Annotated in this window: 58 protein-coding genes, 2 tRNA genes and 1 pseudogene; 31 read left to right on the top strand and 30 right to left on the bottom strand. The window is 33.3% G+C overall.

The annotated features are described in order from the left end of the window. Positions 1-65: 65 nt before the first annotated feature. Together RXO53_RS01435 and RXO53_RS01430 are read right to left on the bottom strand one after the other, a co-directional pair. Entirely contained in the window at positions 66-188 is a 123-nt protein-coding gene (locus RXO53_RS01435) for a hypothetical protein (RefSeq protein WP_410712395.1), read from the bottom strand. A gap of 58 nt (positions 189-246) precedes the next feature. Next, entirely contained in the window at positions 247-783 is a 537-nt protein-coding gene (locus RXO53_RS01430; protein WP_410712498.1) for a hypothetical protein, read from the bottom strand. Positions 784-807: 24 nt separating this feature from the next. On the opposite strand from RXO53_RS01430, the gene RXO53_RS01425 reads away from it, so the two are divergent. The 4 genes from RXO53_RS01425 to RXO53_RS01410 all read left to right on the top strand — a co-directional run bounded on the left by RXO53_RS01425 (position 808) and on the right by RXO53_RS01410 (position 3,963). Further along, a complete protein-coding gene (locus RXO53_RS01425) occupies positions 808-978 on the top strand; it encodes a hypothetical protein (protein WP_410712497.1) in 171 nt (56 codons plus the stop codon). A gap of 114 nt (positions 979-1,092) precedes the next feature. Continuing rightward, entirely contained in the window at positions 1,093-2,244 is a 1,152-nt protein-coding gene (locus RXO53_RS01420; protein ID WP_410712496.1) for a PUA domain-containing protein, read from the top strand. Between the two features lie 11 nt (positions 2,245-2,255). Further along, positions 2,256-3,236: a UDP-N-acetylglucosamine--N-acetylmuramyl-(pentapeptide) pyrophosphoryl-undecaprenol N-acetylglucosamine transferase gene (locus RXO53_RS01415; protein ID WP_410712495.1), complete on the top strand. Its 981-nt coding sequence runs from the start codon at positions 2,256-2,258 to the stop codon at positions 3,234-3,236. A 34-nt stretch (positions 3,237-3,270) separates the two neighbouring features. Next, positions 3,271-3,963 (top strand): phosphoribosyltransferase family protein, encoded by a 693-nt coding sequence (locus RXO53_RS01410; RefSeq protein ID WP_410712494.1) that lies wholly within the window; start codon positions 3,271-3,273, stop codon positions 3,961-3,963. Here RXO53_RS01410 and prs read toward each other — a convergent pair. Beyond that, positions 3,943-4,839 carry a ribose-phosphate diphosphokinase gene (gene prs / locus RXO53_RS01405; protein WP_410712493.1) on the bottom strand — a complete coding sequence of 299 codons (897 nt, stop codon included), beginning with the start codon at positions 4,837-4,839 and terminating at the stop codon, positions 3,943-3,945. The two genes, RXO53_RS01410 and prs, sit on opposite strands and share 21 nt — an antisense overlap. Before the next feature lie 183 nt (positions 4,840-5,022). Here prs and RXO53_RS01400 point away from each other — a divergent pair, with 183 nt between their 5' ends. Next, complete coding sequence (locus RXO53_RS01400; protein ID WP_410712492.1) at positions 5,023-5,280, top strand: hypothetical protein; 258 nt, start codon at positions 5,023-5,025, stop codon at positions 5,278-5,280. 64 nt (positions 5,281-5,344) lie between these two features. Beyond that, positions 5,345-5,719 carry a hypothetical protein gene (locus RXO53_RS01395; protein ID WP_410712491.1) on the top strand — a complete coding sequence of 125 codons (375 nt, stop codon included), beginning with the start codon at positions 5,345-5,347 and terminating at the stop codon, positions 5,717-5,719. Positions 5,720-6,085: 366 nt separating this feature from the next. Here RXO53_RS01395 and RXO53_RS01390 read toward each other — a convergent pair whose 3' ends face one another. Further along, the gene (locus RXO53_RS01390) at positions 6,086-6,742 is read right to left on the bottom strand and encodes a hypothetical protein (protein ID WP_410712490.1); all 657 of its coding nucleotides are present in this window, start codon (positions 6,740-6,742) and stop codon (positions 6,086-6,088) included. Positions 6,743-6,987: 245 nt separating this feature from the next. Here RXO53_RS01390 and RXO53_RS01385 point away from each other — a divergent pair, with 245 nt between their 5' ends. Beyond that, positions 6,988-7,821, top strand: a complete 834-nt coding sequence (locus tag RXO53_RS01385) for a hypothetical protein (protein WP_410712489.1) — start codon at positions 6,988-6,990, stop codon at positions 7,819-7,821. A 267-nt stretch (positions 7,822-8,088) separates the two neighbouring features. After that, positions 8,089-9,888, top strand: coding sequence for an adenine deaminase (gene ade, locus RXO53_RS01380; RefSeq protein WP_410712488.1), 1,800 nt, complete (start codon positions 8,089-8,091; stop codon positions 9,886-9,888). Here the strand turns inward: ade and guaA are convergent. Beyond that, complete coding sequence (gene guaA / locus RXO53_RS01375; RefSeq protein WP_410712487.1) at positions 9,869-11,392, bottom strand: glutamine-hydrolyzing GMP synthase; 1,524 nt, start codon at positions 11,390-11,392, stop codon at positions 9,869-9,871. The two genes, ade and guaA, sit on opposite strands and share 20 nt — an antisense overlap. Before the next feature lie 173 nt (positions 11,393-11,565). On the opposite strand from guaA, the gene guaB reads away from it, so the two are divergent. Together guaB and RXO53_RS01365 are read left to right on the top strand one after the other, a co-directional pair. Next, complete coding sequence (gene guaB / locus RXO53_RS01370) at positions 11,566-12,831, top strand: IMP dehydrogenase (RefSeq protein ID WP_410712486.1); 1,266 nt, start codon at positions 11,566-11,568, stop codon at positions 12,829-12,831. Between the two features lie 142 nt (positions 12,832-12,973). After that, the gene (locus tag RXO53_RS01365) at positions 12,974-13,234 is read left to right on the top strand and encodes a hypothetical protein (protein ID WP_410712485.1); all 261 of its coding nucleotides are present in this window, start codon (positions 12,974-12,976) and stop codon (positions 13,232-13,234) included. 4 nt (positions 13,235-13,238) lie between these two features. Here the strand turns inward: RXO53_RS01365 and RXO53_RS01360 are convergent, their stop codons facing one another. The 6 genes from RXO53_RS01360 to RXO53_RS01335 form a co-directional block, all read right to left on the bottom strand. Beyond that, positions 13,239-13,955, bottom strand: a complete 717-nt coding sequence (locus RXO53_RS01360; RefSeq protein WP_410712484.1) for an endonuclease V — start codon at positions 13,953-13,955, stop codon at positions 13,239-13,241. Positions 13,956-13,973: 18 nt separating this feature from the next. Then, a complete protein-coding gene (gene psmB / locus RXO53_RS01355; protein ID WP_410712483.1) occupies positions 13,974-14,597 on the bottom strand; it encodes an archaeal proteasome endopeptidase complex subunit beta in 624 nt (207 codons plus the stop codon). A 99-nt stretch (positions 14,598-14,696) separates the two neighbouring features. Continuing rightward, positions 14,697-15,161: a transcription elongation factor Spt5 gene (locus RXO53_RS01350; RefSeq protein WP_410712482.1), complete on the bottom strand. Its 465-nt coding sequence runs from the start codon at positions 15,159-15,161 to the stop codon at positions 14,697-14,699. An 11-nt stretch (positions 15,162-15,172) separates the two neighbouring features. Next, positions 15,173-15,352, bottom strand: a complete 180-nt coding sequence (locus tag RXO53_RS01345; RefSeq protein WP_410712481.1) for a protein translocase SEC61 complex subunit gamma — start codon at positions 15,350-15,352, stop codon at positions 15,173-15,175. 258 nt (positions 15,353-15,610) lie between these two features. Continuing rightward, entirely contained in the window at positions 15,611-16,990 is a 1,380-nt protein-coding gene (locus tag RXO53_RS01340) for an FAD-dependent oxidoreductase (RefSeq protein WP_410712480.1), read from the bottom strand. Between the two features lie 56 nt (positions 16,991-17,046). Further along, positions 17,047-17,361 (bottom strand): hypothetical protein, encoded by a 315-nt coding sequence (locus RXO53_RS01335; protein WP_410712479.1) that lies wholly within the window; start codon positions 17,359-17,361, stop codon positions 17,047-17,049. A gap of 104 nt (positions 17,362-17,465) precedes the next feature. Between RXO53_RS01335 and RXO53_RS01330 the strand changes: the two genes are divergently transcribed. Beyond that, complete coding sequence (locus RXO53_RS01330; protein WP_410712478.1) at positions 17,466-18,281, top strand: D-aminoacyl-tRNA deacylase; 816 nt, start codon at positions 17,466-17,468, stop codon at positions 18,279-18,281. A 2-nt stretch (positions 18,282-18,283) separates the two neighbouring features. Here RXO53_RS01330 and RXO53_RS01325 read toward each other — a convergent pair. Then, a tRNA-Gln gene (locus tag RXO53_RS01325) sits at positions 18,284-18,383 on the bottom strand. A 35-nt stretch (positions 18,384-18,418) separates the two neighbouring features. Continuing rightward, positions 18,419-20,440 (bottom strand): 3-hydroxyacyl-CoA dehydrogenase/enoyl-CoA hydratase family protein, encoded by a 2,022-nt coding sequence (locus tag RXO53_RS01320; protein ID WP_410712477.1) that lies wholly within the window; start codon positions 20,438-20,440, stop codon positions 18,419-18,421. Between the two features lie 502 nt (positions 20,441-20,942). Between RXO53_RS01320 and RXO53_RS01315 the strand changes: the two genes are divergently transcribed. Beyond that, the gene (locus tag RXO53_RS01315) at positions 20,943-21,221 is read left to right on the top strand and encodes a hypothetical protein (RefSeq protein WP_410712476.1); all 279 of its coding nucleotides are present in this window, start codon (positions 20,943-20,945) and stop codon (positions 21,219-21,221) included. Between the two features lie 95 nt (positions 21,222-21,316). On the opposite strand, the gene RXO53_RS01310 is transcribed toward RXO53_RS01315, so the two are convergent. Next, entirely contained in the window at positions 21,317-21,499 is a 183-nt protein-coding gene (locus RXO53_RS01310; RefSeq protein WP_292320604.1) for a chromatin protein Cren7, read from the bottom strand. Positions 21,500-21,711: 212 nt separating this feature from the next. Then, positions 21,712-21,823 (bottom strand) — tRNA-Lys (locus RXO53_RS01305). 296 nt (positions 21,824-22,119) lie between these two features. On the opposite strand from RXO53_RS01305, the gene RXO53_RS01300 reads away from it, so the two are divergent. The 4 genes from RXO53_RS01300 to RXO53_RS01285 are packed head-to-tail and all read left to right on the top strand — an operon-like array spanning position 22,120 to position 25,978. Continuing rightward, the gene (locus RXO53_RS01300; RefSeq protein ID WP_410712475.1) at positions 22,120-23,175 is read left to right on the top strand and encodes a hydroxymethylglutaryl-CoA synthase; all 1,056 of its coding nucleotides are present in this window, start codon (positions 22,120-22,122) and stop codon (positions 23,173-23,175) included. Between the two features lie 10 nt (positions 23,176-23,185). Further along, positions 23,186-24,328: a thiolase family protein gene (locus RXO53_RS01295; protein WP_410712474.1), complete on the top strand. Its 1,143-nt coding sequence runs from the start codon at positions 23,186-23,188 to the stop codon at positions 24,326-24,328. A 3-nt stretch (positions 24,329-24,331) separates the two neighbouring features. Next, a complete protein-coding gene (locus tag RXO53_RS01290) occupies positions 24,332-24,739 on the top strand; it encodes a Zn-ribbon domain-containing OB-fold protein (protein WP_410712473.1) in 408 nt (135 codons plus the stop codon). 6 nt (positions 24,740-24,745) lie between these two features. Next, entirely contained in the window at positions 24,746-25,978 is a 1,233-nt protein-coding gene (locus tag RXO53_RS01285) for a hydroxymethylglutaryl-CoA reductase (RefSeq protein ID WP_410712472.1), read from the top strand. A gap of 222 nt (positions 25,979-26,200) precedes the next feature. On the opposite strand, the gene RXO53_RS01280 is transcribed toward RXO53_RS01285, so the two are convergent. After that, on the bottom strand, positions 26,201-26,719 hold the full coding sequence (locus RXO53_RS01280) for a hypothetical protein (protein WP_410712471.1): 519 nt from the start codon (positions 26,717-26,719) through the stop codon (positions 26,201-26,203). 93 nt (positions 26,720-26,812) lie between these two features. On the opposite strand from RXO53_RS01280, the gene RXO53_RS01275 reads away from it, so the two are divergent. Further along, complete coding sequence (locus RXO53_RS01275; RefSeq protein WP_410712470.1) at positions 26,813-27,175, top strand: hypothetical protein; 363 nt, start codon at positions 26,813-26,815, stop codon at positions 27,173-27,175. Positions 27,176-27,185: 10 nt separating this feature from the next. On the opposite strand, the gene RXO53_RS01270 is transcribed toward RXO53_RS01275, so the two are convergent. Together RXO53_RS01270 and RXO53_RS01265 are read right to left on the bottom strand one after the other, a co-directional pair. Beyond that, positions 27,186-28,415 (bottom strand): acyl-CoA dehydrogenase family protein, encoded by a 1,230-nt coding sequence (locus tag RXO53_RS01270; RefSeq protein WP_410712469.1) that lies wholly within the window; start codon positions 28,413-28,415, stop codon positions 27,186-27,188. Between the two features lie 99 nt (positions 28,416-28,514). Then, on the bottom strand, positions 28,515-28,913 hold the full coding sequence (locus RXO53_RS01265) for a DUF120 domain-containing protein (protein WP_410712468.1): 399 nt from the start codon (positions 28,911-28,913) through the stop codon (positions 28,515-28,517). 68 nt (positions 28,914-28,981) lie between these two features. Here RXO53_RS01265 and RXO53_RS01260 point away from each other — a divergent pair, with 68 nt between their 5' ends. Continuing rightward, complete coding sequence (locus RXO53_RS01260) at positions 28,982-30,166, top strand: hypothetical protein (RefSeq protein WP_410712467.1); 1,185 nt, start codon at positions 28,982-28,984, stop codon at positions 30,164-30,166. A 4-nt stretch (positions 30,167-30,170) separates the two neighbouring features. On the opposite strand, the gene RXO53_RS01255 is transcribed toward RXO53_RS01260, so the two are convergent. After that, positions 30,171-31,559: an MmgE/PrpD family protein gene (locus RXO53_RS01255; RefSeq protein WP_410712466.1), complete on the bottom strand. Its 1,389-nt coding sequence runs from the start codon at positions 31,557-31,559 to the stop codon at positions 30,171-30,173. Between the two features lie 79 nt (positions 31,560-31,638). On the opposite strand from RXO53_RS01255, the gene RXO53_RS01250 reads away from it, so the two are divergent. Next, positions 31,639-32,649 (top strand): hypothetical protein, encoded by a 1,011-nt coding sequence (locus RXO53_RS01250; RefSeq protein ID WP_410712465.1) that lies wholly within the window; start codon positions 31,639-31,641, stop codon positions 32,647-32,649. On the opposite strand, the gene RXO53_RS01245 is transcribed toward RXO53_RS01250, so the two are convergent. The 3 genes from RXO53_RS01245 to RXO53_RS01235 are packed head-to-tail and all read right to left on the bottom strand — an operon-like array spanning position 32,639 to position 34,626. After that, a complete protein-coding gene (locus tag RXO53_RS01245; RefSeq protein WP_410712464.1) occupies positions 32,639-33,205 on the bottom strand; it encodes a tRNA-wybutosine modification methyltransferase TYW3 in 567 nt (188 codons plus the stop codon). The genes RXO53_RS01250 and RXO53_RS01245 overlap by 11 nt on opposite strands. Then, positions 33,183-33,986 (bottom strand): class I SAM-dependent methyltransferase, encoded by an 804-nt coding sequence (locus RXO53_RS01240; RefSeq protein ID WP_410712463.1) that lies wholly within the window; start codon positions 33,984-33,986, stop codon positions 33,183-33,185. Before RXO53_RS01240 ends, RXO53_RS01245 begins: the two co-directional genes overlap by 23 nt. A 34-nt stretch (positions 33,987-34,020) precedes the next feature. Then, entirely contained in the window at positions 34,021-34,626 is a 606-nt protein-coding gene (locus tag RXO53_RS01235; RefSeq protein ID WP_410712462.1) for an alpha/beta fold hydrolase, read from the bottom strand. A 257-nt stretch (positions 34,627-34,883) separates the two neighbouring features. Between RXO53_RS01235 and RXO53_RS01230 the strand changes: the two genes are divergently transcribed. The 4 genes from RXO53_RS01230 to RXO53_RS01215 are packed head-to-tail and all read left to right on the top strand — an operon-like array spanning position 34,884 to position 37,911. After that, a complete protein-coding gene (locus RXO53_RS01230) occupies positions 34,884-35,453 on the top strand; it encodes a DNA-directed RNA polymerase (protein WP_410712461.1) in 570 nt (189 codons plus the stop codon). Positions 35,454-35,492: 39 nt separating this feature from the next. Further along, on the top strand, positions 35,493-35,828 hold the full coding sequence (metG, locus tag RXO53_RS01225) for a methionine--tRNA ligase subunit beta (RefSeq protein ID WP_410712460.1): 336 nt from the start codon (positions 35,493-35,495) through the stop codon (positions 35,826-35,828). Positions 35,829-35,873: 45 nt separating this feature from the next. Then, on the top strand, positions 35,874-36,332 hold the full coding sequence (locus RXO53_RS01220; protein WP_410712459.1) for a hypothetical protein: 459 nt from the start codon (positions 35,874-35,876) through the stop codon (positions 36,330-36,332). Beyond that, the gene (locus tag RXO53_RS01215; RefSeq protein WP_410712458.1) at positions 36,301-37,911 is read left to right on the top strand and encodes a DEAD/DEAH box helicase; all 1,611 of its coding nucleotides are present in this window, start codon (positions 36,301-36,303) and stop codon (positions 37,909-37,911) included. Before RXO53_RS01220 ends, RXO53_RS01215 begins: the two co-directional genes overlap by 32 nt. Before the next feature lie 68 nt (positions 37,912-37,979). Here RXO53_RS01215 and sucD read toward each other — a convergent pair whose 3' ends face one another. Further along, positions 37,980-38,861 carry a succinate--CoA ligase subunit alpha gene (sucD, locus tag RXO53_RS01210; RefSeq protein WP_410712457.1) on the bottom strand — a complete coding sequence of 294 codons (882 nt, stop codon included), beginning with the start codon at positions 38,859-38,861 and terminating at the stop codon, positions 37,980-37,982. Between the two features lie 12 nt (positions 38,862-38,873). Then, positions 38,874-40,016: an ADP-forming succinate--CoA ligase subunit beta gene (gene sucC / locus RXO53_RS01205; protein WP_410712456.1), complete on the bottom strand. Its 1,143-nt coding sequence runs from the start codon at positions 40,014-40,016 to the stop codon at positions 38,874-38,876. Between the two features lie 144 nt (positions 40,017-40,160). On the opposite strand from sucC, the gene RXO53_RS01200 reads away from it, so the two are divergent. The 3 genes from RXO53_RS01200 (at position 40,161) to RXO53_RS01190 (ending at position 42,420) form a co-directional block, all read left to right on the top strand. After that, positions 40,161-40,463, top strand: a complete 303-nt coding sequence (locus tag RXO53_RS01200) for a TRAM domain-containing protein (RefSeq protein WP_410712455.1) — start codon at positions 40,161-40,163, stop codon at positions 40,461-40,463. Beyond that, on the top strand, positions 40,460-41,032 hold the full coding sequence (locus tag RXO53_RS01195; RefSeq protein ID WP_410712454.1) for a hypothetical protein: 573 nt from the start codon (positions 40,460-40,462) through the stop codon (positions 41,030-41,032). Before RXO53_RS01200 ends, RXO53_RS01195 begins: the two co-directional genes overlap by 4 nt. Before the next feature lie 149 nt (positions 41,033-41,181). Further along, positions 41,182-42,420, top strand: coding sequence for a redox-regulated ATPase YchF (locus tag RXO53_RS01190; protein ID WP_410712453.1), 1,239 nt, complete (start codon positions 41,182-41,184; stop codon positions 42,418-42,420). Here the strand turns inward: RXO53_RS01190 and RXO53_RS01185 are convergent. The 5 genes from RXO53_RS01185 to RXO53_RS01165 all read right to left on the bottom strand — a co-directional run bounded on the left by RXO53_RS01185 (position 42,417) and on the right by RXO53_RS01165 (position 46,321). Beyond that, on the bottom strand, positions 42,417-42,872 hold the full coding sequence (locus tag RXO53_RS01185; protein WP_410712452.1) for an Rpp14/Pop5 family protein: 456 nt from the start codon (positions 42,870-42,872) through the stop codon (positions 42,417-42,419). The two genes, RXO53_RS01190 and RXO53_RS01185, sit on opposite strands and share 4 nt — an antisense overlap. Positions 42,873-42,881: 9 nt before the next feature. Beyond that, positions 42,882-43,148, bottom strand: coding sequence for a 30S ribosomal protein S28e (locus RXO53_RS01180; RefSeq protein WP_410712451.1), 267 nt, complete (start codon positions 43,146-43,148; stop codon positions 42,882-42,884). A gap of 64 nt (positions 43,149-43,212) precedes the next feature. Beyond that, on the bottom strand, positions 43,213-44,199 hold the full coding sequence (meaB, locus tag RXO53_RS01175) for a methylmalonyl Co-A mutase-associated GTPase MeaB (protein ID WP_410712450.1): 987 nt from the start codon (positions 44,197-44,199) through the stop codon (positions 43,213-43,215). Between the two features lie 12 nt (positions 44,200-44,211). Beyond that, complete coding sequence (locus RXO53_RS01170; RefSeq protein ID WP_410712449.1) at positions 44,212-44,643, bottom strand: cobalamin B12-binding domain-containing protein; 432 nt, start codon at positions 44,641-44,643, stop codon at positions 44,212-44,214. Further along, on the bottom strand, positions 44,621-46,321 hold the full coding sequence (locus tag RXO53_RS01165; RefSeq protein ID WP_410712448.1) for a methylmalonyl-CoA mutase: 1,701 nt from the start codon (positions 46,319-46,321) through the stop codon (positions 44,621-44,623). The genes RXO53_RS01170 and RXO53_RS01165 overlap by 23 nt, the downstream gene beginning before the upstream one ends. A 145-nt stretch (positions 46,322-46,466) precedes the next feature. On the opposite strand from RXO53_RS01165, the gene RXO53_RS01160 reads away from it, so the two are divergent. Continuing rightward, the gene (locus tag RXO53_RS01160; protein WP_410712447.1) at positions 46,467-47,291 is read left to right on the top strand and encodes an ABC transporter substrate-binding protein; all 825 of its coding nucleotides are present in this window, start codon (positions 46,467-46,469) and stop codon (positions 47,289-47,291) included. A gap of 269 nt (positions 47,292-47,560) precedes the next feature. Then, positions 47,561-47,762 (top strand): annotated as a pseudogene (locus RXO53_RS01155) (hypothetical protein); the annotation flags it as partial. Between the two features lie 30 nt (positions 47,763-47,792). Here the strand turns inward: RXO53_RS01155 and RXO53_RS01150 are convergent. Next, positions 47,793-49,328, bottom strand: a complete 1,536-nt coding sequence (locus RXO53_RS01150; protein ID WP_410712446.1) for a glycosyltransferase — start codon at positions 49,326-49,328, stop codon at positions 47,793-47,795. 188 nt (positions 49,329-49,516) lie between these two features. Between RXO53_RS01150 and RXO53_RS01145 the strand changes: the two genes are divergently transcribed. The 3 genes from RXO53_RS01145 (at position 49,517) to RXO53_RS01135 (ending at position 51,692) form a co-directional block, all read left to right on the top strand. Further along, positions 49,517-50,686: a glycosyltransferase family 39 protein gene (locus RXO53_RS01145; RefSeq protein ID WP_410712445.1), complete on the top strand. Its 1,170-nt coding sequence runs from the start codon at positions 49,517-49,519 to the stop codon at positions 50,684-50,686. Further along, positions 50,652-51,434 (top strand): carbon-nitrogen hydrolase family protein, encoded by a 783-nt coding sequence (locus RXO53_RS01140; RefSeq protein WP_410712444.1) that lies wholly within the window; start codon positions 50,652-50,654, stop codon positions 51,432-51,434. Before RXO53_RS01145 ends, RXO53_RS01140 begins: the two co-directional genes overlap by 35 nt. A gap of 135 nt (positions 51,435-51,569) precedes the next feature. Further along, a complete protein-coding gene (locus tag RXO53_RS01135; RefSeq protein ID WP_410712395.1) occupies positions 51,570-51,692 on the top strand; it encodes a hypothetical protein in 123 nt (40 codons plus the stop codon). Positions 51,693-51,757: the final 65 nt, after the last annotated feature.

The raw sequence follows: 51,757 nt of genomic DNA, 5'->3' as shown, positions 1-51,757 counted from the left end.
GGGCTCAGGGCTAACCTTTACATTAACTGTTAAGGTTAGTAAACCCTCATTGCCCATAGACATGCTTACTCAACCTTGTATTTGGCTATATTGACTTTTCTCATGCAATTTGGGCATGTTGCATAATATTGCTTTTTGCCCTTGTAGTCCCATACATACCCACACCTAGGGCATTTAAGTTTTACCACTACTTACCACAAGATAACTAATAAGGAAATAGCCTTATAAGCTTTTCTCATCCCCGCCCTAAAGGGCGAGGCTTTCATTTGTAAAGAAAGAAATACCTAATTTTGGAATGTAATATAATGCATATGAAACATATGTAGTCATGAGGTTAGCAGTCATAACAGGGGCTATTGATGAGCCTAAAAACCTTACCATAGTATTAAACCCAAGGCCTACAGTAAGGCTATCTTGCGGCATAGAAATTGCTATCATGTTAACTATCGGTGTCATTATTGATATAATACCTATACCTGTAATAAAAGAATCTATTATTAAAGGAATAACCCCTCCCCTATCATATAAGAATGAAGAGAAGCTAGCTAAAGAAACTATTGAGCCGTATATAAGAACTGATGTTGGCCCTAAAGAACTTACTGCTAAACCAACTATTGGGGCAATTATTATCATTGCTAATGTTGCAGGCAGCAATGATAAAGCAGCATTTACTACAGATAGACCTAAGCCATATGGAGAAGGCTCTTCGGCAAAATAAATAACCCCTAAATATAGGGTAAACACTGTAGCTACTGAAGGTAAACCTGCTAAGTTCGCTACCATAACATTTCTTATTTGAAGTAGGTGTTGAGAAAACTAAAACGGGAAAGAAGAGCAATTTTGAGAGGAGAGAGGAAGAAAATACAAGTTGAATCACCTAAAGGTAACAAGGTCGCTTCAATTAACTTAGGCATAAATAATTTAGTAAGCGTAGTATTAAATGATGGAACTTGGTTTCTTTACTATGTATATATATGAAATAGGTATATATATGAAATAGGTATATAAAGCATTCTTATAATTATAAGTGAACTTTTAATGGGATTTAATAATATTTATTTCGTTTTTATATAATAGAGTAGAGGATTAAAAATGAAAAACTGCAGTGAAACTTTAAATTATAATATAGGCTTACTGGAAGAACTGGATTCGATATTTGGCAATTCATGCAAAATAGTTAACCTTTTAACAAAACCGCCTAAAAGGTTTTATTTAAGGATAAATACATTAAAAATTAATAAAAAGGATTACTTAAAGATACTGAAAGAAAATAACATAAATTTTTATGAAGATGAAATCATTGACTACGCTATATGGGCTCCCATAAACGGACCCTACGAAATACCTATACATGATAAAAAAGTTTATGTAAACAAATACGCGTCGGAATCTGTATATTTGGGTAGTAACTTATATATACCCGGTATACTTAAAACAGATAAAATAAAAAAAGGAGATAAAGTGACAATTTTTAGCAAAAACAATATACCTCTTGCATCAGGTACGTCAGCAATAGATTATGATGATATATACAAACTTAAAAATGGGCTAGCTGTAATTGTTGAAGAATCAGTTTACAGATCACCTAAAATAAGGGAACTACCGGGATTTAATGAGGGTTATATATATTCGCAAAGCATACCAAGTATTTTAATTGGAGAAATAATTGATCCAAACGAATTCTATAAACCCCTTATTATAGATATGAATGCAGCTCCGGGAGGTAAGCTGGGGGTAATAGCACAAAAATTTGGTAGGAATTCTAGGATAATAGCAATAGACAGGCCGAGTAAGGTAAAAGATCTAAAAGAAAAAATTAATAGGCTTGGCTATGATTGGGTAGAAATTATAGGAGGGGATTCTAGATATGCTAGCCAAGAGCTTAACATAAATGAGAAGGCAGACCTTGTTTTAGTCGATCCCCCCTGTACAAATTTAGGCGTTATACCAAAACTATATGATCAAAAAACTTTAAGGGATATGATAGTTTTAACTAAATATCAAAAGCAGTTTATAAATGAAGCTTTCAGATTATTAAAACATGGAGGAACTTTAATTTATTCTACATGTACACTAACTTATAGTGAAAATGAGGCAAATATAAGGTATGCAATGAGTATGGGATTTGATGTTGAAGAAATAAAAGTGAAGAGTGATGCATTAAAAAATGATTATGGGATAAGGTTTACGCCGGATAGAGGCTATCCTGGATTTTTTATTTCAAAGCTTATAAAAAGTGGTTAAAGGAGATGGATATGAAGAAAGTATTGGTAATAGCAAGCGGAGGGGGACATACTGGGCATAGCATAGCATTGGCTGAACACATGATCGATTTGGGTATCGATGTAGATTTCATAATACCTGAAAAAGACGAATGGACAAGGAATTCGGTAAAAAACTATGGAAAAGTTATTTCAGAAACTCCTAAATTTTTAGACCCAAGCGAACCTTTGTATTTAGGCATTTTGAGAGCGCCTATAGCAATTATAAAGTCCTTAATTAGAGTTAATAAAGGATATAAAATAGTTGTAGCAAGTGGGAGTAATCATAGCATATCATCGGGTATTGCTTTATGGTTAAAAGGTTCAGATATAGTAGTTTTTGAGTCAACAGAGAGGTTTCTGGAGCCAAGCAGAACGATTAAGACTTTAGGAAAAATATCAAAGTTGATAGCATTTCAATGGGAAGAGCAATTAAAATTTAATAAAAAAGGCAAGGTTGTTGGCCCTTTTTTAGGTAAGTTAAAATACGAAATTAAGGATGAAGGATATATTTTGGTTAGCGCTGGGAGTTATGGATATAAGAAGCTTTTTGATTCTTTATCTAAAACCAATTTAGAAAATATTGTATTGCAAACAGGCAAGGTTGACCCAAAGCCTTATATGAAAGCTCATCCTGAATGGAAAGTTTTCCAATTTGATCCAGAACTAGAAAAATATATAGCGAAAGCAAAAATTGTTATAACACACTTTGGAAGGACAGCTATTGAGAGCTCATTAAAATATAAAAAACCTACAATACTTTCTCCAAATATAGAATGGAAATGGATGCAAAATGAAACCAGATTAAAGGAATCAGAAATTATGGCAAAAAAGTTAAATGCATATTATTTGCCTCCCGATAAAGTCAACGAAGAATCATTAATAAACGCTGTTGAAAAAGTTAAGTACCTTGTCCCTAATAGCTATAATGACGGAGCATTGGAACTTGCAAAGATTGTTTATTCAATGTTATAAGGTTTAAACATTAATTATATAGAGGGGCTTATAATTGCCGCAGCAAAACTATGATGAAAGGTTAAGAGCAGTAAAAATTTTAAGATCTGCCAGGAAATTTTTGTCCCTATCAAAGGTATCAGAATTAACAGGTTTGCCATTATCTATGATTTCAAGATATTCTACAGAATATACATTACCTTCCGAAGGAAATGCGAAGGAAATATTAAATGCCTTATTATCGAAACAAGTAATATCAAATATCGTTGCTACTGCCATTAAGATATATAACGGATTTTATGATATAAGCGGTGTAACTTGGAACCCTGATGCTCTTTTACTAATATCTGAATATGCTAAGAAGAGGTTTAATGGGGAATTTGACAAAATATTAACACCTGAAACTGGAGGTATTAGTTTAGCTACATCAATTAGCATAGCCTCTGGCGTGCCAATGATAATTGCTAGAAAACAGAGACCCTTAATTACAGAGCCTATTATAGACGGAATTCATTTCAGCGGGCCTGCATCTTATACAGTTTTTTACGTGCCCAAGAGGGAACTTCCTAAAGGCAAGAAAATACTTATAGTTGATGACTTTAGTGTTAGAGGGCACACATTAAATGCCCTAATCGAATTAATTAGAAAGGCTGGAGCAGAACCAAAATCAATGCTAGTTATAGTAGGTATAGGAAAAGATTGGAAGCTTTTACAAGATTCCGAGGCTTTAATTGAGATAAGCGGCTAAATTGTTTGCAATCAAAGGTCCAACGTCTATATAATAAACCTTATCCTTCTTAGGTAAAGTATTAGCTGCATATATCTTTTCAATGCCTGAGGAAATAAGCTTTTCTTCTGCATTATTTAACAATATAGCATGAGATACCATCACATATATTTTTCCAGCTCCTTGGCTCTTCAAGATTTGAGAAGCCTTCAATATTGTACCTCCTGTGCTTATAATATCATCAATTATTATGATGTCTCTTCCTCTAACGTCCAACTCTTTTGGTTGCATTGTTATTTCTCCTGTAACCCTATCTCTACTCTTTATAAAATAATCGTAATCGCAATTTAAATAAGAAGAAAGGGATTTTGCTCTATCTATAGCCCCTGCATCTGGAGACAAAACAGCTACATTCTTATTTTTGAATCCAATCTTTTCTGCCATATAAGTGTATGGTCTTATGTTTATTGATAATTTACCGAAATATTTTAAACTTTCCTCTTTATGTATTTCTATTGTAAATAACATGTTATAATATTCTTTAAACATATTTAAAACAGATCTTATACTAATTGGTTCTCCTTCTAAAAATACCCTATCTTGTCTAGAATAAGCTAAATAGGGAGAAACGAGTACTTGATCTTCAGCTCCTAGTTCTTTAATGGCGTCGCCCAATAAGATGGTTTCTATTATAGATTTATCTTGAGGATATATAAGAGATTGAACCACTATAGCTCTATTCCCTTTTATGTTGCAAGGTATTCTTACATAGCTTTCTCCATCTGGAAATGTTTTATATATGGGATTACATATATCAGCTGATAAGGAATTCGCTATGGATTTTGCTATTTCGTTTGAAACATCATTAGTCCCAGCAATTACCAAGTTTCTTTTCACGCCTAACCCCAATTATTTTTATATATAATAAATTATTAAAGGCTTTTAGAATTTGTTTAAAAATATTTAGCTAAAATATTTTAATAGATTAAAAATTAGAAATCTGACCTCCTCCTTGCATTAAAGGGCGAGACTTTCGGTTGTAACCTTCTTTCGGCTATAAAGGCTAAGCTTGTCAATCTTTTGCCAGATAAAGCTATTTACCTGTATAAAGATTATTATAATTGCAATGAGGAGGATGGAGCGACCCTGAGAAGTGATGAGCGACTTTCCTCTGAGCTTTTTAAGTTAATCAGATTTAATCAATTATTCTTAGGACCCAAGATATTTGGAAGATATATTAATTTTATGTTATCCTATATTTCTCTGTTTAAAGAATTTATAGGTTTTACATCTGAAAGCCTTGCCCTTCAGGGCGGGAGAGGAGGTCAGTCAAAATAAAATAATATTTAAGAACTTAGAAAAACCTTTAAGGTTAGGAGGTTAGAATTTAGTGGTGAGTCTAATGATAATGGATATTTTTTCAACAATAACAATAACTAATGCTTCATTATCTCAAATGTTTGTAAATGCCTTGCATAATCCTTATGAGCTGATTACTATACTAATTGAATTTTTATTGGGTTTAGGGCTAGGATACGTTTCAGTTAAAATTTTGAAATATATAATAGCTTTTATCATTATAGTTATAATAGGCGTTATATTAAATGTTTGGAGCTTTGGGGGTAGCTTAAGCAATACTCTATCTACCCTACAAACAGAGGCAGTTAGTATAGAGCCTGTATTTAGAAACCTTATGTTAACCCTAGGATTATTTACTATTGGTCCAATACTCTTGGGATTTATAATAGGTATTTTAATTGGTTTGGCTAGGCATTAACTTTTTGTTTATAGTTAACATTTTTATTACATGTTTTAAAATGTTTTAAAAATTTTATATTAAAAATTAAATTTTAAAATATTTTATCCTTTTAAGAGGATAAGTATTGACAAGAATGTCAAGCCTCTTCTCTTCTAGTAGAGCTCTTAAGTATTATAATTTAAAATATAGGAGAACATAAGATTTAGTACAATTCAAATAAACACGTAAAATACATCTTCAACTATAACTTTATCAATGGCTGGCAATGTGTCGTAAGAAATACAATCCTAAACATATGAACCGCCCAAGGGAATCCTTTAGGGCAGAGAATAGTCAGAAATATATTTATAATTTTACAACACTAATTTCTTTTAATTCACATATTTATTGCTGAGAGCTTGAATTTACATCTTGTTGTGTTTTTTCAGGCTCAAAAGTATAAGATCTTACAGCTTTACCAAAAGCCTTTACTATTGGAGAAATTATGTTCATAAATGCTAGAAAGTCTTGATCAACCAATAATTTTAAAATATCTGAGATGCTTCCATTACTTTTTGATATTTTTTCTAAATTTGCTGATAAGTTATTTATAAAACTTTCTAAAAACTTTGAAATTGCATCTAGTAAGTTTAAATTAAATATTTGTTTTAATATATTAAGGATTTTTAATCCTAACTCTTTAACGTAATTTAAAATTTTATTAAAATAACTTATTAAATCGTCTACCTTAAAAGAGTTCATCAAGCTATTTAATATATTGCTTGCAATATTTGATAGATAATTTAAGAAATCTATAAGTGAATTTAAAACATTTTTTTGCATTTCGGCAAAATTTTTCATTTTTTCCTGCATTGCTGCATCTTGAGATAATAAATCTATAGATGATATAGAATTAACTATGGTTTTAATAGTGTTTATACTAGGCATCAAGAGAGAATCAGTTAAATTTAATACTAATTTAGTTATCTTATCTACTAGATTATTTATATTATTTATTAAATCACTGATATTTATGGTTTGGTTTGTTTCTATGTTGCTCATCTAATTCACCAATATAATATGTTGAATTTAAGAATTAATAAGTTTCTCGCTTTTGCAAACTGAAAATAGCTCCTCTTTTAAACATAACTCATACCTTAATGAGAGGTATGGGTCAAAGGTATGTAAACTAATTGAAGGTAGAATAAAGTTTTCTATACCATTTATAATGTAACTTTATTCTTAAGGTCAGGTAGTTTACTTTAAATTTATAAAGCATAATAGCTACAAAAAGCAGGGAAATCTTAATGATAAGAGATATAAAAAGGGCTTTAATGTTAACTTTAACTTCGCCTATAAAGCCTGGTTCAATTCATAGATTTATGCCTGAAATAGAGTTTGAAGAGAGAATTATAGAGGCAATAGAAGTTTTTGACATTATTGATGAATCGCATAAAAGAGGTAGGGAACTTGCATTAGGGAATATCGATCTGGGTTCATTAGGTTTAGGGCATTTAATATCAACAGCCTATAAAAAATCTTTTGAAATCATTAACGAGAGACCCATACCAGGTATTGCAGCAGCAGCTATTGTTTTATCTTCAATAGATGGATATTCTGAAGCGTTAAAGCAGAACGTAATTAATAACATAGGCTCTTTTTTATCTAAATTGTTATATAAGGGGAAGCCTAACGATACGGTTGAATTTATAGAGTCTTTAGAAGATTTGGGCTTATCAAATTACATAAGTTTGTTAGAAAAGGCTAATATTAATAAAAATTATATAGAATATGAAGGTAGGACATTAGGAGATATATTTGAGGTTTTATCTAAAATAGATGCAGGATTTATGATAAATATAAAAGATTATAGCAATCTGCTAAAGTTATCTAAATTAATAACTAATTCTAAAAACGCTATACATGCATCTATAAAATCATACATATATATAGGAAAAGATTTGTACAAAATAAATGACTTCTCAGATTTGGATATTAATGATCCTAATTTGCTAAATAAGCTATCGTCTAAAGATAAAGTATTGAAAAGGAATAGGGAAGATTTAAATTCTATATTAGGGGGCGTTTTGATTACTTTATACCTTGCATTAAATTATGAAAATCCTTTAAGGCTATTTTGATTAACCTCTTTAGTTTCATGCTTATAATAAATAAAGTGAAATTAAATTTTGTTAAAAAGGCTTCTGGCTATTGATTGTTTCTTTTGCTCCTTAAAAAATAAGTATTTTCTTTTGCTTTAGAGCACAAAAATTAAGAATTTGATGAAGTACTTCCATGAGGTTTAAGCTCCTATCTAATTAAGCTTTCTAATGTATCTTTTTTATAGAAAAGTATATTTACCCTGAAAGTTTCTTTAATAGTAAATAATAACTAGAGGATGATAAATATTGCCTAATATAAAAGAACTAATGATGTCTGCTCAAGGTATTATTAAGGCTGATTCAATTATTACTAATGCAAACTTAGTTAGCGTAACTACTGGGGAAATAATTGAAAATGCATCAATAGCAATATATAAAGGAATTATAACAAGGGTTTTAAATAAGGAGGAAGATATAAACAATTATATTGGATATAGAACAAAAATTATAGATGCAAGAAATAATTATGTAATGCCGGGTTTTATAGAAAGTCATATACACATAGAATCAAGCCTATTAAATGTTAGAGAATTTGGAAAGCTTGAAGTCATTCATGGCGTAACAACAGTGATTGCCGATCCCCATGAAATAGGTAACGTTTTAGGATATGAAGGAGTTAAATTGTTTATTGAAGAAAGCAAATATGCTCTTCCAAGAATTTATTTTGAGGTTCCAAGTTGTGTCCCAGCTGTTGACATTAATAAAGGCTTAGATAGTGGAGGAAAAATAATTAATAATGATGATATACGCGAAATGATGAAATCAGAAAAAATTATTGGACTGGGAGAAGTGATGGATTTTGAAAGCGTTTTACAAGGAGAGAAAGAAATGCTAGAAAGGATAGAAATAGCAAAAAGTAGCAATAAAGTTATTGAAGGTCATGCACCACTCCTTAATAAAGAAAAACTAGACAGTTATCTAATAGCAGGTGCTAGCAGTGATCATGAATCCTCAATAGTAGAAGAAGCTTTAGAAAAGGTAAGAAAGGGCATGTATGTATTTATGAGAGAGGGCAGCGCTTGGAAAAACTTGAATGAACTTTCCGAACTCATAACTAACTATAAAATTGATAGCAGAAGGCTTATTCTTGTTGCTGATGATATAAATGTTGTTGATTTGGTAGAAAACGGGCATTTAGATTATTTAATCAACAGAGCAATAGAATTAGGTATAGACCCTATAAAATCAATCCAAATGGTTACAATAAATCCCGCAGAGCATCTTCATATTGATGATAAAATAGGTATAATAGCTCCAGGCAGATATGCAGATCTAGTTTTCTCGGAAAATTTAAACAAAATTAACATAAACACTACTATAATAGAAGGAGAGGTTGTTTATAAAGATGGTAAAATAATAGCTAAAAATAAAAGTGACAACTTCATTTATCCCAAATATGCAAGCAATACAATTAATTTAAATCGATTTAACGAGGAAGATATTTTAATTAAGGTAAAAGATGATTTAAGAGAAGTTAATACAAACATAATAAAGGCTATACCGGGAAGTTCTTTAACCGAGAAAGTAGTCGAAGAACTACCGGTTAAGAAAGGCTTTGTTAGCTCTGATATAGAAAGAAACATAATGCACATAGCAGTTGTAGATAGGCATCACGCATCTGGTAATATAGGAAAAGGTTTTGTTAAAAATTTGGGAATTGAAAGGGGGGCAATAGCCCAAACAATAGCTCATGATACGCATAATTTAATTATAGCAGGTTATGATGTAAAAGATATGATAACAGCATCAAAATATGTTATAGAATCAAATGGTGGTATTGCATATGTCGATAAAGGAAAACTTGTTTCTATTGTTAAGCTTCCTATAGCTGGATTAATAAACAACTCTAGTTATGGTGAAGTTTATAAGGAACTAAAACAGTTGGAGGAGTCTTTAAGCGCGGCAGGAGGTTCGCTTAACAGCGTCTTTATGACATTAGGCCTTATATCTTTACCTGTTATACCTGAATTAAGAATAACTGATAAAGGTCTTGTTGATGTCATGAAAGGAAAAATAATTGACCCTATTAACAGGGCTCAATGGTAGCTGGCGGTTTTGTTGATGTAATGAAAGAGACTGCCGTAATTTTCTTAACTTCGTTTGTAATTCTGCGAGATATTTCGTCAACAACATCATTACGAGGTAAATAATAGTCTGCTGTCATACCGTCATTGCTAGTAATGAGCCTTATATTAATAATATATCCTTCTTCTCTCTCATCTCCTTTTACTCCTACCCAAGACTCTGATATAGATACAACTGATTGCCATAGTTCATTATATATACCTTTAGATTTTAACTCATCAGATACTATTTTATCAGCCTTTCTTAGCAAATTGAGCTTTTCACTTGTAAACTTACCTATGACCCTTACTGCCAATCCTGGACCCGGAAATGGATGCCTGCTAAGTATTTCTTTAGGAATTCCTAATATGTTTCCTAATTCTCTAATCTCATCCTTATATAATCCCTTAAGAGGTTCTATCAGTTGAACATTAAACCACTTAGGAATACCGCCTACATTATGATGAGATTTAATTTTTTGTGAATGCTTCGTTTTCCCGCTTTCTATTAAATCTGGGTATGTCGTACCTTGTATTAAATAAGAAGCCTTTTCATCCATTATTATTTTATTAAGTTTCTCTGCAAACAATTCTCCTATTATTTTCCTCCTTTCTTCGCAACTCTCTATCCCTTCAAGCCTTGCTATAAAATCTTCTGAAGCGTTTATATAAATTGGGTTTATTCCGGCCTTCTTTAAATTTTTTATTGATTCATCAACTTCGTTTTCCCTAAACAATCCATGGTCTATTAAAACAGGTATAACGTTATTATAACCAATAGCCTTCATAACCATATATGTTGCAACTGTAGAATCGATCCCCCCGCTTACAGCAGAAACCACTTTTCCACCTTTATAAACAGTTCTTATACTGTTTAATTCTTCAGCATAATAATTTGAGACTCTCTCTTTCATAGAAATTTCATTTATTAAAAATCCAGATATTTTAGCAAAATTCATTAATATTTGTGAACCTTTTCTTGTATGGCTTACTTCTGGATGGAATTGAACCCCATAAACAATTTTATTGGGTAATCTTATTGCTGAAATACAACCCCTTTCTGAGATTGCATTTACTTCAGCCTCTCCAGGATCTATAACACAATCCCCATGGCTCATCCATACCTCTTCAATATCATCGAGGCCCTTTAATATTTCATTTGTTCCTTTTAAATATATTTTAGTTCTTCCATATTCAGCTTTATTTACCATTTTCCCTCCGCTCATCAAAGAAATTAATTGGTGTCCAAAGCAAATTCCTAAAAGAGGCTTCCCAAAGCTTACTATTTTGTTTATATTTTCTTCTATTTCTTTTATATCGTCTCTTAACGCACTTAACGGACTCCCAGATACTATAACCGCTTTAGCGTTGTAAACTCTTTCATCAAATTCTGATGTTAAAATTGATTCAACCCCAATATAAGTTAACCTCTTATGTATTAAATGAGTATACTGCGAACCTAAATCAACGATGGCTATGTATTCCATGTAAACCCCTCTCCTTATGCTTTATTTATTCTAAAAAGTTTTGGGGTTATATAATTTAATAAATTATAAAACCAATTAAACTAATTATTAATTTACTCAAATTAATATTAAATGTTTTTATCGCTTTTCTTAAACTGATTAATTGAGGAAGTAAAATTACTAAGGCGATGAAAATGAACATAAGCGATTTCATAACGTTTAACGATGTAGTAATAGTGCCTGGAAGATCGTCTCTAGAGCCTTCAAAAGTTGATATAACCGGAAAAATTTCAAGAAACATAAGTTTAACGATACCGGTCATCTCAAGCCCTATGGATACAGTAACTGATTGGAGAATGGCAACAACTTTAGCAAGGCTAGGTGCTATCGGAATAATACACAGGAATATGTCAAGAGAAGAGCAGGCAATTCAAATAAGAAAGGTGAAGGAACAAAAAACAGATATATGGGAAGAAATACCGAAAATAGATCCAGATTCTAAAATAGAAAACGTTTTATTGAGAAGTGAAGATTATTTTGCTATAGTAAGCAATAACGGTATTGAAGGTATGATATTAAGAATAGGCGCAAATTATACTCTTGAATCAAAGAAAATCGATTATTTAGCTAAGCTATTGTCAATGATAAGTGTTTCTCCAACAATTGATGAAAATCATAGACTTAGAGTTGGAGCAGGCATATCTCCGTTTGACTTTGAAAGGGCTAAGATATTAGACAAAGCAGGGGCCGATGTATTGGTGGTTGATGTAGCGCATTTGCATAATGAAAATGCTTTAAGCGGCTTAGCAAAAATTTCAAAAAATGTTAGTGCTGAAATAGTTGCTGGTAACTTAGGTACTGTAGAAGGCGTTAAAGACACTTTATCTAAAGTTGAAAATATATCGGGCCTTAGAATGGGTATATCAAGTGGAAGTATTTGTTTAACAGGGGAAGTAACGGGGGCATCTGTACCAACGTTAACAGCAACAATTAACGCAAGAAAGGCATTAGAAGAGTTAGGTTTGTTTGGAAAAATTCCAATAATTGCTGACGGAGGGATTAAAAATGCTGGAGACGCAGCCAAGGCTATCATAGCTGGAGCTAGCAGCATAATGGTTGGCAGATATTTAGCTTGTACTGAAGAATCGCCAGGAGTTAAGATAAGAATTGGAGATAAACTGTATAAACAATACCGTGGTATGGCTAGCAGAGGTGCTATGGAAAAAAGGTATGCAGAGGATAGATATTCTAAGCCAAGTAAGGCGATAGAAGAAGGAGTTGAAGGAATTGTAGAATATTGTGGAAGCGCCATTAATGCATTAAGCGAAATGGCATTAGGTCTTCAAGCATCTTTAGGCTATGCAGGCGCAAAAAATATTGTAGAAGCATGGAATGCCGGCCTTGCAAGAATAACAAGTTTAGGAGCAAAAGAAGTAGGAATTCATGATGTAGAAACCTGAGCAGGTTGTATATTAGTTTTTCTCTATATTAAAAAATCCTTTATATTTTATAAGGGCTGGACGTAAATTAGAAAGCGGAGAAAAAAGAAAAGAGCTAACACTCGATAATAGTAAATCTATTAATATTACTAAGGTGGAAAAAATGATAAGAGAAAGTAAATTAGAAATACTGTGCCCTAGATGTAAAGTTCCTATGGATTACCTATCTGAAACGGAAAAAGTATCAAACAGTAACGGAAAATCAGTGAAAATAACAAGATACTATAAATGTCCAGTATGTGGGAGGAGAATAATAGATGAAACCCTAATAATAAGAGATGATGGAACTAATACGGTTATAGAATCGCACACTAATGGGGCAAGGAAACTGCTAGAAAAACAAAAGGTATCTTTAATAAAATAAATTTTTATTTTATTTTATCTATAAATTTTTTACAATCCAGATCAGAATTTAAATAACTCTTTGCCATTTTTGATACCCTATCGGCTATGTATATAGGCATTGGTAATTTAAAGCTTCCAGACATCATTTTAGTTATATTAAAGCTTGTTTCTAAAGATATCTTATTTCCAGGACTTATATAAATTTTCTTATTTTTAAGTAATAAAATTTTTGAAACAAGTTTATCTCCTATCTTTAGATAAATGTTTTCACCTTCTAATACCTCTTCCCCCACAAGCCTTTTCTTAGCTATACCTATAGTAGGTATATCAAATACAACCCCTATATGGGTAGCTATACCAGCAAATCTCGGATGAGCATAACCGTGACCATCAACAAACAATAAATACGGATTTACCTTTTTTAGCGTTTTTAATAATGACGGAACTAATAAATACATTTCCCTAAAAGCTAAAAGTCCTGGAATATAAGGGATACAAACCTTCCTTATGGTTATATTGCAATCAATAAATTCATATTGAGGATATTTTATAGCAACGGCAACTCCTATGCCCAAGTCATTAATATATGAAGCATCTAAACCAACTACAATTTTACCTTCTATTTCATTTGTGTTTACATAATCCCTTAAATCAACCTTTTTGCTTATAATGTTTTGAATTTTAATAGCGATATCCTTATTAAAGCTGGCTTTAATTTGTTCGCAATTATCATAAAACATTAAATTCACTTTAAAATATTATTGAGTTTCTTCGACTACCTTTAATTTATATGATTTTTCTACAGGTTTTCCGTCAGTTTTTATTATAAGTAAATCTATTCCATCTCCTGATGAGGAGTCTCTTTCCATAGTTGTCTTTAAAGCGTTTATAGCAATTTTTTCAGATTCTTCAACAGATAAGCTTTCATTATAAGTTGATTCTAATACGCCAAGCGCTGTAGTTCCACCACTGCCTACAGCCATGTATTTATCTTCTGTTATAGAACCTAAAGTGTCTAATGTATAAAGCTTAGGCTTTCCATCCTTATCGATTCCTCCGATTAATGCTTCTATTAGAAAAGGTAGCATTTTATATGAGTATAATATGTTCGAAAAGAGCTTAGATATTGCGTATAGGCTCATTGAAACTTCGTTTGTTGTCTCATAATAACTTATCTCTGCATTCATTATTCTTATTAATCCACTCACATCAGCATAAAGCCCTGTTAAAGCTATACCAGCTTTGTTATTAAACAAATAAACCTTCTTTGCGTTCCTGCTCATTATGAAGCTGCCATAGGACATTCTTTTATCAGTTGCTAAAACAATACCATCTTTTGCTCTTATTCCAACAGCCGTACCTTGTTCATATGATATAGCCATTTTTTACCAACCTCAATTTAATTTTGTTCAGAAACCTTTAAAGCTGTTTTGCATATATTTTGCCTTATTATGTTAACAAGATAATTTTGCTCTTATTAATTATTTTTGTTCAGAAACCTTTAAATGTTCTGTTGGTATCGTTACAACTATTTTTGAATCACCTTCTAATAAAGTTATATCAGCTTCTCCTCTTGTTGAATAAATTTCTACGACACGACCCTTCATTCCTTTAAAGGGACCTCCAATAATTTCTACTAATTGTCCCTTGTTTAATGAAGGCAAAACAGTTAAAGGTTTTAGAAGCTTAACAACATCTTGCAGATTTATTGCTATAGGTCTTTTTCTTTTCACATTTTTAATTCCTCTTATTAAATAGAATAGATCTTTAATATCTCCTATCTCAACTATTACCGTTCCCTTTAAATCTTCAGAATAAACTATACTTCTCACATCTAATTTTAGCGTTTGTGCTCTTTCTGCAAAAATCAGGGCTATTTTTTCCTCATACCCTCCAACTACTGATATCGCATAAATTTTCGATTCTTTCTTTTCTGAAGAAGACAATAGATATCACCTTAAGCCACCAATAATACATATATTAAATGTATTATATATCCAATAGCTCCTACTATAACGAAACCTAATAAATTCAATCTCGTCAATAAATTAAACTCCTCTTCGTCGGGCTTTCTTGATAATAGTAATATTCTTTTCCATGATGATAGATATTCTTTTATTTTGTCTAGCCCTGCCATTCTTAATCCTCCAATTTATAAAATATAGCAGAGTCTTATATACTAATTTGACAAAGCGAACGACAAACCTTGTCCTTTTTAGAGGCATGGTAAAAGCTTGAAAATACCTGAATACTTATTAAAAATTGAGACAGCTGCTAAAAGGGTATGCGTCACTGAAATATGAGGTACGCCTCTACCCCAACTAACAGTGTGATATGGTGTAGGGAGGCCCTAGATCAGGACCAAAGTATGTGTATACGTTTTATTGGACACTTTCTATAAAGGCTTTTCGCCTAAATTTCTCATAAGGAGCCTCGACGCTATTATTAACGGATCCCATGCAGGGCTTAAGGTAGGTTGATAGCCTATATCACTATTAAACAGGTCCCATATAGTTCCCTTAACTGTTAAAAGTGATGCAATTAAATTAATGCGCCAGAAAACAGAATCTCCGGGACCGATAGCTTGTGCGCCTAGCAATCTTCCTCTCTTATCATCAGAAACTACTTTAAGATATATCTTATTTTCTCCCCCGGGGATATAATGGGCTCTAATCCCAGCGTTTAATGAAGCTTCCATAACTTTGTAGCCAAGTTTTTCTGCCTCTGATTTAGATAGCCCTGTTTTAGCTGCTACCATATCAAAAGTCTTTAATGCGGAGGTGCCAACACTCCCTCTAAATACAGCCTCTAATCCTCCTATATTGCTTCCAGCTATATAGCCCATTTTGTTAGCTATCTGTGCAAATGGTCTCCAAACAAATTTTTCAGTAATTAAGTCTAGGTGTTCTGTTACATCTCCAACTGCATATACGTCTGGGTTACTTGTTAATAGCTTCTCATTAACAATTATACCACCACTACTTCCTAATTTAAGCTTTAGCTGCTTTGCTATATCATTATTTGGCTCTATGCCAACACCTATAATAAACATATCACCATCAAAAGAACCGTTGGCGGTCTTAACTTTAACCGCCTCATTATTATTTATTTCAAAAGATTCTACTGGGGAGTTCTTTATTATTTCGACTTCTTTAGATTTTAAATAATCTTCAACGATGCTTGCTAAATCAGGGTCTAGCATTTTGGGAAGAATTTGGTTAAGTGCTTCTATGACAGTTACTTTCAACCCAAGATTAGCTAAATTTTCTATTAATTCTAAACCAACATACCCTGATCCTATTATTACAGCTTTCTTGCCTCTACCTAATTTTAAAGCATAATTCCTTATAATTTCTCCTGAGTCCAAATGCGTTATGTAAAAAACATTTTTTGCATCTTTTATTTCTGGCCAAATTTTGTCTGCCTTAGATCTTGCCCCTGTTGCTATAACCAACTTATCCCATTCTAATGTTTCTTCCTTTCCAGATTTTAAATCCTTGAATTTTAAGGTCTTATTTTCAGCATCAACCTCTGTAACTTCTTTGTTAAACCTTAGATCTATACCTCTTTTTGTAAATTCTTCTGGTGGGTAAAAGAGAAGGTCATCAAGCTCTTTAACTACGTTTCCAATGTAGTATGGAATGCCACACAAAGCAAAGCTCGCATAATTTGTTTTCTCTAAAACAGTTACGCTTAACTTATTGTTTAGCCTTTTTGCTCTAGAAGCTACAGCCATGCCTCCTGCTCCAGCACCAATAATAACTATTTTTTGCACTTAACATTCACCAACTAAATCTTATATGAGGAGAAATTAAAGGTTTTGCTATATAATTAAGACTTAAGCATAATTCCTCCTCCCGAGTCTTTTATTATTTTTACTAGATCAGAAGTAATTCTTACTATACCATTAGAATCTCCTTCTAATTTTATGCTTATGGAGGCCTTAGCTATTGTTTGCAAGTTTAAGTTTTCTTCTATATCAATTCTTGCTTTAATGAATAAGCTGTCACACGATGCAATCGCCCATGCAGATGACGCTGTTGCAATACATTTTAATCCATCAATATAATTTTTTATTGTTTCAAACCCTCTAAGTAATAAGCTTGGATCCTCATATACTACTTCCAGTTCAGCTGAAGATATCATTTTTTCACCCATTTTTAGGTTAATTCAAAGAATTATAATTTTCTATTAAATTTTCTAAATCAAATTTATTAAATAAATAATATAATATCTATAGGGAGTTAGATATGGTAAGATACGCTATCGCATATTCAATTAACGATCCAGTGGGAAAAAATGTTGCCGAAAAGCTTGTAGAGAGAGGGGGAAGTATTAGTTATTGTGAAATTGCTGTATCATGCTATAATATAAATGGTGTAAAGTTGGCAGGGTTTAATGAGGATACAATATATTTTGATTTTTTGGATGAGGTACCAGATAAAAACTCTGATTTTATTATAGTTGTTTCAAAGCATCAGTCAACAAGCAATGCAAAAACGCTTAGCGTGCACCATACAGGAAATATAAGTGATGCCTTATTTGGAGGAAAGCCTAAGCAATTATCTTATGTCGACCCTGCTATAACTAAGCATGTATTTAAAAATTACTATAAGAATACTGTTGAATTAAAGGAATATAATTTTACTTTGGAAGCAACTCACCATGGCCCTACGTCATTAACTAAGCCCATTTTATTTATAGAAATAGGCAGCACCGAAAAGGAATGGAATGATATAAAAGCAGTTAATTCTTTGGCTCAAACATTGACTGATGTAATAAATAAAGACGTTAGTTATGATTGCGTGCCATCAATAGGGATAGGGTCTACTCATTATCCGAAAAAGTTTACTGAAATGGAGTTAAATGATAAATATTGTTTTGGCCACATAATTTCTAAATATTATGCTGATTATTTGGATTTTGATTTGTTAAATCAATGCGTTGAGAAAAGTAACCCTAGGATAAAAGTTGCAATAATTGAAAAGAAAGGGATAAAGTCCGAAACCAGAAAGAAAATTGAATCTATATTAAAGGAACTGGACTTGGAAATAATATATGTTTAAAATGGTAGCCGGGCGGGGATTCGAACCCCGGTCACGGGGGTTCCTTTGGCTACCTGCAAGCCATCCAAGGCCCCGCATCCTTGGCCGCTAGACGACCCGGCTTCAATATTAATAAGATTAGAAAAAGGATTAAAAATTTATTTACCTTTAAACGATGGTTTTTTCTTCTCTAAGAATGCAGTGACTCCTTCAACAACATCTTCAGTGCTAAATAATAAACCGAATAGATTTGCTTCTAGGTTTAATCCGGCCCATATGTTGCTTTCAAGTCCTTGTTCTATAGCAAGCTTTGCTGCCATTAAGGCTAATGGAGGCCTCTCCGCGATCTTTAAAGCTAAATCTCTTGCTTCTTGTTCCAATCTTTCAGGAGGAACTACTTTATCAACTAGTTTTAATGCGTACGCATCTTTTGCTGATATGTTATCCCCAGTGAAAATTAATAACTTTGATTGGCCTCTACCAACTAGCCTTGGAAGCCTTTGAGTTCCACCAGCTCCGGGTATGAATCCTAAGTTTATCTCTGGTTGTCCAAGCAAAGCAGTTTCTGATGCAATTCTTATATCTCCGCTCATTGATATCTCAAGACCTCCACCAAGGGCATATCCATTAATTGCTATAATAATGGGTTTGGCATAAAATTCCATCTTTAATGTTAATTCTTGGAACTTCTTTGAAAATATAGCAGCCTGCATAGGTGTTATTCCTGCAAAAGCTGTTACATCAGCTCCAGCACTAAAAGCTCTTCCAGATCCTGTTATTATTAAAACTCTTATGTCGTCGTTTAACTCTAGTTCATCTAAAGCTTCTCCAAGCTCTTTTATCATATCTGGAGATATCGCGTTTAATCTATTTGGTCTGTTTAAAACAATCCATGCTATTGGTTTTTCGTATTTTATTAATATTGTCTTTTTGCTTACTTCTTCTACTTTTTTATATTCATAGAATCCCTTTCCTGTTTTTCTTCCTAGTTGATTGTTTGATTCCATATCTTTTAACATTTTTGCGGGCTCGAAATCATCATCTCCTAATAGATCTTTAAGTTGCTTTAATGCAGCATTTATTTTGTCTATGCCAAAGTCATCAGCAAATTCAAATAATCCTTTGGGCCATCCTAAGCCTAACATAACGGCTTTGTCTATATCTTCTTTTGTTGCAACATCGTTTTCTAATAACCATGCACCTTCGTTAACTGCTGGTGCTAAAAGTAAAACAGGGTCTACTTTGTTTGCAATCTCTTTTGGTATTTGGGGTCTAACATATACTCCAGGTTTTGGATATTCATAGAATCCCTTTCCTGTTTTCATTCCTAGTTCTTTTGAATTAAACTTTTGTTCAAACATAGGGCAGTGCTTCATCTTAAAGCCTCTTTCTGTCATTGCTTTGTTAACAAAGTAGAAAACATCTATGCCGCTGTAATCTGCTAGCTCAAATGCACCCATAGGGAAGTTAAGGCTATATTTTACAGCAGAATCTATTTCTAATGTTGAATACATGCCTTTATATGCTAACCAACAAGCTGTATTCAAAAATCTAGCTAATACTCTGTTTGCAATGAATCCTGGCACATCTTTCTTAACTATTACTGGCTGTTTTCCAAAGTTTTTTGCTATTTGATATGTAACGGAAACCGTTTCATCTGATGTCTTTTCACCCTTAATTATTTCAACTAAAGGCATCAAAGGTGGTGGGTTGAAGAAGTGCATTCCTACAACAAGCTCAGGTGCAGAAGTTGCTGCGGCTATCTCTGTGATAGGTAGGCTACTTGTATTAGTTGCCATTATAGAATCGGCTTTCCTATTTTTATCTATAAATCTAAATAGGTTTTGCTTTAGATCTAGCCTTTCAGGAATTGCTTCAATAAACATATCAGAATCCTTTATTGCATTTTCAAAATCTTTTGTGAAATTTCCTTGGGAATCAGTATTGACTACAGGTATAATCCTTGACATAACAGAATCGACGCTTTCTTTTAGGCCACCTTTTTCATGAAGTTTAGATAGGCTCCATTTAATTTTTTCCAAACCACTTTTTAAAATTTCATTGTTTATATCTGCAATATAAACTTTGTATCCTGCTATTGCAGCTAGCTCAGTTATTCCATGACCCATAGTACCTGCTCCTACAACCAAAATTGTCTTTATTTTATCTATAGAGGGCAACTTATTCCACCCAATTATATATATTATAAAGTGAAAATAAAGATTTATTGGTAAAAGGATATTAATAAATTCTATTTATATACATTTATATTTTTTGAATTAATCCTAAATAATATTAATAATGTAGATCGATAAAGCGAACGACAAACCTCGCCCCTAGAAGGGGCGGGGTAAAATTTTTTAAATCAAAAATACTATTTCTATTTGAGATGCTTTTAGATGCCTTCGTCTGGTCAACTCTTAAAACATGAGGAGCGGGAGCCGATTTCTCCCGCAATATCGGCTTGGGGGATAATAGAGTAGCACCCGTAAAAGGGGTGTAACCCTTAAGACCTCAGGAAACCCTCACCCTTCAGGGCGGGGAGGAGGTCAGAAACTAATAGTCCTAATTTTATTCTCTAGTAATGAAGGCAAAATTCCCACTGTTAAGAAAAAATATTGTTATCATTAATAAATTTATTTAAAGGGTATCTTTCAAACTTTAGAAGTAGGTGATAGGAGTATGAGCGACTATTTGGATCAAGTAAAAGATGCTATAAGGAGTGAAGTAACGAAAAATGGCTTTAAAATAGAGTCAAGAGGTAAGAATTCATTCGCATTAACCAAGGAAGGGATGGACTTCATGATTGTTAGAGATTCTGATGAGCAAGTAGAGATATCGTATAAGGGTCAAAGATATCAATACGATAAATATTACACAAAGCCTCAACATTTAGCTCAAGTCATAACTAATGTTATGAACGCAGCATTAGGAAAAAGTCCTCAGGCCTCAGAAAAATAATTTTCAATTTCTAGTCTATAAAGTATAAATTTTCAATTTCTAGGTTTATATTATAAAAAATATTATAAAAAAGATTTATTATATTTTTATTTAGATTACGGGTAGTTTTCAGGTACCTTTGCCCTGAAGAACTTACCTGTTTCAGGGCTCTTGAAAAGCCCTATTTTAACTCCCTTTCTGCTTTTTGGAGCTAGTGTCCAAACCTTTACGGGAGATAGTTCAACTTCCTTACCGGACGATGGATCCTTTACCTTAACAGGTGGGAATTTTTCAGGCATACATCTTCACCTCATATTTTCTATAAATGATATTTTAATTCTAAGTTATTAAATGTTATTGGTATAATTGAGAAATTTTTATGGCTAATTATTAAATATCTTTAAACGTATTATTAAAGGTTTCCTATAAAATAAGTGGGAACTATATCACCTGTTATACTAATCGTTTGTTATTGAAATATTGAAGAAAATAGTGGAGCCCTTAATGGGTGTGGCGGGCCCGCCGGGATTCGAACCCGGGACTTCCGTCTACGGCAGGCTAGGCTTCTGCCCATGGTCTACGGGTTAAGAGCCCGCCGCTCTACCTGGCTGAGCTACGGGCCCATCCAGCATTTATTTCTAAGAACGTCTATCTGTTTAATAACTTTATGCTTTTTATTATGTTTATTATAGCTTATAAAGAAAATTAAAAACTAAAGTATTTATATAAGTATAAATATTAGTAAAAACAATTTATAGTTTGCAAAAATATAATTAAGAATGAAAACTAAACACTTTCTCAAAACTCTTTCAACAAATTAATATAATTGTTTATACGTCTTTTGTCTATATTTAATTAGTCATTTGGCGAAGATTTTTATAGGGGTAGCTTATCCTTAAAATAAATAAGGTGTTAATATTTGGTAAGTCCAAAAGCTGGAATACATGGTTGGGGTGCCTATATACCGATTTACAGGTTACCTTTGGCAGATATAGCAAAGATTTGGGGATGGCATCCAGACCAATATAAAGGGTTAGCAGTTGAATCTAAGGCAGTTGCTGGCCCTGATGAAGATTCATTAACTATGGGATATGAAGCAGCTTATAATGCTATTAAAAGGTCTAAAATAGAGCCTAAAAAAATAAGTGCAATATTTTTCGGTACAGAGTCAAAGCCATATGCTGTAAAGCCTAGTGCAACAATAATTGGTGAAGCATTAGGAATAACTCCTTTTACTATGGCAAGTGATCTTGAATTTGCTTGCAGGGCCGCAAGTGAAGGCATGAGGTCATTAATCGGCATGGCATCGTCAGGATTGATTGATTATGGCTTAGCTATAGGAAGCGATACTGCTCAAGCAAATCCTGGAGATGTATTGGAATTTACTGCAGCAAGCGGAGCGGCAGCTTTTGTTATCGGTAGGACAAACAACGCATCAGCAATAATTGAAGATTCAGTTACATTCGTTACAGATACTCCAGATTTTTGGAGAAGGGCATCACAGCCTTATCCATTACATGGAGAAGGGTTTACTGGAGAACCGGCGTATTTTTATCATATAGAAAATGCAGTTAAAGCTTTGTTAGAAAGAAATGGTCTAAAGCCTAGCGATTTTGATTACGCCATATTTCACCAACCTAATGGGAAATTCCCTGTTAAAATTGGCCAGGATCTTGGATTTAATATGGATCAAATGAAAGATGGTTTAGTAACTCCTATGATAGGTAACACTTATAACGCAAGTGCATTAATGGGCTTGGCAAGAGTTTTAGATAAGGCAAAGCCCGGCCAAAAGATTCTGCTAGCTCCTTTTGGAAGCGGAGCCGGAAGCGACGCATATTTTATTACTGTTACAGACGAGGTCGAAAATAGAAAGCAATTGGCCCCAACAGTTGAGGATTATTTAAATAGGAAGGTATTGATAGATTATGCTTCTTATGCAAAGAGCAGGTCCATAATCCATGTAATTAAATGAGGTGGTATAAATGGTAGTTTATGTTGAAGGTGTGGGGATGACTAAAATAGATAGGCATTATGATTATAGCTTAAAAGATTTAGCAGCAAATGCTGCTTTTGCTGCAATAGAGCAGGCAGGAGGAATTGATGGTATAGATTATCTTGTATTTTCAAGTAGTCTATCTCCTCTTCAAGATAATCAATTAGATACTGCAAGTTATTTAGCAACTTCTCTAGGTTTAAGAGGTATCAAGGCTTTAAATGTTGAGGCCGGAGAAGCGAGTGGTTTAGCGGCTATTTCTGTTGCAAAATCATTGTTAGAATCTCATCAGGCTGACAAAGTATTAGTTATAGGGGCTGAAAAATTAAACGAGTTCGTAAGCTCTAAAGTCTACAAACAATTACAGATGTTATATGATGGAGATACAAAATCATTTTATAACATAGGCTATGCTGGGGATGCTGCTATATTAATGAGGCTTTATATGGATACATATAATGTAGATAGGGAAGTAATGTCTTATTGGCCTGCATTAATGCACTCTAACGCAAAAGAGAACCCTTATGCTATGCTAAATTTTGCAATAAAACCTGATAAGGTAGCGAAGTCTCAAATATTAGCAGACCCAATTACATTGCTTGACTCTTACCCGTTAGGGGATGGAGCTGCAGCGATCGTTTTGTCAAATAAAGATATGTCAACTTCACCTATAGCTAAAATATCTGCAGTAGAATCATCAACAGGTTACGGCTCTATAGAATTATCAGACGATCCATTGTTGTTTGATTCTTTATCTGAGGCTTATAGAAGGATATCAAACATAGCAGATACATCAAATTTAGACTTTATAGAAATTCATGACTCCTTTACAATAACTGCTATGGTTATATTAGAAACCCTTGGATTGGCAAAACGCGGAAAAGCTGCTGAGTTAGTATCTACAGGCTATTTCTCTCCAGGAGGAAAAGGGCCTTTAGCAAACCCAAGCGGAGGATTAAAGGCTAGAGGCCACCCGTTAGGTGCAACAGGCGTTTATCAAATAGCAGAATCGTCATTGCAAATAGCAAATAAGTTCCCGGGGATTAAAGTTAATAATGCAAAAAAGGGTTTGGTGGTTTCTCTTAACGGATTGGGCTCTAGTTCTTATGTAGCTTTAGTTGAAGGGGTGTAAACTATGTCGATGGATTTATCTATATCAAGATTTTGGAGGAAAAAAGAGATAATATATAAATTAAGTGGGGCAAAATGCAAGAGCTGTGGTAAAGTTCATTACCCGCCAAAAAATGCGTGCCCATATTGCGGAAGTAGAGAAATAGAACTAATAGAATTACCAAGAAAAGGTAAACTAATATCTTATACAACTATATATGCAATACCAGAAGGTGCAAGACATCAATCACCTATTTACTACGGTTTAATAGATTTAGGTGTTACAAAAATAACTGCTGAATTGACTGATATAGTTAATGCAAATTCATTGAAAAAAGATATGGAAGTAGAAGCTACTCTAAGAAAAACACAAGAAGATAGGGATGCAGGTCTAATTTATTATGTACTGAAGTTCAGACCTGTATTGGTGTAAAAATAAATGAGTGTAGATGAGATCTTAGAAAAACTAGAAAAAGGAGAGATAAGCATAAGCAGGCTAGACCAAGCATTAAAAAGCTCTAATCTAGCAGCCTTGGTAAGAAGGCTTTATTTAGAAAGAAAGTATAATATAAAACTATCTGCAATAGCATCTACTTTATTAGATTTTGAGGATTTAGTTGGGCATAACATTGAAAACCCTATTGGCGCAGTTCAAGTACCAATTGGCATCGTTGGGCCCTTAAAGATTAATGGAGAATACGCGAAAGGAGAATTTTATGTTCCAATGGCCACAACTGAAGGAGCTTTGGTTGCCGGTGTTAATAGGGGTGTAAAGACTCTTACATTGAGTGGAGGGGTTAAAACAAAAATTATATATGATGGAATGGCTAGGGCTCCATTAATATGGACACCCGACGTTGAAGAAGCAAATAAATTGTCTTTATGGCTTAAATCTAATTTTTCACAATTTAAGGAGTTAACAAAACAAGTTACAAGTCATGGAGAACTTAAAGACATGCAAGTTTTTATAGTAGGTAACATGGTTTGGCCGAGATTTGTTTTTAATACTGCAGATGCCATGGGAATGAACATGGCAACCATAGCTAGCGATAAAATATGTAAATATATAGATGATAATTATGGAGGACCTCACAAATGTGTGAGTTTAAGCGGTAATCTATGTGTTGATAAAAAGCCAAGTTATTTAGATAAGTTATTAGGAAGAGGAAAATATGTTATAGCAGAGGCTATTATAAAAAAGGAAATCCTTAAAGATGTAATGAGATTAACTTCTTACGAAATCGATTATATAAATAAATCAAAGAATTTATTGGGTAATGCTGTTTCAGGCAGTTTAAGCTATAATGCACAATTTGCTAATATAATAGCTGCTATATTCCTTGCAACCGGTCAGGATATGGCTCAAGTAGTAGAAAGTAGCTTAGGCTATGTTTGGACTGAGACAAGAGGTGAAGACTTGTATATTTCAGCTACTTTAACTAGCCTAGAAGTAGGAACTGTAGGAGGGGGTGCATGGTTACCCACTCAGAAAGAAGCATTACAACTATTAGGAATAGCAGGCGGCGGGAATCCTCAAGGGTCTAATGCTATGAAGTTGGCAGAAATTATTGCTTCTACGGCTTTAGCTGGAGAGCTCAACTTGCTGGCAGCTCAAGCTGCAGGAGAATTGGCTTCTGCCCATGAAAAATTAGGAAGGGCAAAAAAGTTTTAAAGTGATTTTAAAATTTAAAGGATTTTAATTGTTAACCCCCCGGTTAACAATGGCAAACCCAATACCTAATTAATGCATCAGCTATTACTGACCTCCTCTTTGCTTTAAAGGGCTAGACTTTCGGTTGTAAAAATAACGAAATTTCAATAAAACAGAAATAATTGAAACTTTTAGAATTAATAAATAATAGTTCTATTGAATATGCAAAACTATACTAATAATTTAACATTTTATCCCGGAATTTCTTGCGCAACTTGATATTCCACTAAATGCATGTCTAATAACTTCATCAATTCTATTCGCAGCATTAATTATAATTGAGCTATTTTCAATAATACTTTTTTCTTCAAGAGGCACTATAATTGAGCTATTTTCAATTTTTACATTTATTTTATCTTGGGTTACTTCTATTTTTGTATCTTTAATCCCTAATTCTATATAGTCTGATGATAATGTAAATCCAAAAGCATTGCTTCCAGTTTTCCACAATTTTGTTTCAACGTCATTATCAAGCTTAAATGTATTAGAGCAATCGCTAGTGCAAAGTACACCTTTAGCTGTCTTCATACAAGAGTTTTTATTTGAGCTAAGGCATTCTACATATTTACTTATTTCATTCATCCTGTTAATTAGTGTTAATATATTTACAAGGGACGTCGAACCTATAGCGCTTACACTTCCTTTTCTCGACATGGATTTTGATATGAGTTCTAGCCTGTTAATTAATTGTGTTGCTGGCACGTCTTTTCACCTTTCCTTATAGTTCTTAAGCAATTGGGTTTTATAAGTACTACTGTTTTTAATTTTTTATAATCATAATAATAGGGGATTAATATGTCTAAGTGTAGTTGCGAAGAGAAGTCAAAAACAGAGCTTATATTATGCTTAGCGCCTCCAGCAGGAGAATATGAAGCACAAATAGATTTAGGAAGTAATAGAAAGCTTATTATAAATTCAGGAGGCATGTTTTTAAGGACATATTCAATTGATGATTTTTTACCTTTTATGCAAACAAGGGACATAAAAATAAAAGAAAAGGATCTCGATTTGTTTAACATATCAACAAAAGATATGTTATGCTCTACTATAAACGCTTTGATAGATGCATCTAGTCATGGCTCACTTTATGCAAAAGAGAAGGTAAATAATTGCTTGGAATTGATCGAAGAATTAAAAAATTACTGTAAACAAAAATAATTATAAAGTTCTAATCTTTCACATATTCTCTTCCTATTAATTCTCTTGCAACTATATAGCGCATTATGTTTTGAGATCCCTCGGCTCCTACTAGATATGAAAGGACTCCTAATAGATTTCTGAACACATTTGCTTCCTCTGTGTAAGAATAGCCTCCATAGGTTTTCATTGTGGTTTCTATTGCCTGAAATGCGGTCTCTATAGCCATAATTTTTGAAGATGAAGCCCAATAGTTTAAGTCTTGAGGCTTAAATCCTGGCTCTTTTTTAATGAATATCTTGTCAGCAAGTTGGGCAGACTTATATATTAAAAGCTTTGTTGCCTCAATTTTTGTTGCAACCTCTGCTATTGGGAAGCTAACTCCCTGGAAAGAGGCTATCGGCTTGTCATCAAACATTCTTCTATCCCTTGAATATTTAACAGCTTGTTCTAAAGCCCATTGGGCTGCACCTATATTTGCTGCGCTAACTAAAACCCTTGCTATGGAAAACCCTTGCATAGCTAAATAGTAACCCTTATTTTCATCTCCTATTAAATGGTTTGAATCTGTTAAAGCGTTATTGAAATGCAGTAAACCTGTAGAAATTGCATGCCTTCCTATAGTGTTTAATATAGAGTATTCAAGACCCTGAGTTATCTTACCATTTTTATTACCTATAAAGGCAAAACTAGATAATCCTCTATGCTTATCTTCTTGTTTCCCCGTTCTTGCAATTAAGAACCAGCTCCCTAATTCCAGTTGTTCTAAAGCTTCTCTAACCCCGCTTATATATATTTTTTCTCCATTAATTTTATATAGGTTTCCTTCTTTTTTTGCTGTTGTTTTTTCTCCAGCAACATCGCTCCCTCCACCAGTTTCTGTAGAAGCAATACCAAAGAACCCCCTTCCCTTTCCTACTAAGGGAAGTATTTCTTGCTTTGTCTCTTCCTTACCATATAAATACAATATATAAGGCCAGCTATTATTTAGCAATGTAAAAACGGCAGTAGCTACTGCAGGGTCGTTATAAGCAACTTCTTCTACTGCCAATGCAGCTAACAAAAAACTTCCTCCTTGGCCGCCATATTCTTCTGGAACTGCTATAGCGAAAAGACCTTGATCCCCCATCTTATGAATAACTTCAGTTGGTATCTTCTTCTCGCTATCCATCTTTATCCATATCGGGTTTAACTCTTTAGATAGAAATTCGTGGACAGATTCTTTAAATAGTTTTTCATCTTGTGATAAATCAAAATCCAACCCTGTTCACCAATAAATTTAATGCTATCCTGCTTAAAATATTTAACCTATTGGAATTAAGAGGATAAAAGTATGTGATGTTTTTTAAGGAGATATTATTTAATCTAATACTATATTGATATCTATAATAGAACCATCATAGATATTCAATAAATCTCTTAGCCTTCTTTCAAAAATTATCTCTACTACATCTTTTTTATATATAGTTATTTCAGGTCTTAATATATAAGCGTTTAAAGAATTAAAGAGCAAAATTGGATATGCAATTACTCTGGCATATTTTGCATTAGGTATTTCTGGGGGATTTATAACAACAGCTTTAGATTTCGATAAGCAATTATTAAACTCATCAACATCTGATATAAGCCTAGCATTTAATGTGCCAGGAAAAGGAGTGAAACCTAATGATTTTTTAATATTTTTTGAATAAATACTAACAAAAAATTCTCCCTCATTCTTTCCGCTGAAGACTTCTGCCTTAAATGTTTTATTGCACAATTTAACCCCCTTCACTCAATTAAGCTTAAATTAGTAATTAAAAATCTCTTAGCAGGAGGTCTAAAGGTATGAATAAGAAGGCATTGATATTGCTTGCTTTGCTGCTGGTAACATCTATGTATACGATAAGCATAGCTAAAGGAGCTTCATTGCTTTACAGCGTATCGAATACAAGTGCAACTATACAAAACCAATACTATCAAATAAATTTTAATTTAACCAAAGGAGCATCAATAGTTAGTTGGAATACATTAGTTCCGCAAACGGTTCAACTGAACAGCTTAGAAATTCCGTCAATGGTACTATCTATTAACCAATCTCTTCCAGGAAATTTATATAATCAGCAGTGGAGGGCGACTTTAATAAATAAAGGATCAAACTATGTTAAAATGTTGTTTACTCCCATAAATTCAGGTAATATATCAGTTTACGAGTTTGTAACTGCGAGCAATTATTATCCATATATTAGCTATAGCATAATAATAAACACTACAAGCAACAACACATATATCAAAGACCTTTATATAGGTATAGGAGGTAGCTCTTTAGGAAATAGTTGGTCTTTTATTGGTTCGGAGTTAGTAAACGGAATTCCTGAATATTTTATTGGAAACAATTCAAACAGCTATACTGGAAACTTTATAAAAGTATTAATGTTGTCGGGCTCAAATAATAGCTATACTTCGATGATTGGACTTAATTTTGTAAGCCCAACATATGCAAGCGTGCAATTTTTAAAAGGATACATTAATGGAACGCCTGCGGTAAATGGAGTTGCATATACTATCATTGATATTAAAAATATTAGCTTAATTAGGGGAAGTAGCTATATAATAGACTTTAATTTATATGAGTCCCAATTCAACCCAGAATTAATAAGTTTAACGGATTCATTAGATATGGTTTCCCAAGTATATAATATAAATGGTAATATAACAAATTTAATAAACTATAGAATGATAATAAATTCATATTTAAATGAAATAACTTCATTAAATCAAAGTATAAATTCTTTAACTACAAAAGTTGGGGAGTTGCAAGGTTTAGTAAGTTATTGGCAAGTTAGGTATAATGAAACAAACCAATTAGCAGGAAGCTATTCTTATAGGCTACATAAAAGTGGTGAAGTTTCTATAGGACTTTTCATACTAGGTCTCGTAGTAGGAGTATTAGGAGGAGCATATTTCTTAAAGCCTAAGCCTTCAGAAACTATGCCTCTTAAACAACAAAAGAAAGAAACAAAAAAGAAATAATTCGTTACTTTATTTTAAGAAGGGCTAGTGCCTTACTTATATTCATACACTTTTCTATATTCCAAACGGTATCTATGAATTGTTTTGCATTTCTTTTATATAGCTTTCCTTCAGTGACCTTTAAGAATTTATCTACAACGCCTTCCCTGCTTAATGGATTCTTAAAGTGACCAGGAGGATATGTACTGCTTTCTTCTATAGTTCTTCCGTCAGATAGCTTAACTGTAATTGTGTTTTTAATTCCTGTCGGATATAGTTTATCGTGTTCAGGGTCAACTTCTACTTTCATTTTATTTAAAACCTGCCTTACATCATTAGCTAGATACCTGTTTTCATGGAAAGTATCGAGCCAAACCTTACCATCAAGGAGGGCTGCAGCAACTATATATGGTAGGCTGTGATCTGCTGTCTCTCTTGTCTTTGGATCCCACTTTTCTGGATCCTTAACAATTATGTTATATGAAACCTGGAAGGTCTTAACATTAACTTCTTTTATATCTTCAGGTTTTAATGAACCAGCTTTTTCTCTGATTTTTAAAGCTGCATCTACTGCGCTCATTGCATGATATTCAACAGGCCAATATTTTATGCTTGTCTCTAACAGCTTAAACGGTTCGCTATCTTCTCCCCCCATCTTTGGTATATCAAACTTATCTCCATTTAATGCTACTCTGAAAAATCCATATTCTCCGCTAAAAATAGGTGATGGTCCTCTCATGCCTTTATACGCTAATATAGCTGCAAACAATCCGTTTCTAGAGGCATTTGCTGCAGCGCAGCCTTTCCACATGCTGAGTTCTCCAGCCCTTGTTTGTCTTAAAGCAAGGGAATTTACTGTAGAAAGATTTATAGCTTGTAACATTTGGTCTCTATCTAATCCAAGTACTTTTCCAGCTCCAACAGAAGATGCTATAGCTATATATACAACATGATCATATCCTTTGCTCCTTACGCTATAGGCATCTGCAAGTCTTGCTGTAACTTCATAAGCCGCAACAATACCTTCCAATATTTTCTTACCATCTGCTTTTGCAATCTCTGCTGCTGCTATAATTGCAGGTAGGTTATCGCTTGGATGTAATGCTTCCTTAGATAGGTACGTATCCATAAAGTCAAAAAATCGTGAAGCGCAGCCGTTAGCGAAATCAACATGATCTGCTGGGCCAGTCCTATCGGTTCCCCATATTGTAGCAGAAAGTCTTGAACTTGAAGAAGACTCAGCTAACCATCTAGCTATGCTAACTGGCTCTTCATTAAATGCCCCTATAGCAACTCCGAAAGTGTCTAAAATTCTTTTCTTAGCTTCTTCTATTACATTGCTTGGAATATTTTTATACGAAAGGTTAACTGCCCAATCAGCTATTCTTTCTGATAAATCCTTATAGGAAGCCACTTTTTTCTCACCGCTGATATATGAACCATATCTCTTATTAATATTTGTCGCTATCAGCTATCTATAACTGGGGAGAAGTTTGCTTACTTACAGCAAGTATCCATTTGCTATATCTTTAGAGGATTACAGCAAAACCAACTATGGCTATAGGATTAATATAGAGTCTTTACTTGAGAATAACAAAATAGTTAAATTATCAAGGAAAAGGTTAGAGGAAGCAATAGCAAAAAAGGTTAGCCCTTTAAAGAACGGCGATTCAACTGATGATGAAGTATACTCTTTTTATCTCTCGTTAGCTGCAATAAAGGCATCAAACTCTATGATAGCTCTAGATACATATGCTAGAGCAGAAGCTAATAGGGCAAGCTATTTTATTGAATCTGATAATGAAGAAAACCTGATAGCTTTAGGTGAATTGATTGGATTGAAAATAGAGAAAGAGCTAATAAAGATACCTTGGCTGATTAATAATAATGGAAAAATTGTATATAGAACTTTACCTTATTATACTAGAATCGATGAATTTTTAAAAATAGCAATAAATGCTCAGGAAAGCCAATTTAGATTGGTAAATTCGTTTTTGTTAAACGGTAAAGTCTATTTGGATATGAAAATTCTTAAAGGCTTATTAGAGGTTGGCGTTATAGTAAGGATAAAGAACATAGCAAGAGATCTAGAAGTTGGAGAGGAACTTTCTTCTTTCTCAAATGAAATACTAAGATATTTGAAGTTGACAGAAAATAAAATTCCATTAGGAAAAATTAATTATGATGCCTTTCCACCTTGCATGAAAAACTTCAAAAATTTAATTGATAATGGTAAAATAGGGGATGAAGGTCTTTATCAATATATCGCATTCTTAATATCGATAGGGGTTGATGAAGATGAGTTAAGCAATGTTATATCTAATTCTCTAGGCATTTCTCCTAACTTATCGAGAAAAATAGCTAAGGCTTTCATAAAAGTAGAAGATATTAGTCCTTACAGGTGTGATATAATGAAAAAGAAAGGCCTTTGTCCTCAAGATTGTGGAGGCAAACACCCTATACTTGTTTATAAAAAGAACTTTAAGGAAAATTCTAGCAAATGAGGAGTTCCTTAACTAATTTTGTCAGTTTTCTCAACCTTTTATGCCCTTCCTCTAAAGCATCGTTAGCCCTGTCTACAATTTCATTTAAAGATTCTATGTTAAAAACGAAAGTATCGTTCATTTTTAATGGCATAGTTATTTGAACTGCACTCATTAATTCAACAGTAAAAATATTGTCAGAGCTTGATAGTATTCCACTATGTTTAAATCCTGAAGTCCTTGCTAAATTTAATAGGTTTAAGGCACAATCTATTCTTTCAGTTCTTATATGTATTATTGGACCGGTAACCTTAAGCCAAAGATCATTAAATGGTCTAGAAACTACATTAGCTATGCTATAAACAGATATTTTCTCATGGGACTTATAGACAACCCTTGATTTATCTCTTTCCCAAGGCCACTTGCCTTCTATTATGGTTATCCTTCCTAAGCAGCTGCTAGATGTAACAAAATTTTCTCCATTTAATTCCAATATGTATTCTTCGGCATAAGGATCTAAATATCCTATTATTCTTTCTTGCTTCAATATTTGGTTAATTTTTTTCAATGTAGACATCAACAACCACCTGGTATAGCCTTGGCCCTACAGGTCTAACTTCCTTTGAGTTTATTATTTTATATTCTATATTATACTTTTCAAGTTCCTTTTTTGTTAATTCTTCTGCTTTATTTAAAAACTCATCCTTCTTTGCACTTACATGCAAATATAAATGGATATATCCAATTTTTTCTATAGCTGAAATCGCATACCTAACGTATTCCAAAGCTTTATCAGGTAAAGGCATTAATATTCTATCAGAAGAATTTAATAATTTTTTTTCTATAACTTCCTTTGCATCTCCTAAATAAGGAAAAACTATATCTTTAACTTTGTTAATTTCAATATTTTCGACCATATATTTATATGCATCAGGGTTTATGTCTATGCTGTGAACAATTTTAGGTTTTGATTTTTTTGCTATTATAATTGAAAATAGGCCTGCCCCTGCAAACATGTTTATTATTCTTTCACCCTCATTTACAAGTTTTGCTATTCTTAAATGTTCGTAGCTTAATCTAGGCGTTATAAACACCTTTTTTATATCTACCTTAAACATGCAATTGTGTTCTTTGTATATTGTTTCGGATCTGTTTTCTCCAGCAAGATATCTATAATCGCGTACTTTTAATTCTCCTATTACAGGAGTTGCTGCAAGAAACACGCTTTTAATAAATTTATTTTTCTCTAAAATCTCATTGGCTAGTTTCGTAACTTCTTCTTCGTTTATATTGTTAAATGGGGCTTTAATAACTGCGATATCTCCTATATATTCTATTTTTGGCTTTTTCCAAATCATTTTTGATCTATGAATTAATATGTTGCTAAGTTATTTATATTATTGGTTTTATCTCATTTTTTAAGAAATCCCTTATTATATCGTTGAACTCTTTAGGTTTTTCCAAATAGCATGCGTGTTGAGCTCCCAAATATATCAACCTTGAGCTCGTTACGTTATCTAAAATTAGTTGCGCATTGCTTATTGGCGCTATTTCATCTTTAGACCCCCATATTAATAATATTGGCTTTCCCTCCATATTTTTAAGCTTGTCTTTATAATTAATTATCCTAACCCCTCCTACAATTACAGCGCCTTTAACTTTTTCAGGATAGTTTGCGCCTAGTCCAGCAGCTGCATAGCCCCCAGAGCTTGCTCCTACAATTACAGCATCTCTTATTCCTATGGAGTTCATAAAGTCGTTAACGAATTTATATTCAGTATCTTCGTCATAAACACCTTTGTCTGATTTTCCTTGACCTGGGGGATCTACTGATATTACCCTAAATCCTTCATTGTAAATTGTGTCATAAGTTCCTACATCTATCCAAGTTTTAGCGTTGTATCTTAATCCAGGCACAAGTAAAACCGGGTATCCATCACCATCATCATAATAATGTATTTTTAATCCACTTATTTTAACTATTTTTTCTGTATACAAGTTTATCACAAAAAAACCATTGTATGCGGAAATATTTAATTTTTAATCTTTGTTTGTTTATTATAAAATGCTTAAAAGCATCTCCTTTATTAGCTTATATGATAAAGTTATTGTTAACCCCCCGGTTAACAATAACTTAACTTATACAGTTTTATCTCTTACAACTGAAGGCCTTACCCTTCAGGACGGGGAGGAGGTCGGATAATTTTTTATAAATTTATAATTTAAGTAATACACCAACTGATGGGGAGCAAAGTATGTATGTCCAATACACGCTGCACGAATGGGTAGGAGTGCCACCCGATATAGCTTTTACGGAAAATTTAAAGGAAGCAGTAATAAATACTTTGAGAAGCGAGCTTGAAGGTCAAGCTGATCCGCAGTTGGGAATAATTATAGCTGTTCTAGACGCAGAAATAGAGGGTGACGGAATCCTACTATCTGAAGATCCTAACGTGTATTTTCCTGTTAAATACACATTAATATCGTATGAGCCCCTGCAGTTAGAAGTTGCTAAAGGAGTAGTTAGAGATGCAAGAGATTTCGGACTTTTTGTTAGTTTGGGCCCTATAGATGGTTTTGTTCATAGAAGTCAAATAATGGATGAAGACGTTGAATTTATACAAGAAAGAAGGGGGTTTAAGGGAAAAGAAACTGGTAGGCTTATAGAGGCAGGAGATATAGTTAATGTAAGGATAACTCAAATAAGCAAGGCATCTAAAAGGTCAGGCTTATTTAGAATAGGATTAACTATGAGACAGCCTTATCTTGGAAAGAAGGAATGGTATAAGGAAACAAAGCAAGTTGAGGATAAAGAGCAAAAGTAATAAATTTATTTAATTATAAAATTTTAAAGGGTGTAAATTTTGGGGGAGGTAGTAGATTATAGCGAATTCTCTAAGATAGATTTAAGAGTTGGTAAAATATTAAGTGTGGAATTAGTCCCAAATAGCAGGAAGCTCCTCAAACTTACAGTAGATCTAGGAACTGAACAAAGACAAATATTAGCAGGTCTACAAAAATGGTACAAACCTGAAGACCTTGTAGGAAGGTTGGTTATTGTAGTTGCGAACCTTAAGCCAAAGGTTATGGGAGGTCTAGAAAGCCAAGGTATGATACTTGCTACACCGTGCGGGGAGGATCAAAAACCTGTTATATTAACGCCTTTAGAACCTGTAAACCCAGGCTCTAAAGTCTGTTAGAAAGATTTATTGGGTTTATTTTAAATACAATATTGGGGCCCGACAATGAAGAGGGTTTTAAGTGAAGAGGATATAAATGATTTCGAACCCACGCCTGGAGCCGGGCCCTGTATTGAAGAATTTTTCGGTAACAATGAAGATGTACAGGAAATCAATAGTATAAGCAAAAACAGGGAAAACGATTATATTGATGCTTTAGTTTATGATAACAAAATTTCATTTTATTTAAAGCTTTTTAATGGCATTGATTGCCTTCATATAATGTATGGAGTTATGGAGTCCTGCGAAGAGAGTGAAAAGGATTTTTTGATAAAACTGGCTGATGAACCAGAAGTATATAAAATAGTAGTTCAAGGGAATTGCGTTAGGCTTATAATTCCTTCAACTCCATTATTAAGGGTAGCTAAAATTATGGAAAAAGCAAAAATAAATTCAAAGGAAATAATAGCTTACAGGTTTTCAGACCAAGGTGATGAAGTTAATGAATCTGCGTTTCAAAGTTAATTCATGGTTAGGCAAAGATGTATATAAAGAATTGTTAAGTTTTTCAGATTTTATAACTAGGAAAGAAGGAGTATCAATATTTGAAATAAACGAAGACAAGATGAAAAATAATAACTATACTCCAATAGACGTTATTGAGAAATTGAAGGAACTTGAAGATGTAATAGATAAGAATGATTTAACTAATATAGAAAATTTTTTAAAAGACTCGATAGGAGTTAGTTTAGAATATGATGGAAGGTTCATTATACTGAGATCTAAGCTTTTTTTAAAGCCCTACTTAGAGGATTTTAAAGCAAAAGGAAAATATAATAGTACACATAAATATTATCAATTTGAACCCTTTTTATATTTAGACTTAAAAGAACACTTAATTTCTAGAGGGTTAATAGTTGATGATAAAACCGGCATATTTATAGAAAATAAATTGCCTAGACAATTAAATTTTAATGGTGAATTAAGAGACTATCAAGAAGAAGCAGTAAAAGCTTGGGTATCTAATAAGAATAGGGGAGTAATAGTTTTACCTACAGGCTCGGGAAAGACCATTGTAGCTATAAATGCTATGATAAGGTTAAACGTACCAACTCTTATAGTTGTTTACACAAAAGAACACATAAGGCAATGGGAAGATTCTATAAAGAAATTTACTGATGCAGGCGGATTGATAGGCTCGTATTATGGTGATGAGAAAACAATCCTCCCAATAACTATTACAACATATCAAAGCGCATTTAGAAATATTGGTTTATTCTCTAAAAAGTTTATGTTATTAATATTTGATGAAGCTCATCATTTACCCGCTGAAAAATTTAAGGCGATAGCTATGAAAATGCCTTCTCCATATAGGATGGGACTTTCCGCTACTGCTGTAAGGGAAGATGGAAAACATGAGGAGATATTTCCCTTAATTGGCGGCATAATATATCAAAAATCTCCGAGCGAGTTATCAGAAGAGGGCTATTTGGCACCTTTTGTTATAAGGAGGATAAGGGTTGAGCTAAATAAGGAAGATATGAATAAATATGATGAGCTTAGGAAGCTATACATTAATTATAGCAAAGGGAGGAGCTTTGATGAAATATTGGAAGCAGCAAGAAGAGGAGAAACAAATGCAATAAAAGCGTTGAAAATAAAGTCCCAAATGCAGCAGATTATACAAAAGAGCAGTGCTAAAATAGAAAAAGTTATTGAGATAGCTAAAAATGAACTAAGCAGGGGCTCTAAAATAATAATATTTACTCAGTATAGAGATCAGGCTGAAGAGCTTGCTAGCAAATTAAATGCATATTTGATACATGGGGGTATAGATGAGAAGAACAGGTTAGAAACGCTATATAATTTTAAGAATTCTAAGTCAGGCATATTGGTTATTACAACAGTTGGCGATGAAGGTCTAGACATACCGGACGCAAATGTAGGCATATTTGTTTCTGGAACTGGATCGAGAAGACAGTTTTTACAAAGGCTTGGAAGGCTTTTAAGGCCTGCACCGGGAAAGAAATCAGTTCTATATGAAATAATTGCTAGCAGAACTAGCGAGGAAGCACAATCTAAAAAAAGGAGAAGTGGAATATAGTGATAGTATTACCACACCTTGCAGAGGGTTTCTAATGCAAAAAATGGAATTTTTTGATAACCTTTAGATTAAGCGGATTTCATAGCGTTGCTGACTAATTTTGGCAATTCGAAAGGAGTTTTAGCAACCTTTATGCCTACGCTTTCAAGTCTCTCTACTTTGTCTTTATATGTTCCTGAGCCAAGCATTATTATAGCTCCTGCGTGGCCCATTCTCTTACCTTCTGGAGCAGTTCTGCCAGCTATGAAAGCTACTACAGGCTTTGTGAATATTTTCTCTTCGACCATTTTAGCAGCTCTTTCTTCCGCATCTCCCCCTATTTCACCTACTATTATTAATGCCTTAGTTTGTGGATCCTTTTCATAATGTTCCATGACTTCAGTAAAAGTTAGTCCTATAACTGGATCCCCTCCTATTCCAATAACTGTTGATTGTCCGATGCCGGCCCTTGATAATGCATAGCTGACTTCATATGTTAAAGTACCGCTTCTAGATGCAATACCTACTGGTCCTGGAGTAAATACATGAGACGGCATTATGCCAACTTTTGCCTTTCCTGGTGTTATTGCACCTGGACAATTAGGTCCGATTACATTAACCCCTTTAGACTTTGCATAGTTTATAAATTCAAGCGAATCATGAACAGGGATGTGTTCGGTTATAACGACAACTAGTTTAATGCCTGCGTCTACAGATTCGTAAACAGCATCTGCTGCAAATTTTGCAGGTACAAATATTATTGATGTGTTTGCCTCGGGATGTTCTTTAACAGCTTCTATAACGGTATCATAAACCGGAACGCCATATACATTCATACCCCCTTTTCCAGGGGTAACGCCTGCAACTATTTTAGTTCCATAATCTAACATGAGTTTAGTATGAAATGAACCTTCGTTGCCAGTTATTCCTTGTACGATTAATCTTGTATTTTCATTAACTAATATACCCATTTCATATCACCCTTATTTATTAACTACAACTTTAACAGCTTCTATCGGGTCATTAAAAGCTTCTATACCGGCTTGTTTTAATATTTCTTTTCCTTGCTCTTCATTTGTACCAGTTAGCCTAATTACTATTGGTTTTTTAACTTTTGATTCTTCCAATGCCATGACTACACCTTTAGCTACTTCATCAGCTCTTGTTATCCCTCCAAACATGTTTATGAATATTTTTTTAGCTTTTGGATAGTCCAGTAAGAATTTAACGCAAGTCTTTACATGCTCTGCGTCGGCTCCTCCTCCCATATCTAAGAAGTTTGCAGGTTTTCCTCCATATTCATAAATTAAGTCCATCGTAGTCATAGTAAGTCCAGCACCATTACCCAGAACTCCAATGTCACCATCGAGTTCAACAAATGCTAGGTCAAGTTCGTGAGCTTTAATTTCAAATTCAGTGTTTTCTCCAAGCCTCTCCTTTTCAGTCTTTGCATAGTTCTCATGCCTATACAATGAATTATCATCTATCGTTATCCTGAGGTCTAATGGTAAAACTTTGTCTTTTAGATAGGCTAATGGATTGCTCTCAGCTAACTCTGCATCATATTCTATAAATGCTTTATATAGTGTTATCAAGAACTTTTCGAAACTGCTTAATGCCTTACCCGTTATTCCAATACTCTTACCTATAATTCTAGCTTCATAACTTCTTAAACCTATAACTGTGTTGATTGGATACCTTATTATACTTTCAGGCTTAGTTCTTGCAATCTCTTCTATATCAACGCCTCCGTATTTTGATGCTAATACTAATGGGGTTCTTAATGATCTGTCAATAACTATACCGACGTATAGCTCATTTTCATGAGGTATAGCTTTTTCAATTAAAATGAATGAGGGCTTTATTCCCTTTATTGGCGTCTCAAACAATGTTTGAGCTGTTTTTACAGCCTCGCTGACAGAATTAACTAATTTAATTCCTCCTGATTTACCTCTTCCAGCAACTAATACTTGAGCTTTAACTACTAATGGAGGTTCTATGTTTGCCTCTTTGATCTTTTTTTCTATATCGTCTCCCTTTTTTATTAAAACGCTTTGAGGTATCTCAAAGCCATAATTTTTTATTATCTCTTTTGCTTCAAACTCGAACAGCTTCAATCGTTTCACCTATTGTATCATTCTTGAAACTTAATTAAATTCTTTTATCGAGATTTTTATTATATATGGAATTAAGATATGACAAAAGAGTAAGAAAAAGAATATATAAGCGATAAACTTAACATTTAATATTGGAAACTATGGGTGTATATGGTGAACAGGAGACGTAAGCAATCAGAGAAAGAAGATCTATACAGGACGGATTTTCACAGACTTAGTTCATATCCTACATATAGGGATACAAACGATAAAACAATGTTAAGTCAAGGGGATTTGATAAAAGTAACTATAGGAAATATGGATGAAAACGGTAGAGGTTTGGCTTTATACAAAAATTATAAGGTTTTTGTTAAGGGTGAAGTATATCCTGGTGATAAAGTCAATGTAAGAATAGAGTCTATTAAAGGAAACACTATAATAGGGACTGTAGAACAGGTGGAGGAGAGGAATAGTTGAGTAATAATGAGTGTAGGCCGACCAAAGATTTTATAAGGAATATAGTTAATAATGTTGTTTCAGATTATTCTAGTAAAATATCATCAAATATTATAGAGGAAATTAAAAAGAAAATAGGATATGCTGAGGCAAAATATAAGTTTAGCATTTATGGTGGAGATCCTCAGAAAATAATTAATTATTTACAAAGTGAGGAATGGAGTGACCTAGTTTCTTATACAAGATCGCTTCACATAGAAGATATTTTGAAAACAATTTTAGAAAGGCTATATAATGAATATAAAAATAGTTGTGGTAATGTAGCAGAATTTGCAAAGAATCTTTCGGATTCTTTTAACCTTAGCCAAGAAAAAAGGGAGAATATAAGTTTAGATTCAATTATTAATTCGCTAAAGCTGTATGGTTATCAACCTGAAGTTATGGAAAACGAAGTCTCATTTAAAGATGGTAATGTAAATGTTAGGATAATAGTTGCAAACGGTTCTCTTTCATATATAGTATGCAAAGAAGGTAAGGCCCAGAACTTAGATACTATAATGGCAAGAACAAATAAAATAAAAGAAATATAGCCTGCATTATTGAATTTTAAATTCCATGAAGGAAACTTTTGATTTGCTATGTAATTAATTAATTTTTTATCAACCCCATCTTTAAATTGGTTTTTTATTTAATTATAAAAGATGAACTTTAAAACATTTATAAATTATTAGTAAATAGGATGAAAGATTTGGAGCCAACTGATTCGTTAATAGGGGTTGTTGGTAAGACCAATGTTGGAAAATCTACTTTTTTCAGTGCTGCAACAGAAATAGACGTCCCCATAGAAAACAGGCCTTTTGTCACAATAGAGCCAAATGTAGGTATTGGTTATGCAAGAAGAAAATGCGTTCATATAGAACTTGGTTTGCCAAAATGTGATGCATCTAATAGCATATGCGAAAGTGGGGAAAGGCTTATACCAGTAAAAATGATGGATGTTGCAGGTTTAGTTCCTGGGGCTCATCAAGGGAGAGGCTTAGGAAATAAATTTCTTGATGATTTGAGGAGGGCAGATGTTTTTCTGTTGATTGTTGATGCAAGCGGTTCAACTAGTCCTGAAGGAATAGTGTCAAGACCAGGAACATATGACCCTGTAGAAGAAATAAAATTCGTTATAGATGAAATCGATGAATGGATATATCAATCTGTAGAAAGGGATTGGGATAAGTTTTTGAAACAATATAGTATTGGCGCAATAAAAGATTCTCTAGAAGAATTTTCACAAAGATTATCTGGTTTTGGAATTTTGAAGGAACAGATAGAAGTAGCATTGGATCACTTAAAGATATCGCCTAATGAACTATTTAAAATAAATAAACAAGATTTAAAAAACCTACTAAAAGAAATTAGAAGGCTTACTAAACCTATGGTAATAGTTGCAAATAAGATTGATATATCTGGTAGTGAAAAAAATATTGAAAAAATTAAAAATACTTTTAAAGAATATCCTGTAATTCCAGCTAGTGCGGCTGCTGAGCTGCTATTAAGGAAGCTAAGGAAAAAGAAGGTCATAGAATATATACCAGGAGATCAAGATTTTAAGTTAAACCAAGTAGAAGTTGATAGCAAGACAAAAAGTGCACTGGAGTTGGTTAAGCAAAACATTATGGAAAAATACAAAGGAACTGGTGTAATACAAGCAATAAATGAAGCTCTATTTAATTCTTTAAAGTTAATACCGGTATATCCTGTTGAGGATGTAAATAAATACACTGATAAGAAAAATAGAGTTTTACCTGATGTAATATTAATACGTAAAGGTTCTACAGCAAAAGATTTAGCTGGTAAAATTCATAGCGATTTAGCAAAAACTTTTCTTTACGCTATAAACGCTAAGAGCAAACAGAGAATTGGTGCAAGTTATTTATTAAATGAAAATGACGTTATTAAAATAGTTGCAACCGCAGGTAAAGGTTAAGAAAGCAGCTTTTTTGCCCTATTAATAGTACCGCTTGTTCTTATCGGTATTATTAATATATCATTATTATCTATTTTTCTCAATAATGCCAGCGACGATATAAGGTAATCAATGTATATGTGTTTAATTCTTATTATGCCTCTGTTTGTAACATTATTAAAATATATTAGTTTTAAATAGGAATCTGCGAGGTTCGTTGTCCCAAATAACTCCTTATATTTCTCTCTGATAGCATTTTCCAGTAGGCCTGCATCTATTTGTTTTGATGAAGCTATTTCAAAAACTAAATATCTTTTTCTAGGCTTTTTTATGTTTGACTTCTTGGGTATTAATAAAAAATTTTTTGATAATGTGTTAAAGTAATATTTGTTTAGAATGTATGTAATTAATGTGCTAATAATAGCTGAAGCAATAATTGCTAATAGGATAGAATATAAAAAGTAAAAATTCATTATTTATTTTTACCTCTTCCTTGTTAGTTTTCTCGCCTCTCTTTCTGTTTCTCTTAAGATTATTATATCTCCTATTCTTACTGCACCCATCACGTTTCTTGTTATTATCCTACCCTTATCCTTACCTTCAAGGATTCTAACTCTCACCTGTGTAACTTCCCCCGCTACCCCTGTTCTACCTATTAATTGTATCACTTCTGCTGGATATCCAAGTTCTTCTATTATTTGTGAATCTTGGGCTGTCTTTTCTTTCTTTTGCTCACTCAAACTTTTCACCTTATATTAAATTAAATAGAACCCTTAATAAGCGTAGCTTTAAAATTTTAAAAATAAAATAATTTTAATCTTTCCTGCTTTCTGGTAAGTAATCAATTGATTTTTTAGCAAGCCTTATTGCAGTATTAAATATATGGCTCCCTCTCTCTGCCGATAGTCTGAGCTCATCGTCCATTTCTTTTGATGCTAATTTTAATCCTTCATATAAAAGCTGCTCTGCTAACATTTCTATCATCGAAGTTCTTCTAGAAATAAGCTTATCCTTTGTTTTTCCGATTTCTTTTATATAATTGAAATGATCTTCTAAAGCCTGCGTTAGATCCTCTATTCCCTTTCCCATAACAGCGCTTGTTCTAATTAATCTGGGTATCCAATTCGAATCGCTAGACCCTATATCACCCTTCTCTAAGGCAAAAGAAAGATACTCATATGTTTTACTTGCTTCTTCTTTATCATCTTTGTTTAATACATATATATCCCCTATTTCCATAACTCCAGCCTTTAAGGCTTGTATATCATCTCCAGCCCCAGGCATTGTTACAACTACTATTGTATTTGCGACGCTCATTATGTCTACCTCTGATTGGCCAACACCAACGGTTTCTATAATTATTTTGTCATAACCGAACGCGTCAAAAGCCTCTATCATAGTTAATGCTGCTAAGCTTAGGCCTCCTTTTAATCCCTTTGATGAAATGCTTCTAATAAAAACTCCAGGATCTGTGGCATGCTCTTGCATTCTTAACCTATCGCCTAATAGAGCCCCTCCACTTATTGGGCTGCTTGGATCAATAGCTACAACTGCTACCTTATATCCTCTTTTTCTTAAAGATGTTATTAGCCTTGAAATCAATGTGCTCTTTCCTGAACCAGGTATGCCGGTAACTCCTATTATGTGCGCTTTTCCAGCCATTTTTGCAAGTTTTTCCAATAAGCTTTCAGGCATTGTATAAGGATTTTCTAAATAACTTAGAATTTTTCCAATCGATCTTAAGTTACCCTTTGATGCCTTATCAAGTAATTCATCCAAATTTAATTCAGAGACAGACAATTAATCCAACCTCTATTTTTCTGCTTTTTTCTTTTCCTCTGCCAATCTCCTAACAACATCGACGATCCTGTTTAAGCTTTCTCCAGGTAAGAACACTTCTTTAACACCTATTTTCTTTAACTCATCTACATCTATAACTGGTATAGTTCCTCCAACAACAACGGGTATATCTTCAGCTCCTGCATTTTTAAGTTCTTCCATAAGTTTGTTCATGTGATGTATGTGAGCTCCACTTAATATGCTTACTCCTATTACATCAACATCTTCTTGCAAGGCTGCTGAAACTATTTGCTCTGGGGTTTGCCTTATACCTGTATATATTACTTCAAACCCTGCATCTTTTAAAGCTCTTGCTATAACTTTAGCTCCCCTATCATGGCCATCAATTCCTAGCTTTGCAACTAATACCTTATATTGATATTTAGTATATTGGAGGCTCAACATATGATCCAAACACCTCTTTTAATGCACTGATTATTTCACCTAACGTTGCTTTAGCTTTTGCTGCTTGCAATATATAGGGCATCAAGTTTACATCTTTTTCTGCAACCTTTCTTAGCTCGTTTAAAGATCTCTCCCACAATTCTTTATCCCTTTCACTTCTTATCTTTCTTATCCTGCTAATCTGCCTTCTCTCTATTTCTGCTTGATCAAATTCAAGTAATGGAACATTTCTGATTTCATCTACTTGATTATCTTCAAAAATGTTAACGCCTACTATATATTTTCTTTTTTCTTCTACTTGTCTTTGATAGTTATAGCTTGCTTCCGTCAACTCTCTTTGTGGGAATCCCTTTTTAACAGCTTCTAGCATGCCTCCAAGCTTTTCTATTCTATCTATATAATTCCAAGCTTTTTCTTCGATCTCATCAGTAAGCCATTCTACATAATAGCTTCCGGCTAAGGGGTCTATGGTATCGGCTATACCTGATTCATAGGCAATAATTTGCTGAGTTCTTAAAGCTATTTTAGCTGCAAATTCGCTTGGTACCCTAAAAGGTTCGTCAAAACTGTTTGTGTGTAAACTTTGAGTTCCTCCTAGAACAGCTGCCATAGCCTCAATTGTTGTTCTTATTATATTGTTCCAGGGCTGTTGTGCAGTTAAAGAAACACCAGCAGTTTGAGTGTGGAACCTCATCCACATGCTTCTTTCTTTTTTAGCATGGAACCATTCTTTCATAATTTTTGCCCACATTCTTCTAGCGGCTCTAAACTTTGCTATCTCTTCAAAGAAATTTATATGAGAGTCCCAGAAGAAGCTTATTCTATGGGCAAATTCATCTACATCTAGTCCTCTTGAAATTAATTGTCTTACATATTCAATTCCATCAGCTATTGTAAAAGCTAATTCTTGGACAGCAGTTGAGCCAGCTTCTCTTATATGATACCCACTTACACTTATTGGGTTCCACTTTGGTAAATTTTTAACGCTCCACTCTATTAAATCCATGCTGACCCTTACTGCAGGCTCTGGTGGAAATACATAGCTTTTCTGCGCTATGAATTCCTTTAAAGGATCGTTTTGCGTCGTTCCCCCTATTTTATCGTATGGAACTCCTTGCATTTCTGCGACTCCAACATAGAAGCTTAACAAAACTGGAGCTGGAGGATTAATTGTCATGTTAGTCGTAACTTGTCCCATATTTATTCCATCAAACACTATCTTCATATCTTCTATTGTAGGCACGCTTACCCCTACAATACCAACTTCTCCCTCAGCCATTGGATCATCAGGGTCTATTCCTATTAATGTAGGATAGTCAAATGCAAGGCTAAGTCCTGTTTCTCCGTGCTCTATTAAAAACTTTAATCTTTTGTTAGTTTCTTCAGGCCCTCCGAAGCCGCTAAACATTCTCATAGTCCAAAGTCTTGCTCTATACATAGTTGCGTGTATTCCTCTTGTATAAGGATAGTTTCCCGGGAATCCCAACTTAGCATTGTAATCGAAATCCTCCAAATCAGCAGGCGTATACAAAATCTTTATTGGTATGTTACTTAGGTTAGTAAACTCTTTTTCACGCTCGGGCACTTGATTTAACCAATTTTGAAGAGTTTCTTTTTCCCATTTTTCAAAAGAGTTTTTAATCTCATTTAGTGACTTTTTGTCATATAAATTACCCATTACTCTCCCCATATTTAAATCGTATTACGAAAGTTTTATAATTATTTATGAACTTAATATATATGTGCATCATAAAGAGGATACAATTGTTTCATTAAGATAATTAAATAAGGTTTTAAAAATAAAATAAAGCGGGGGCTTAATGATGGTTAAGCTTTACTCAGAAATATTAAGTAAAGAAGTTGAGGTACCTGATAAACCTCAAAAAATAGTAAGTCTATCTCCAGCTATTACAGAAACCTTATATTTGATAGGGGCTGGAGATAGGGTTGTTGGGGTAAGTTTTTTCTGTAATAAACCTCCTGAAGTAAGTAAAAAACCAAGGGTTGGGGCATACTTAAATGTTAATTATAATTTATTAGAAAAACTATCTCCAGAGCTTTTATTAGTTACTACTGGAGCACAAAGGGAAAGAATTGAAGAACTGGAATCTAAGGGCTATAAAGTTTATCCCATACCTTTACCAGTAAACATTTATGGAATTCTTGATAATGTTATGATTACAGGTATAGTTGTAAATGAGATTGATAATGCTAGAGAGCTTGCATATAATCTTACAGAAAAATTAACAAAACTAAAGAATGTTCTTAAAGGTATTAGGATTTATTATGAAATAGATTTAGGAGGTCCTGTTAGTGTAGGGGCTCATAGTTATATTGGAGACGCTTTTAAATTTATGGGAATGTCTCATGCATTTGAAAACGAAAGAGTTCCATATGTAATAAATCCTGATCCAAATTCTATAATAAATTACAACCCGGATGTAATAATTTATGAACAAAAATTGGGTGAAAACGCTACAGTCGATAAATTTATACAAAATTTGGAAAAAAGAAATATTAAAGGAATAAATGCAGTTAAAAATAAAAACATTGTAATAATGGAATATGATAGTCTAGCTCATTATGGTCCAAGCTTCTTTGATGCTGCAACGAGACTTGTTAATAGAATAAAGGAATTAAAATTCTGACCTCCTCCCCGCCCTAAAGGACGAGGCTTTCAGTTGTAATTCTAATAATATTGAAGAAAGCAACAGGTAAAGTCCTATCATCAATAAAGAAACTCCTATCTTTTATTGTAGAACATAACAGAGTATCATCCGTAAAAGGGGTGTAACCCTCTAGACCTCAGGAAACCCTTTGGGGGCTGAATCCTTTCTCATGTTAATAGAAATCTTTTTTTTACCTATTTATTATCAACTAATATTGTAGAGAGATTGCTGAGACATAAGGATGGACAAAGATTGTTTATCAACCCGATGGGGGCAATGCCCCAAGGGTTGGTGTTTGCGAAAGGGGGAAGGAAAAGGGCTGGAGATGTGACCCTCGTGCCGTTGGGGTCGAAGGAGTCCCATGACCCACCTACCACAAGTGGGTGGTTGAGGGCTAAGTCCCTACACTTGATCATGATTGAAGATAAAATGATTGAAATGAAAGTGTAGGAACAAACGGTCAGTTAGTGTTTTATAGGATTATTCTAAATATAGCTTATCTAAAACATTATTTATATCAACTAGCTTATATGTTTTTAAAGCGTTTAACTCTATTTGCTTGTATTCATCATTACCATAGATTTTTATAGCATTCTCCAAATAATTTGAAAATTCTTCAAAATCTTTCTCATCTATTTCTTTTGCTGTTGGGTCTGTATAGAAATTTATTAAATCTTTAATGTCTTGGCCAAAAAGCCATCCATTTTCTCCATGCTTTATTACTTCTAGGGCTCCTCCATCTTTTGCACCTATAACAGGAACTCCGTTTGCCAGTGATTTCATATATGAAGTTCCACAAGCTTCCCATCCTGAAAACGGAGTAAAAGTTTGTATATCGCTACCCGATATCAGAGTTTTTGCATTTAATGCGTCATAATTGTGTATATGAACTACATTACTATATTTCTTTGAAAGCTTCCTGAATTCTTTTAAATAGTTCATTCCTTCTTTATCATTTGGATGGGCCTTTCCCCCTATAACAAATATGGCATCTTTGCTTAAGCTGCTTTCTTCAATAAATTTTATTATAAAATAAGGCCTTTTATATGATGTAAGCCTCCTCAACCAAATAACTACCGGTTTCTCATCTATTTTGACATCAGGTTTATAATTTTTCAGCAAAAATCCTAATTCTGTTTTAGATTTTACATGAGCCTCCCAAACATCTTCTTTTTCCAATTTTTCTATTTCTTTAGATTTGAGTAAATTTTTAATGTAATCGCTAACCCATCTATCAAGGTTTACACCATTTGTTACATGGGTTATCTTATCTTTATATTCTTCGAAAACTTTTTTTGTTATTTCTTCATGTTTTGCAGATACAGTGTAGGATGAAACAGAGTTTTCAAAACCAATTTTAGTAAGCATTATAAATTCGTCACTGGATTTATAACCAAATTCTTCAAACAGTATTGGAGATGGATAAACTGGGTGTCCCCAAGGACCTGGAGTATGGGTGGTAAACCTATAGTTTTTAAATTCAGGTAAGGCTAAAGTTAATAAAGATGTATAAGCTTCTTGTAGATCTATGTTTTTCACTTTTTCAATTCCAATTACGTTTTTTATATAATAAGCAGCTGACTTAGCCAAAAATATGTATTTATAGATTTTTTCTTCATAGCTATTCTCGATATATAATCTATCGCAAAAACCTCTAAAGAACTCTGGGCATAAAGATTCAAAAAACACTACTTTGCTTACCCCTTTTTCATAAACCCAAGGTCTAATAAATACAATTTTGGATTTTAACGTTATTTGAAATTCGGCTTCAGGCTTTAATATTGATTCCAGAGGATATGGTTGTGATTGAGGCATAGGTATGGGATTATCGTTTTCATCAAAGGTATAATCTACATAACCTTTTTTATATAATATCGTTAGGACGTAATATTTTAAATTCCTTGATGCTGCAGCATAAAACTTATCTCCTTCTAATATGCCTAGCCCGCCTGCATAAGAATATATTTCATCTAAGGCAACTTCAGGCGTTACTGATATAATTACATCGTTTATCAATCGCTATTCACCACCAGCTATACTTGGAAAGCCTCACTTTTTAGAGTGAGATGCAGTCAGCTTTTAACAGGTATAAATTTGTTAACTTAATATTTACTTAAATGGTTTTATGAAAAATTTTAAAATTATAATGTATAGATAAAATTAAGATTAAAATTTTAAATTAACTAAAGCTAACGGGGTTTAGGTTGAATTTAAACGAAAATACAATTAAGAAGTTGTCATTCATAGTAGGATTGATATTAGTTTTGGGCATCTCATATATGGTAGGTTCTTCTGCATACCATATTGCTATAACAACAAGTGGTGGAGGCTATAACAATTCTTACATAAGTGATGAAATTTATTATGTTGACAGCGCAAGAAGAATTTTAGTTAACGTATTCGGCTATAAAGGCCAATTATATCCATATAGTGGTGAAACTCAGCCTAACTATTATAATTTTGAACACCCACCCCTAGCTAAATATATAATTGCATTATCTATGGCAACATTAGGAGATAAGCCAATAAATTGGAGAATACCTAGTATAATATTAGCTTCCTTAATACCATTAATAATTTACCTTGGCTTGTCTATAGGTAAAGACATTAAATGGATTTTTCTAGGAGCGCTGGCAGCTCTCATTGCTTCATCAGACAAAATATTAATTGTAATGGGCTCAGTTGCTCTATTAGATATATATGCTGCCTTCTTTTTAACGATAGCAATAGTGTTTGCTTACAGAAAAAATCTTCTATTGTCAGCTGTTTTTATCGGGTTAGCCTCTGCATCAAAGGAAACAGGATTGTTTGGCGTATTAGCTCTTATAATTTTATCCTTTTCTCTTTATGGTAAAAAATTCTTAGCAATAAAAAAGATTGCAGAAATAATATTGATTGTTATAGCCGTCGTTTTAATTTCCTATATTCCATTGTTTTATCATTTTGGGGTATTAAATATAATTCAACAAACTATTGGTGGCTATAAATGGGATCTTCAAAGCAGACCTCCAGGTCCTCCAACTAGTACTCCAAGTGGATGGCTATTTAATGTAGATCCCTTCATCTTATCATATTCTCCTTTATTAGAAGCAGACACAACACCTATTATTGAAGTACCTGCAATGGTTTCTGCCGTAAGCATTTTTATTAGTTGTATTCTTTATAAAAGAAAATATTGTTATAATGCAGGTGTAGTATTTTATATATCGATATTTTTAGGATTTTGGATTGTTTACTTAGTCGGGAATCATACTCTTTATAGCTTTTACTCTGTAATATTAACACCAGCGGCAGCAATTGCGTTGGTAGAAGCAATAAACATAATTATGGGTGGGTTAATTGGAAAAACTGAAAATAACACTAGTTCAGTTTAGAAGGAGACCTTTAGCAGAAGAAAATTTATGGACAGCTATTTCTTTAGCTAAGAACGAAAAACCCGACTTGGTTATTTTTAGCGAAAATTGGTTATCGAGTAGACCTATTAATATAGATGATTACATCTATTATATAGAAAAAATAGGAAATATTTTAGATTCAAATATCCTTGGAGGGATTCAATATGTTATTGAAAATGAATTAATAAAAAGTATGGGAATAGCATATATTGATAAAAAATCTGTAAGGATGTGCGAGAAGATAAATCCATCGAAAGCTGTTGGAGAAAGAGAAATATTAGTTAAAGGGAAATATATTGAGCCTATAAAAGTAAATAATTGGAAAATAGGTTGCATAGCATGCGTTGACATATTTTATCCTGAGATTTCTAGGTTGCATGCAATAAATATGGCTGATATAATATATAATCCGGCTAGTATTTCAGGAGAAAGCATTAAACTTTGGCATTCAGTTCTTCAAGCAAGAGCTGCAGAAAATGTAGTATATTCTATTGGTGTTAACAATACTAATACATTATATCCTGATCAAAGGATAACTGCAGGAGAAAGCATAGTTTTTAATCCTCATGGAGACAAGCTGGTAGAATTGGGTAGCGAAGACATTGCGATAACAATTTTATTGGATTATGACTATTTTGATTTTGTTAATAGACGTTGGGCTTTCAGAGAAGACTTCATCAACAAATATTCTGGTGTTTATAGATCGATTCTTAAGGAAAATGATTAAGATTATATTAATGTTGCTATAGCATATTTGTATGAACAAAGCTATATTCTTTACAAATGAAAGCCTCGCTCTTTAGGGCGGGGATGAGAAAAGCTTATAAGGGCTATTTCCTTATTAGTTATCTGGCGGTAAGTAGTGGTAAAACTTAAATGCCCTAGGTGTGGATATGTATGGGACTACAAGGGTAAGAAACAATATTATGCAACATGCCCAAATTGCATGAGAAAAGTCAATATAGCTAAATACAAGGTTGAGTAACTATGTCTATGGGCAATGAGGGTTTACTAACCTTAACAGTTAATGTAAAGGTTAGCCCTGAGCCC

Origin of the sequence: Caldisphaera sp. (assembly GCF_046536515.1) — an archaeon.
GTDB lineage: Archaea > Thermoproteota > Thermoprotei_A > Sulfolobales > Acidilobaceae > Caldisphaera.
Note: the sequence above shows the minus strand (reverse complement) of the source record. Positions and strands in the feature narration are given on the sequence as shown.

Bases quoted from the DNA above. Each gene is read 5' to 3' on its own strand.
- RXO53_RS01430 (WP_410712498.1), bottom strand. From the start codon at position 783: ATGGTAGCGAACTTAGCAGGTTTACCTTCAGTAGCTACAGTGTTTACC.
- RXO53_RS01420 (WP_410712496.1), top strand. From the start codon at position 1,093: ATGAAAAACTGCAGTGAAACTTTAAATTATAATATAGGCTTACTGGAA.
- RXO53_RS01415 (WP_410712495.1), top strand. From the start codon at position 2,256: ATGAAGAAAGTATTGGTAATAGCAAGCGGAGGGGGACATACTGGGCAT.
- RXO53_RS01395 (WP_410712491.1), top strand. From the start codon at position 5,345: ATGATAATGGATATTTTTTCAACAATAACAATAACTAATGCTTCATTA.
- RXO53_RS01390 (WP_410712490.1), bottom strand. From the start codon at position 6,742: ATGAGCAACATAGAAACAAACCAAACCATAAATATCAGTGATTTAATA.
- RXO53_RS01385 (WP_410712489.1), top strand. From the start codon at position 6,988: ATGATAAGAGATATAAAAAGGGCTTTAATGTTAACTTTAACTTCGCCT.
- guaA (WP_410712487.1), bottom strand. From the start codon at position 11,392: ATGGAATACATAGCCATCGTTGATTTAGGTTCGCAGTATACTCATTTA.
- guaB (WP_410712486.1), top strand. From the start codon at position 11,566: ATGAACATAAGCGATTTCATAACGTTTAACGATGTAGTAATAGTGCCT.
- RXO53_RS01365 (WP_410712485.1), top strand. From the start codon at position 12,974: ATGATAAGAGAAAGTAAATTAGAAATACTGTGCCCTAGATGTAAAGTT.
- RXO53_RS01360 (WP_410712484.1), bottom strand. From the start codon at position 13,955: ATGTTTTATGATAATTGCGAACAAATTAAAGCCAGCTTTAATAAGGAT.
- psmB (WP_410712483.1), bottom strand. From the start codon at position 14,597: ATGGCTATATCATATGAACAAGGTACGGCTGTTGGAATAAGAGCAAAA.
- RXO53_RS01345 (WP_410712481.1), bottom strand. From the start codon at position 15,352: ATGGCAGGGCTAGACAAAATAAAAGAATATCTATCATCATGGAAAAGA.
- RXO53_RS01335 (WP_410712479.1), bottom strand. From the start codon at position 17,361: ATGATATCTTCAGCTGAACTGGAAGTAGTATATGAGGATCCAAGCTTA.
- RXO53_RS01330 (WP_410712478.1), top strand. From the start codon at position 17,466: ATGGTAAGATACGCTATCGCATATTCAATTAACGATCCAGTGGGAAAA.
- RXO53_RS01315 (WP_410712476.1), top strand. From the start codon at position 20,943: ATGAGCGACTATTTGGATCAAGTAAAAGATGCTATAAGGAGTGAAGTA.
- RXO53_RS01310 (WP_292320604.1), bottom strand. From the start codon at position 21,499: ATGCCTGAAAAATTCCCACCTGTTAAGGTAAAGGATCCATCGTCCGGT.
- RXO53_RS01295 (WP_410712474.1), top strand. From the start codon at position 23,186: ATGGTAGTTTATGTTGAAGGTGTGGGGATGACTAAAATAGATAGGCAT.
- RXO53_RS01290 (WP_410712473.1), top strand. From the start codon at position 24,332: ATGTCGATGGATTTATCTATATCAAGATTTTGGAGGAAAAAAGAGATA.
- RXO53_RS01285 (WP_410712472.1), top strand. From the start codon at position 24,746: ATGAGTGTAGATGAGATCTTAGAAAAACTAGAAAAAGGAGAGATAAGC.
- RXO53_RS01275 (WP_410712470.1), top strand. From the start codon at position 26,813: ATGTCTAAGTGTAGTTGCGAAGAGAAGTCAAAAACAGAGCTTATATTA.
- RXO53_RS01260 (WP_410712467.1), top strand. From the start codon at position 28,982: ATGAATAAGAAGGCATTGATATTGCTTGCTTTGCTGCTGGTAACATCT.
- RXO53_RS01245 (WP_410712464.1), bottom strand. From the start codon at position 33,205: ATGTCTACATTGAAAAAAATTAACCAAATATTGAAGCAAGAAAGAATA.
- RXO53_RS01240 (WP_410712463.1), bottom strand. From the start codon at position 33,986: ATGATTTGGAAAAAGCCAAAAATAGAATATATAGGAGATATCGCAGTT.
- RXO53_RS01230 (WP_410712461.1), top strand. From the start codon at position 34,884: ATGTATGTCCAATACACGCTGCACGAATGGGTAGGAGTGCCACCCGAT.
- RXO53_RS01220 (WP_410712459.1), top strand. From the start codon at position 35,874: ATGAAGAGGGTTTTAAGTGAAGAGGATATAAATGATTTCGAACCCACG.
- RXO53_RS01215 (WP_410712458.1), top strand. From the start codon at position 36,301: ATGAAGTTAATGAATCTGCGTTTCAAAGTTAATTCATGGTTAGGCAAA.
- sucD (WP_410712457.1), bottom strand. From the start codon at position 38,861: ATGGGTATATTAGTTAATGAAAATACAAGATTAATCGTACAAGGAATA.
- RXO53_RS01190 (WP_410712453.1), top strand. From the start codon at position 41,182: ATGAAAGATTTGGAGCCAACTGATTCGTTAATAGGGGTTGTTGGTAAG.
- RXO53_RS01185 (WP_410712452.1), bottom strand. From the start codon at position 42,872: ATGAATTTTTACTTTTTATATTCTATCCTATTAGCAATTATTGCTTCA.
- RXO53_RS01170 (WP_410712449.1), bottom strand. From the start codon at position 44,643: ATGTTGAGCCTCCAATATACTAAATATCAATATAAGGTATTAGTTGCA.
- RXO53_RS01165 (WP_410712448.1), bottom strand. From the start codon at position 46,321: ATGGGTAATTTATATGACAAAAAGTCACTAAATGAGATTAAAAACTCT.
- RXO53_RS01160 (WP_410712447.1), top strand. From the start codon at position 46,467: ATGGTTAAGCTTTACTCAGAAATATTAAGTAAAGAAGTTGAGGTACCT.